This is a genomic window from Streptomyces sp. G7(2002) (assembly GCF_028870195.1).
Classification (GTDB): Bacteria; Actinomycetota; Actinomycetes; order Streptomycetales; family Streptomycetaceae; genus Streptomyces; species Streptomyces nigrescens.
In genome coordinates this window covers 7156357-7213202 of record NZ_CP102609.1, presented here as the reverse complement: position 1 = coordinate 7213202, position 56846 = coordinate 7156357, and the positions used below count along the sequence as shown (strand labels likewise).

Genomic DNA, 56846 nt, shown 5'->3' with positions numbered 1-56846 from the left:
CCTGGTCGGCGTCCGCGTCGCCGCTGCGCAGGCCCTCGATCAGCGCACCGGTGAAGCGGGAGGGCTGCGGTGCGGCGGCCGCCAGATGGTCGCCCTCCCAGGCGTACTCCGTGCGGTTGGTCGCGGTGAGGATGGCGCGGCCGTGGCCGGCCAGCTCCTCCTTCACCTGGACGTAGTCGTCGCCCTTCGCGCCGGGGAGGAACGCACCGCTGTAGCAGCAGTCGAGCAGCACGACGATGGTCCGGGCCCGGCAGCGGGCCATCTGGTCGTGCAGGAAGGCGGCCGGGACCGCGGTGGAGGCCGGTAAGTCCTTGTCGGTGTCCTGGGTGGCGAAGTACAGGCGGCCCTCGTCGTCCTTGAGGCCGTGGCACGACAGATGGAGCAGCAGCAGGTCTTCCCGGCCGCGGTTGCGGAAGAACTGCTCCAGTGCGCGCTTGACCTCGTACGACTTGGCGTCCACGAGCTGCTGGACGGCGAAGCCTCCGATGCCGGGGTCGCGGAGGACCGCGGCCAGACCCTCGCAGTCCTGGCGTGGCGAGCGCAACGGTGTGAGCGCCGGGCTCTCGTACTCGCCGGTGGCGATCAGCAGTGCGTCCCTGCGGCCGGCTGGGGAACCGGGCACCGGCTCACTCCCCGGACGAGGGGGTGCCGGCCTGCCGGGCCCTCGCACTCACGAACGCGTCGATCAGACGCCGCTGGTCCTCGGCGGAGGCATGCCCCAACTCGATGGTGTCACCGTCGAGTTCCACCCTTACGCTGCGGAGCGGGCGGTGGCGCAGCCAGGTGTCGACCAGCTGGAGCACCTGGCGGACGAACAACGGGGCGGCGGTGACGAGGAGCACTCCCGCCGCGATGGTCTCGCCGGGTTTGGCGCCCTCGGGGGCAGCTGTGCCGCCGCGGGCGAACTGCACGTCCTCGACGTCGAGTTCCAGCAGCGCGCGACGCAACTGCTCGGCGAGCGAGCGGAGTTCCTCCGTATCGGTGTCCGGCGCACCTGCCAGATCGAGGGTCAGCTTGCCGGCACCGTTCTTCATCCCGCCCCCTGCTCAGACTTGGAGCAGTCAGTGTAAGCGGGGGGTGCGACAAACAGACCGGAAACGGGAATGACCTGTTTCGCACCCGCTCCCCGGCGCCTCCGGGCGGGCGGGGCGGCGGACGGGGGCACCCCGGGCAGTGGGCGGTTGTCACGCCGAGGGTGAGCCGCTCACAGCGTGCCCTGCGGCGTGAGCACCACGAACTCCGCGCCCGACGGGTCCGTGCAGACGGCGAGGCGGCCGACGCCGTCGGCGGTCTCCGGGCCCATCGAGAGGGTGCCGCCGTTGCCCGTCGCCAGGCCGACGGTGGCGTCGCAGTCCCGGGAGCCGAACACCGGGTGCCAGTACGGCTTCCCGCCGGGGCCGAGCAGATCCGCCGGGACGCCCATGAGGCCGCCGTGCATCCGCTCCTCGCCGCAGCCCGCGGGCGTCAGCAGGGTGTAGGTGCCACCGCCGCCGGGGAGCGGCATGTCCTGGGTGCTCCAGTCGAAAACGGCCTTGTAGAAGGTCTGCGCGGCGGCCGGATCGGTGGTGTAGAGCTCGGTCCAGACCAGTGAGCCCGTCCCGTCCGCGGCCTCGAAGCCCGGGTAGGAGGCCGGTTCCCAGACGGCGAACTCCGCTCCCTGCGGGTCCGTGAGCTGGGCGAACCGCCCGTCGTCCGCACCGGCCACCACCGGCGCCACGCGGACCGTTCCGCCCGCCCGCTCCACCGCCCGGACCGTGGCATCCGCGTCGGGGGTGTGGAAGTAGACCGTCCAGGCGGAGCGGGCGCCGTCCTCGGTGAGCGGGCCGACCGCGCCGACGGCCTTGCCGTCCAGCCGGAAGAGGGTGTATCCGCCCGTGTCCCGGCCGCTGTGCGGTTCGGCCTGCCAGCCGAACACGGCCCGGTAGAAGGCCGTTGCGACCTCGACATCCGGGGCGCCCAGATCGAGCCAGCACGGGGAGCCGGGAACGAAGTCAGTAGTGATCATGGCGATTCCCTTCACGGATACTCTCTGCAGTCAGCGTGACATCCGGCCACGGCCCTCGCCCGTCGGCCGGAATTCGGCGTCCGCGCCCGCGCTTGCTAGCCTGACGCGCGCTCGCCCAGAACACCCGGCGAGCGCATCACCAATCGGTTGCGCGTATGGGTACGCGCACACAGCGGCCGCCCACAGGGGCGGCCGTCGTCACGGGGGAGAAATAGCTATGCAGTTTCGCCATGTCCGCGCTGTCGCCGCATGCGCACTGGTGGTCGTCGCGCTGACCGGTGCCCGGCATTCGCACGGCGGGGGCTGCGGCAGCAGCCACAGCTCCAGCAGCAGCTCCAGCAGCTCCAGCGGCGGCTACAGCAGCAGCGACGGCGGCTACAGCAGCTCCGGGAGCACCACCAGCAGCAGCGGTACCACCACGGGCGGTTCGCCGACCGCCGGGTCCACCACGCCGCCCGAGTCGGACATCCGCATCACCGACTGCCAGGTCGACAGTGCGGCCGGCACGCTCAGCGCCAAGCTGAGCGTGACCAACGGGAACTCCGGGAGCACGGCGTCCTACAACGGCACCGTCCAGTTCACCGACGAGACCGGCGCCACCTTCGGCTCAGCGCAGATCTCCGTCAGCGGTGTGCCCGCCGGCCAGACCCGGCCCGCCTCGGTCTCCGGCACCTTCATCAAGAACCCCAACGACCAGGGACCGAAGTCCGGCAAGTGCAAGCTGGGCCAGGTCTGGAAGTCGAACATCTGAGGCGCCCAACGGGCCCACGCGGGCGCGGCGTTCAAGGCCGCGCCCGGTAGAGCTCCTTGGCGATGATCGAGCGCTGCACCTCCGTGGCGCCCTCGTAGATGCGCGGCGCGCGGACCTCGCGGTAGAGGTGCTCCAGCAGATGGCCACGGCGCAGCGCGCGGGCGCCGTGGATCTGCACGGCGGCATCGACGACGTACTGGGCGGTCTCGGTCGCCAGCAGCTTGGCCATGGCCGAGCGGCGGGCGAGGTCCGGGGCCCCGGTGTCGTACGCGGAGGCCGCCGCGTAGACCAGGAGGCGCGCGGACTCGACCCGGGTGGCCATCTCGGCGAGCTGGTGGCCGACGGACTGGAGGTCCTTGAGGGGGCCGCCGAACGCGGTGCGCGCGCCCGCATGCGTCAGCGCCGCGTCCAGCGCGGCCTGCGCCATACCGACCGCGAAGGCGCCGACGCTCGGCCGGAAGAGATTCAGGGTGGCCATCGCGACGGCGAATCCGCCGTCCACCTCGCCCAGCACGTCCGCCCTGGTCACAGGCGTGCCATCGAACACCAGTGTGCCGATCGGATGCGGGCTGAGCATGTCCAGGTGGGCGCCGGTCAGGCCGGGACGGTCGGCGGGGACGAGGAATGCGGTGACCCCGCGCGCACCCGCCGCGCCGCCCGTCCGGGCGAAGACCGTGGCGAAATCGGCCTCGGGGGCGTTGGAGATCCAGCACTTCTCGCCGGTGAGCCGCCAGCCGTCCGGGCCGTCCGGCTCGGCGGCCAGCGACAGCGCCGCGGCGTCCGAGCCCGCGCCCGGCTCGCTCAGCGCGAAGGACGCGACCGCGCGGCCGGCGGCCACCTCCGGAAGCCAGCGATCACGCTGGGCCGCGGTCCCGGACTGCACCACCGGATAGGCGCCCAGGCCCTGCAGCGCCAGCGCGGTCTCCGCCTCCGTGCACTCCTGGGCCAGGGACTCCCGCAGCAGACACAGGTCCAGGGCACGCAGCGCGCCCTGGGCGGGGAACAGACGGCGCAGCAGGCCCAGTTCGCCCAGGGCGGCGACCAGCGGGCGGTTGACCCGGCCCTCCTCGCCCTTCTCCGCCAGCGGGCTCAGCCGTTCGGCGGTCAGCGCGCGCAGTTCGGCGCACCATTCCTGCTCGTCCGGTCCCAGCGCGAATACGGTCACGAGGCGGCTCCCTGGTAGCGGTCCTCTATCGCGGTCTGTTGACTGCCGTCACGAACACGTTACGCTGACGACGGATCCGAACGGCAGTCCTCGACCGCAGAACGAGCAGCCAACCGAGCAGTCCCCGACCGGTTTCCGCACCGGCCTCCACAGTCCCCCATCCCTCTCCCGGCCGCCTGTCGGCCACCCGTCGGCCGCCCGTCGGCCACCCCCGGCCCACCGGACACGCCCTAGGGGGCACCCGTCATGGAGCTACGGTCCTCGGCCCACACCGACACCTTCGCGCGCGACCGGCTGCCGCCCCCCGAGCAGTGGCCGCACCTCACCGATCTGGGCTATCCCGACCGGCTGAACTGCGGCGCCGAGCTGCTGGACGGCACCATCGCGCGGCTCGGCGCCGACCGGCCCGCGGTCCGCGACGCGAGCGGACCGGTCTGGACGTACGGGCAGCTGCGCGCGCAGGTGGACGCCATCGCCCACGCACTCACCGACCGGCTGGGGGTGCTGCCGGGCAACCGCGTCCTGCTGCGCGGCCCCACCACGCCCTGGCTGGCCGCCTGCTGGCTCGCCGTGATGAAGGCGGGGGCGGTCGCGGTGACGGTGCTGGCCGCCCAGCGCCCCGAGGAGCTCGCCACGATCTGCGCCATCGCGCAGGTGCAGCATGCGCTCTGCGAGGTACGGGCCGTCGACGATCTCGCCAAGGCCGAGGTCCCGGGGCTGCGGATCACCACCTACGGCGGGGACGGTCCGGACGATCTGCGGCAGCTCGCCCGGCCGGGCGGCGCGCCGTACCCGGCCGTGGCGACCTCCGCCGACGATGTCGCACTGATCGCCTTCACCTCGGGCACCACCGGCCGCCCCAAGGGCTGTATGCACTTCCACCGCGATGTGCTCGCCATCGCGGACACCTTCTCGGCGCAGGTGCTGCGCCCGGAGCCGGACGATGTGTTCGCCGGCAGTCCGCCGCTCGGCTTCACCTTCGGCCTCGGCGGACTGGTCATCTTCCCGCTGCGGGCGGGCGCCTCGGCCTTTCTCGCCGACTGGGGCGGGCCGGAGCAGCTGCTCGGCGATATCGCGGCGCACCGGATCTCGGTGCTGTTCACCGCGCCGACCGCCTATCGCGCGATGCTGCCCAAGCTCGCCGGGCACGATGTCTCCTCGCTGCGCCGGTGTGTGTCGGCCGGCGAGAATCTGCCCGCCGCGACCTGGCAGTCCTGGCACGAGGCGACCGGTCTGCGGATCATCAACGGCATCGGCGCCACCGAACTGCTGCACATCTTCATCTCGGCCGCCGACGAGGCGATCCGGCCCGGGATGACGGGGCTGCCGGTCCCGGGCTTCCAGGCGCGGGTGGTGGGCGCGGACGGCGCGCCGCTCCCGGACGGCGCACCGGGGCTGCTGGCCGTGCGCGGGCCGACCGGCTGCCGCTATCTCGCGGACACCCGGCAGACGGAGTACGTACGGGACGGCTGGAACATCACCGGCGACACCTATGTCCGCGAGCCCGACGGCTACTTCCGCTATGTGGCCCGCGCGGACGACATGATCATCTCGGCCGGCTACAACATCGCGGGCCCCGAGGTGGAGGACGCGCTGCTGCGGCACCCCGACGTGACCGAGGCGGCGGTGGTCGGGCGGCCCGACGAGGACCGCGGGCAGGTGGTCGTCGCCCATGTCGTGCTGCGGGCCGGCGTCCCCCGGGGCGACGACACCGTCGCCGCGCTGCGCGCCTTCACCAAGACCCGCGTCGCGCCCTACAAATGCCCGCGCGAGATCGTCTTCCACACCTCGCTGCCGCGCACCCCGACCGGCAAGCTCCAGCGCTTCCGGCTGCGGGGACCCCATCTAGAGTGACCCGGTGAACGACCAGCAAACGCAGCGCACCCCACGGTCCCTGATCGTCACGTTCTACGGCGCCTACGGCCGCGGCGGCCCCGACACCCCGGGCGGAACGGCCGCCCCGGTGCCGGTGGCCGCCCTGATCCGGCTGCTCGGTGCGCTCGGGGTCGATCCGCCGTCGGTGCGCTCCGCGGTCTCCCGGCTCAAGCGGCGCGGGCTGCTGGTCCCCGCGCGGACGGCCTCCGGCGCGGCCGCGTACGGGCTGTCCGAGGCGGCCCGCCAGCTGCTGGAGGACGGCGACCGGCGGATCTTCGGCCGGCCCGCCGCACGGCTGTCCGACGGCTGGGTGCTGGCCGTCTTCTCCGTCCCCGAGGAAGAGCGGCACAAACGGCATCTGCTGCGCTCCCGGCTGGCCCGGCTCGGTTTCGGCACCGCCGCGCCGGGTGTGTGGATCGCCCCCGCGCAGCTCTACGAGGAGACCCGGCACACCCTGGAGCGGCTGCAACTGGACCCGTACGTCGATCTGTTCACCGGTACGCACGCCGGCTTCGCCCCCACGGCCGACGCGGTCGCGCGCTGGTGGGACCTGGACGCCGTCGCCGCACAGCACCGCGCCTTCCTCGCCGAGCAGGAGCCGGTCCTCCAGCGGTGGTCGCGGCGCCGCTCGGTGCCCCCCGAAGCGGCCTACCGCGACTATCTGCTGGCGCTGGACGCCTGGCGCCATCTGCCCTACGCGGATCCCGGACTGCCCTCTCCCCTCCTGCCCGAGGACTGGCCGGGCGGCCGCGCGGCCGAGGTGTTCGGCCGACTGCACACCACGCTCCGGGCCGCCGGGGCCCGTTACGCGCACGAGGCGATGACCGGGGCGTAGCGGCCCCCGCCCACCGGCCTCAGCGACGGCGCTGCTGGGCCCCCACCGTGACGCCCGAGCGCGGCCGGGCGGCGGCGATCACGGAGACCACGTCCTTGAAGGAGCTGCACATCCGGGTGCCGGCGACCGCGGCGAGCTCGCCGAACGTGCCGACGCCGTAGGTCACCGCGACCGGCTCCATGCGCGCGGTGACCGCCATCCTCATGTCCCCCACGGTGTCCCCCACATACGCGCTCTGCCAGGCCGCGACACCGAGCCGGCCGGCCGCCCGCAGCACCATCTCCGGATGCGGTTTGCCGCGCCGGACCATGTCCTGTCCGATGACCGGGCCGACCAGGTCACGGATGCCCATGACATCGAGCAGCGCCTCCGCGCTGCGGGTGGTCTTGGACGTAGCCACGGCCAGCTCGACCCCATGGGCGCGCAGCGCGGACAGCCCCGCGGTCACACCGGGGAAGAGCAGCTGCGGCCCCAGGCACAGCACTTCGTAGGCGAACAGTTCGCGGTAGCGGGAGATGGCGGCCTGCACCCGGCCGTCGTCCTCGGGCTTGCCCAGCAGCCGGCCGAAGGCGGGGCCGGGAGGCTTGCCGATGGCGGCGGCCGCCTGTCGGGCGGTCACCGAACATCCCTGCTCCGAGGCCACCTTGATCAGCAGTTTGCTGATCGCGGGGAGGGTGTTGGCGAGAGTGCCGTCCAGGTCGAAGACGGCGGCCCTGATCGTCTCACCTCCGGCGCCCCGTACACCTCTCACGGGACGTTCGACTTCCGTTGCTACGCGCATGGCTGGAGACCTTTCCGGATTGCGATGGGGGGTGCAGGGGCTCTGGTGGCGTTGCTGGCTCGGCTGATGGGGCGGCCTGCGGTCGACGACAGGTAACGGCAGCGGCGGTCTCGCCATGGCGCACCGCCGTCCAAGGCGGTACGCAACCGTCGAGGCGGTGCCACGGAAGGGAACGTCCCGTTTACCGCCTTCGGAGATTTAAAAACCGCCTGCGCTGTTTGTCAATGCATCCTCGTCAGCCCTGACGGGTCGACAACATCCCCTGGCGGAGCCAAACTGGGGGCACATGCCCCCCGCGAGGCACCGAGCGCCGGAACAAGCGGTTGATCGCCGCCTTCACGTCAGGGCCCACCAGTTCCGGCCAATCCCCTGAAGCATATCGAACCGCATGGTTGGTTTTCTATGTAGACTGCAATGAGCTCGCAGCCGTACTAGAGACGGGACGGACACCGTGCCCACCCAGCATCGCGCCATCCAGAGCCGCCAGGCACTCATCCGCTCGGCCGCAGAGACCTTCCTGGAGAAGGGGGTTCCCGCAGCGGGCATGGTCGAGATCAGCCGGCGGGCCCGGCTGAGCAAAGGGGCGCTCTACTTCCACTTCACCTCCAAGGACGACCTCACGCTCGCGGTGCGGGACGCCGCACTGGAGGCCCTCCAGGAGCTCGAGGACGCCTTCACCCGCTCCCCGCAGCCGCTGACCACCGCCGTACGGGAGTTCACCGTCGAGCTGTTCGGCCGGGTGGAGTCGGACGCCGTACTGCGCGCCGGACTGCGACTGCGGCCGGAGACCGCGCCGGGGCTCGGTATCTACGCCCTGGAGCAGCGCTGGTATGCGCTGTTTCTCGACAAAGCGGTGACGTGCGGGACCGGCGGGCCGGCCGGGCCGCATGCCTCGGACACCGAACCGCGGCGCACAGCCCAGTTGTTGACCTCGATCGTGGTGGGTCTGCTGCATCTGGGCAGCGAGGACGGGACGTGGTGGGACGAAGAAGCCATCGTCGGCCTGTGGGCGCTGCTGCCGTCCGCACCGGGCCGGATCCCGGCCGCGGTGCCGACTCCGGCGCAGCTCCCGGCGGCCGGCTGACCCGGCGCTCCCGGTCCGCCCCGGCCCTCGTGCCCCGGCCTCACAACTCGACCAGCACGGCCCCGATATGACGCCCCTGTGTCAGTTCACTCAGCGCCCGCGGTGCCTGCTGGATCCCCTTCAGAAGGGCGTGCGGGAAGACAAGCGAGCCCTCCCGCAGGCCCTGGCCGAACTCCTTGGTCCACTCCTGCGGCAGATCCGGATGCGCATGCAGCCCGAAGCCGCGCAGTGCCACCCGCCGCATGATGATGAGCCCCGGGTCGAGCTCCACCGGGGCGATGGCGCCGCTGCCGCCCAACTGGCTGGAGAGCGCGCCGACCAGTGCGAACCGCGCGTCGGCCCGGGCCACCGCGAGCGCCGCGGTGAGCTGCTCGCCGCCCACGGTGTCCAGCAGCACATCGATACCGTCCGGCGCCGCCCGCCGCAGCTGCCGCTCGATCGGCCCGGCGCCGCGCACGACCGTGTCGTCGTAGCCCAACTCGGCGCGCAGCCGCGCGGCTTTGCGCTCCGAGCCGGTGCTGCCGATGACCCGCCCGGCGCCCAGCCGCCGTGCGAGCTGTCCGGCCATGCTGCCCACGCCGCCCGCCGCGCCGCTGATGAACACGGTGTCCCCCGGTCTGACCTCGGCGGCCAGGCGCAAGGCACCCCAGGCGGTCGCCCCCTGCGACAGATGCGCGGCCGGGGACGGCAGCGGATCCTCGGCGAGGCTCCGTACCCGCGACTCCTCGACCGCGGCGAACTCCCGCCATCCGTAGGGGTGATGGACCAGTTCACCGGGTGTGAAGCCGCCTCCGGGCGCCGCCACCACCTCGCCGACCGCCGAGCCCCACAGCGCCTGACCCGGCACGAATGAGGCCATGGGCAGACGGATTCCGGTCATCTGCGTGCGCATCGCCGCGGTCACCGCCATGACGCGGTTGCGTACCAGCACCTGCCCTGGTTCCGGCTCCGGCACCGGCACCTCGGCGATCATGAAATGGTGTGCCGTCAGCTCGCCTTCGGCCCGGGCGGCAAGCCGGACCTCGCGGTGCAGGGCAGGTATGCCGGGGACGACGGTGGGGGACATCGGACAGCTCCTCGCGCTCGTAGCACTCGATGGCGCCGCCCCGGAGGGCCGCGCCGGTTCCTACCCGCCGGGGCCCGCCTCCGGACCGGGCGCAAATTCAATACCGCATGGTTGGCTTCTTTATGATGCGGAAATAGACTGCGCGGCCACGGGCAGCGGGTCGCACTCAGGCACAACAACTCCAAGAGAGCATACGGAGGATGATCGGTGGTCAAGCAGGAACGCGCAGTGCGCACCCGACGCGCCGTCCTCGAAGCAGCGGCTCATGTCATCGGCACCCGCGGGTACCAGGCCGCCACGATGGCCGAGATCATCCAGCGCGCCGGGGTCACCAAAGGAGCGGTGTACTTCCATTTCACGTCCAAGGACGCACTGGCCCGCGCGGTCATAACGGAGCAGACCGATCCGTTTCTGCCGCAGGTCAGCGAGTCCCGGCTGCAGGACGCCATCGACTTCACCCACCAGGTGGCACTGGCCCTGCGCAGCGACCCGTTGCTGCAGGCCGGCACCCGGATCGCGGTGGAGACGACCTTCAGCGAGGATCCGCTGGTGCCGTACCAGGCCTGGACCGACATCATCACCACGATGTTCACCGAGGCCCGGGACAACGGGGAATTACTGCCCGGTGTGGCGCCGGACCGGGCGGCCGAGTTCTTCGTCGCGGCCTATATGGGCGTGCAGTTGTTCTCCCGCGCCGCGACCAACCGCGCCGATCTCCCGGAGCGGGTCACGGCCCTGTGGAAACACACGCTTCCGGGGCTCGCGTCGCCCGGAGCGCTGAGCCATCTGGATCCGCACGGCCGCTGTGTGAAGGTCCCGGTCTGACACCGGAGCCGCCGCCCTGGCAGAGCCGCCGGCTCTTTCGGCTCTGGAAAACAAACCACATGGTCCGTATCTTAGTGGCGGGCCGTTACCAAGCCTCAGCCCGTCAGGGCGCTGAGAGCCGCACCTCAGAAAGGAACCACCCATGGCCAGCGCCACGCTCACGCCGTACTTGCGCGATCAGCACCACAAGATCGAAGGCCGGTCCGCCGACGGAAACCGACCGTCGGCGCTCACCACCACCGTGCCGCGCGAGTACGTCCACCGCACGGCCGTTTCCGAGGTGTTCCTGACGAACTGGCGGCGCGGCGCGGCGGCCGACAGCTGGGTGGTCAGCGCCCAGTGGCCGCGCGCCCACACCTTCTACGGTCCGCTCCACGGGCTGCACGACCCGATCCTGCTGATAGAGACGGTGCGGCAGACCGGCATATTACTGAGCCATGTCGTGCACCGGGTTCCGCTCGACCACCCGATCATCTGGCAGCGGGTCCGCTACGACCTCGCGCCGCAGGCGCTGCGCACCGCGCAGCGGCCCGCCGAGGTCGAACTGCACATCACCGACCACGACATGGTCTTCCGCGGCAAGCGGCTCGTCAGTGCCCTCCAGGAGTTCCGGATCGTGTGTGACGGCGCCGAGCTGGCCTCCGCGACGCTCGACTACTCCTGTCACAGCCCGGCCGTCTACCGTCGGCTGCGCGGCGAGTACAGCGATGTGGCGCTCGCCAACTCCCGGGCGCTGCCGCTGCCCGGGGCCGTGAGCCCGCGGCTGGTCGCCCGGGAACACGACCGCGATGTGGTGCTCTCCCCCACCGACCGGCCCGACCTCTGGCAGCTGCGGGTGGACACCTCGCACCCGGTCCTCTTCGACCACCCCGTGGACCACGCCCCCGGCATGCTGATGGTCGAGGCCGCCCGGCAGGCCGCACAGGCGACGACGCCCGGCTTCACGCTGCCGGTCTCCTTGGAGTGCTCCTTCTCGCGGTACGCCGAACTCGATGCGCCGTCCTGGGTTCAGGCGCGGACCACCGGCCGGGGAGACGACGACCGCCGGCAGGTCGAGGTCACCGTCGAACAGCACGGCCAGCTGGTCGTGTCGGCCCAGATCACCAGCGTGCCGACACCCTGACCGGCCCCTGACCGGCCGCCGCACCGGCCCTCCGGTCCCCTGACGGCTTCCCCGCCGGACCGCACCGGCCCGCCGACGTCCCCTTTCGGACCGGCCCCGTAACGGCCCCGCCCCGCTGCCCGTGCCTCCCCGTCACCGCAGCGTGAGGCGGGGCTTCGGCGCATCCGTGCGCCCGGTGGGCGGAGTGCGGCTGCCCGCCTGGTACGGCAGCGGCCAGGGAGCGCCCGGCCCGGCGTACCCCTGCTCAGCGGCGGCGTGCAGCGTCCAGTGCGGGTCGTACAGATGCGGTCGGGCCAGCGCGCACAGGTCCGCCCGCCCGGCCAGCACCAGGGAGTTGACGTCGTCCCAGGAGGAGATGGCGCCGACCGCGATGACCGGTACCCCGAGGGTGTTGCGGATGCGGTCGGCGAACGGGGTCTGGTAGGAGCGGCCGAAGTCGGGGCGCTCGTCGGGCACCACCTGGCCGGTGGACACATCGATGGCATCGGCACCGTGCTCGGCAAAGGCCTCCGCCATCGCCACCGCGTCGGCCGCGGTGGTGCCGCCGTCCGCCCAGTCGGTCGCGGAGATACGGACCGTCATCGGGCGCCCGGCCGGCCAGACGGCGCGGACCGCGTCGAAGACCTCCAGCGGGAAGCGCAGCCGGCCGGTGAGATCGCCGCCGTAGGCGTCGGTGCGGTGGTTGGTGAGCGGTGAGAGGAATCCGGAGAGCAGATAGCCGTGGGCGCAGTGGAGTTCGAGCAGATCGAAGCCGGCGCGGGCGGCGGACGTGGCCGCGCGTACGAACTGCTCGCGGATGAGCGCGAGTTCGGACTCGGCGAGGGCGTGCGGGGTCTGGTTGACGCCGGGGCGGTAGGGCAGCGCGGAGGGTGCCACGAGGGGCCAGTTGCCGTGCGGGAGCGGCTGGTCGATACCGTCCCACATCAGCCGGGTCGAGCCCTTGCGGCCGGAGTGGCCGAGCTGGACGCCGATGGCGGTGCCGGGGGCGGAGGTGTGCACGAAGTCGGTGACCCGGCGCCAGGCCGTCTCGTGCTCCGGCGCGTACAGCCCCGTACACCCGGGCGTGATCCGCCCCTCGGGGCTGACACACACCATCTCCGTCATCACCAGTCCGGCGCCGCCCATCGCGCGGGCGCCGAGGTGGACGAGGTGGAAGTCGCCGGGGGTGCCGTTGCCGTCCGCTGCGGAGTACATGTCCATCGGGGAGACCACGACCCGGTTGCGCAGGGTCAGCCCGCCCAGCCGGAACGGCGTGAACATGGGCGGTGTGCCGGCCGGGGTGCCCGCCTCGTCCTCGACGGCCGTGACGAATCCGGCGTCGCGCAGCCGCAGATTGTCATGGGTGACCCGGCGGCTGCGGGTGAGGAGGTTGAAGGCGAACTGGTGCGGCGGCTGGTCGAGGTAGGTGGCCAGCTCCTCGAACCAGGCGAGGCTGGCGCGGGCGGCACGCTGGGTGGACGCGACGACGGGGCGGCGCTCCTCCTCGTAGGCGGCCAGGGCGGTGGCGGTGTCGGGCTGCTCCTCAAGACAGGCCGCCAGCGCCAGGGCGTCCTCGACGGCGAGCTTGGTGCCGGAGCCGATGGAGAAGTGCGCGGTGTGCGCGGCATCGCCGAGCAGCACCGTATTGCCGTGCGACCAGCGGTCGTTGACGACCGTGCGGAAGGCGGTCCAGCTGGAGTTGTTGCCGCGCAGCGACCGGCCGCGCAGGGCGTCGGTGAAGACCTTGGCGCACCATTCGGCCGACTCGCGCTCATCGCAGCGGTCGAGTCCGGCCGACCGCCAGACCTCCTCGCGCATCTCGACGATGACCGTGCTGGCGCCGGCGGAGCCCTCGGGCCCGGCGGACGGTGCCGCGGGATCGTGACCGGGCTCCGGACGGGCGAAGGGGTAGGCGTGGAGCTGTACGACGCCGTGCTCGGTCTCCGCGATCTCGAAGCGGAAGGCGTCGAAGGCGAAGTCGGCGGCGAGCCAGATGTAGCGGCAGCGGTGGGTGGTCAGCTGCGGACCGAAAGCGTCGGCATGCGCGGTGCGGGTCGTGCTGTGCACCCCGTCGGCGGCGATCACCAGGTCGTACGCGCGCGCCAGTTCGGCGGCCGGCGGGGCTTCGGTGCGAAAGCGCAGCTCGATGCCGAGGTCGCGGCAGCGCTGGTGGAGCACGGCCAGCAGCCGGCGCCGTCCGAGCGCCGCGAAGCCGTGCCCGCCGGAGGTCAGGGTGCGGCCGCGGTGCACGATGTCGATGTCGTCCCAGCGGACGAACTCCGCCTGGAGGGCGCGGTAGACCTCCGGGTCGGCGTGCTCGATGCCGCCGAGGGTCTCGTCGGAGAGCACGACGCCGAAGCCGAAGGTGTCATCGGGTGCGTTGCGCTCCCATACGGTGATCTCGCGGGTGGGGTCGAGGCGCTTGAGCAGGGCGGCGGCGTACAGCCCGCCCGGCCCGCCGCCGATGACGGCGACCCGCATGGCTATTTCCCCTGCCACTTGGGGGCCCGCTTCTCGGTGAAGGCGGCATGGAACTCCGCGTAGTCGTCGCTGTTCATCAGCAGCGCCTGGGTGGCGGCGTCCATCTCCACGGCGGCGGCCAGCGGCATATCGAGCTCGGCGGTGAGCAGCGCCTTGGTCTGGGCGTGCGCCATCGCGGGCCCCTCGGCGAGCCGCCGGGCGAGCGCCGCGGCCGCCTCGTCGGCCCGGCCCTCCTCGGCCAACTCGCTGATCAGACCGAGACGTTCGGCCTCCGGCGCGCGGACGGTGTCGCCGAGCATCAGCAGCCGGGTGGCGTGACCGAGACCGATGACGCGGGGCAGCAGATAGGCCGCGCCCATGTCGCCGCCGGACAGCCCGACCCGGGTGAAGAGGAAGGCGAACCGGGCGGACGGGTCGGCGACCCGGAAGTCCGCGGCCAGCGCGAGCACCGCGCCCGCCCCCGCCGCGACCCCGTGCACCGCCGCGATCACCGGGAACGGACACTCCCGCACCGCCCGGACGACCTGCCCGGTCATCCGGTTGAAGTCCAGCAGCTGCGCGGTGTCCATGCCCAGGGTGGCGCCGATGATCTCCTCGACATCGCCGCCGGAGCAGAATCCGCGCCCCTCCCCCGCGAGCACCAGGGCGCGTACGGAACGCTCCCGGGACAGCTCCGCGAGCAGGTCGCGGAGGTCGGCGTAGGCCTCGAAGGTGAGCGCGTTGAGCTTGTCCGGGCGGGCCAGGGTGACGGTGGCGATCCCGTCCTGCCTCGTCACTCGGATGTGCTGCCAGTTCTCTGTACTGCGGGCGGATCCTGCGAACGGGCTCATCGGACTGCCTGCCCCCTTTGGCCGGTCGGCCGGTGGATGCTGTTCCGGATGCTCTTCGAAGTTATCACTCGTTCATGACTGTCGTCATGAGAACGCGATACGACTTCTGCCGTCGGGGCCGTCGGGGTGACCCTGCCGAAGGTCCCGGCCGCCGCAGGACGTAGGTCATGCCGGCCCCGGCCGCTCGCCCCTGATTCCCCGCCTCCGGGCTCTCTACGGTGGGGGTATCCGATCCGGCCTCAGGCCTCCGACCCGGCCCTTTGTGAACGGACGACCGCGCATGCTGGAACCGCCCACCCCTGCGACCTGGCGCATCACGCTGCCGCGCGGCGCGACCGCGGTGCCCATCGCCCGTGCGATGGTCCGGACCGCCATGCAGGACCTCCGGGCGACGGCCGACCGGACCACCGCACAGCTGCTGACCGCGGAGCTGGTCACCAACGTGCTCAAGCACACCCGCGGCGCCGACCCCATCGAGCTGGTGGTGGAGCTGCGGCCGGCGGGCTGCCGGATCGAGGTGCACGACGACAGTCCGCGGCTCGTCGAGGGACTCGGCGACCCGCTCCCCCTGGTGGAACCGGACGCCCCGGTGCTGGCGTTGGCACCGGCCGGTCCCCCGCCGGTCCGCACCGCGGACGGCCCCCCGGCAGCCGACGGCCGTGTCCCGACGCAGCGCGCGAAGGACACCGGGCAGCAGGGCGGGCACGGCGAGGAATCCGACGGGCCCGAGGAGCACGGCACGGACGACGAACACGACGCGGGCGACGAGCACGACACGGACTGCCAGGACGACGGGTACGAGCGTGCCGATCCCGACGACTACACCGACACCGACGCCGACACCGACGCTCCTGCCGACACCGCCAACGATGCGGAGATCCGCGACGACTCCCACAGCGCGGACGACGCCTGTGCCGCGATCGGCGTCGACGCCCCTTCCGCCGCCCCGGGCTGCGGAGGAAGCCACGACGGCCGTGGTCTGCTGCTGATCCGGTCCCTCAGCGCCGCCTCCGGCTGCCGTCCGACACCGCGCGGCAAGGCCGTCTGGTTCACCCTTCCCGAGCTGCGGCGCCCGCGCCGGCGCTGACGGTGGCCGCACCGGCCTCGTCGGCCCCGGCCGCCGGGTCCTGCGACGCCGGGTCCTGCGGCGCCGGGTCCTGCGGCGCCGGGTCCTGCGACGCCGCGCCGAGCCGCGAGCGACGGCGCCCGTAGCACGTGTAGAGCAGCGCACCGGCCACCAGGAACCCGGCGAACTGGAGCCAGGTCGCCGGGCCGGTGCCGTACATCAGGTAGAGGCAGAAGCCGACGCCGAGCACCGGGCTGACCGGGAAGAGCGGGACGCGGAAGCGGCGCGGCAGATCGGGGCGGGTGCGGCGGAGCACCATCACACTGAGGTTGACCACCGCCATGACCGCCAGCGTCCCGATGGTCGACAGGTTCATCACCGCGTCCAGCGGGACGACCGCGGCCGGCACGGCGAAGACGACCGCGACGATCCAGGTGTTGGCGACCGGGGTGGACGTCCGGGGCGAGACCCGCTCGAAGATCCGCGGGACCAGTCCGTCCCGCGACATCGACATCAGGATGCGGGTCTGGCCGTACATGACCGCGAGGACGACCGAGGCGATGGCCACGACGGCGCCGAATGCGATCACCCCGCCGCCCAGCGTCGAGTGGGTGACGTGGTTGACGATCAGCGACAGCGCGGCGGGCCGGCCGGCGACCTGGTCGGCGGAGAGCGCGCCGATGGCGGAGACCGCGACCAGGCAGTACAGGACGGTGACCACACCGAGGGAGACCATGATCGCGATGGGGATGTTCCGCCGCGGGTCCCTGACCTCCTCACCGGCCGTGGTGATCGCGTCGAAGCCGATGTACGAGAAGAACGCGAGCGAGGCGCCGGAGGTGATGCCGGCGACGCTCTCCGGGGCGAACGGCGAAAGGTTGCCGGCCTGGAAGGCGCTGAAGCCGATCACGCAGAACAGGACGAGGATCGCGAGCTTCAGCACGGCCATCGCGGCGGTCGCGCGGGCGCTCTCCCGGATGCCGCGGACGAGCAGCAGCGCGGCGAGCACCATCACGACGACGGCCGGGATGTTGACGATGCCGCCGTCGCCGGGCGGCTGGGAGAGCGCGGCGGGCAGCTGCCAGCCGGTCAGGCTGCCGAGCAGTTCGTTGAGGTACTGGCCCCAGCCGACGGCGACCGCCGAGACCGAGATGCCGTATTCGAGCAGCAGGCACCAGCCGACGAGGAAGGCGATGCGCTCGCCGAGGGTGGCGTAGGCGTAGGAGTAGGCGCTGCCGGAGACCGGTATAGCGCCGCCCAGCTCCGCGAAGGAGAAGGCGGTGAAGACGCAGGTGACGGCCGCCAGGACGAAGGACACGATGACGGCGGGGCCGGCCTCGGCGACGGTGTCGGACAGGCCGACGAAGATGCCGGTGCCGACGATGGCGCCGATGCCGAAGCAGATGAGCTGGAAGAGCCCCATGCTGCGCTTGAGGCCGTTGCCTTCGAGATCCGCGCCGGATTCGGCGACGAGGATATCGGGCGACTTGATGCGCAGTCCGGACGGACGGAAGACGGGCGGGCGCACGGTGGTTCTCTCTCTGGTGGTGCGGTGCGCGCGGCGGGGGTGGGCCGCACACAGAGCGGGGTCCGGACCGGTGGGTCCGAACCCCGCGAGCGCTCGATGGTAACCGCTGCCACCGTATGATCGCCCATTTGTGCGTATGGCTATGCAGTGTCCTGTTTATGAGTGCGCTGTATGTGCAGTGCGCTGTTTGTGCGGTGTGCGCCCGGGCGGCGGGCGGCCCTATCGGGCGAGCGTCGCGACCAGCACCGACTTGATCGTGTGCATCCGGTTCTCCGCCTCGTCGAAGACGACGGAGTGCGCGGACTCGAAGACCTCGTCGGTGACCTCCAGCGACGAGAGCCCGTGCCGGGCGTGGATCTCCCGGCCGACCGCCGTGCCCAGGTCGTGGTACGCGGGCAGGCAGTGCAGGAACTTCACCTCCGGCTTGCCGGTGGCGCGCAGCACGTCCATCGTGACCGCGTACGGGGCGAGCAGCGCGATCCGCTCGTCCCAGACCTCCTTGGGTTCGCCCATCGAGACCCAGACGTCGGTCGTCACGAAGTCCGCACCGCGTACGCCCTCGGCCACGTCCTCGGTGAGCGTGATGCGGGCGCCGCTGGCCTCGGCGAGCCGCTGCGCCTCGGCGATGACCGTCTTCTCGGGCCACAGCTGCTGGGGCGCCACGATCCGTACGTCCATGCCGAGCAGGGCGCCGGTGACGAGGTAGGAGTTGCCCATGTTGTTGCGGGCGTCGCCGAGGTAGGCGAAGGCGGTGTCCGTCAGGGGGCGGCCCCGGCCGTGCTCGACCATGGTCAGCACGTCGGCGAGCATCTGGGTCGGGTGCCAGTCGTCGGTCAGTCCGTTGAAGACGGGCACCCCGGCGTACGCTGCCAGCTCCTCGACGTCGGACTGACGGCTGCCGCGGAACTCGATACCGTCGAACATCCGGCCCAGGACCCGGGCGGTGTCCTTCACCGACTCCTTGTGCCCGATCTGTGAGCCGGACGGGTCCAGGTAGGTGGTGGAGGCACCCTGGTCCGCGGCCGCGACCTCGAAGGAGCAGCGGGTCCGGGTCGAGGTCTTCTCGAAGATCAGGGCGATGTTCTTCCCCTGGAGGCGAGGGACCTCGGTGCCGGCGCGCTTGGCTGCTTTCAGCTCGGCCGCCAGGTCGATCAGTCGGCGGAATTCCTCGGCGCTGAAGTCCAGCTCCTTGAGGAAGTGGCGGCCCGTGAGGTCTATCGCCATGGGTGGGCTCCTGGTTCGCGGCGGTCGGGACGGACTCGGACCCTGGAATTATATACGCACACCCGCATCCCTATACGGACTGCCTGCTGCCGTACGGGTCCGGCGCCTGCTCCCCGGCGGACTACGGGTCACGCTCAGGCTGCCCCCGGCACCGCGTCCCTCGCCACCGGACAGCTCATACAGCGCGGTCCGCCGCGGCCGCGCCCCAGCTCGCTCCCCGGGATCGTGATCACCTCGATACCGCGCTTGCGGAGGAAGGTGTTCGTGGTGACGTTCCGCTCGTACGCCACCACCACGCCCGGCTCCACCGCCAGCACATTGCAGCCGTCGTCCCACTGCTCACGCTCGGCCGAGTGCACGTCCTGCGTCGCGGTCAGCACCCGGATGTCCGACAGGCCCAGCGAGGCCGCTATGGCGCGGTGCATATGCTCCGGCGGATGGTCGGTGACCTTGAGGTCCTGATCGCCCGAGCCCGGCTCGATGGTGTACGAGCGGAGCATCCCCAGGCCCTCGTACTGGGTGAAGGTATCGCCGTCAATCATCGTCATGACGGTGTCCAGATGCATGAACGCCCGGCGCTTGGGCATGTCGAGCGCCACGATCGTGCGCGCCGAACCCGCCGCGAACAGCCCCCGCGCCAGCAGCTCGACGGCCTGTGGAGTGGTCCGCTCGCTCATCCCGATCAGTACCGCGCCACTGCCCAGCACCAGGACGTCGCCGCCCTCGATCGTCGAGGGGTAGTCCGCCTGCCCCTCGGACCAGACGTGGAAGCCCGCACCGCGGAAGAGCGGATGGTGGCGGTAGATCGCCTCGTAGTGCACGGTCTCGCGCTGCCGGGCGGGCCAGCGCATCGAGTTGATCGACACCCCGTCGTAGATCCAGGCGGAGGTGTCACGGGTGAAGAGGTGGTTGGGCAGCGGGCCCAGCAGGAAGTCGTCCAGATCCATCACATGGAAGCGGACCGAGATCGGCTCGGCGTGCCGCTCCAGGAACTCCCGCTTGGTCATGCCGCCGACCAGCGCCTCGACGAGGTCCGGCACCGGCAGCTCGTCGAAGGCCGCCCGCAGATGGTCGGTGGCCAGCGGCCCGTATTCCTTCTCGTCGAAGACCCGGTCGAGCACGAGCTGCCGGGCCTCGGGGATCTGCAGGCTCTCGGCCAGCAGATCCCCGAAGAGGTGCACCTCCACCCCCCGGTCCCGGAGTACATCCGCGAACCCGTCGTGCTCGGCCCGCGCCCGGCGCACCCACAGCACGTCATCGAAGAGCAAGGCGTCCTTGTTGGACGGCGTGAGCCGCTTCAGCTCCAGATCGGGGCGGTGCAGGATGACCCGGCGCAGCCGCCCGGCCTCGGAGTCGACTTGGAATCCCATCCGTCCATCTTGGCCGCTCGGACGGCCCGGCGGAGGGAGTCGGGCGATGTCGGTCCGGTCGGACCGGAGCCCGGCCGGCTGCCGGCGGTCCTCCAGGGCGGCACGGGCGGGACGGGGAGGGGGATGGTCCGCCCCTCCCCGCCGGACGCGCCTACAGCCGTGGGTCCACCGGCTCCGACTCCAGGGCGAGCACCGCGAAGACCGCCTCGTGGACCCGCCACAGCGGTTCGCCGTCCGCCAGCCGGTCCAGCGCCTCCAGGCCGAGCGCGTACTCCCGCAGGGCCAGCGAGCGCTTGTGGCCCAGGTGACGGACGCGCAGCCGCTGGAGGTTCTCCGGGCGGGTGTACTCCGGCCCGTAGATGATCCGCAGGTACTCGCGGCCACGGCACTTGACGCCCGGCTGGACGAGCCGTCCGTCGGCCTGCCGGATCAGCGCCTGCACCGGCTTGACGACCATGCCCTCGCCGCCGTCGGCGGTCAGCTCCTGCCACCAGGCGATACCGGCCGCGACCGAGGTCTCGTCCTCGGTGTCGACGAGGATCCGCCGGGTCATGGCGAGCAGCCCCGGCCGGTCCGTGGCATCCCCGGCCTCCCGGGCCGCCACCGCACCCTCGGCCGCGATCAGCCGGTCGAGCAGGGCGAGCTGGTCGGTGTGCGGCAGCCCGGCGAGGCTGCGGCCCTGGACCGCGAGAATCTGGAACGGCGCGAGCCGGATGCCGTCCAGCTCACCGAGCCCGGCGCCGCCGTCCGGCTCCTGCGGTGCCTCGTCGGCGTCCGTCGTCGCCCCGACCCGCCAGCAATAGCGCCGGTACGCCTCCGTGAACGCCGCCGCGTCCGCCGCCCGGTCCCGCTGCCGGCCGAGCAGCGGCGACACCTCGATGCCCCGGGCGGCCGCCGTCTCCAGCGCGTCGAGCACGCCCGGGAACGCCGCCCCGGACGCCGCGCCCACAGCCGCGTACTGCTTGCGCAGCAGACCGGTCGCCTTCAGGGACCAGGGCATCAACTCGGCGTCCAGCAGCAGCCAGCCGGTCTCCAGCCCGTCCCACAGACCGGCCTCCTCGGCGCAGTCCCGGACCCGCCGCAGAAGACGTTCGGTCACCTCCGGGTCGTCGAAGAACGGCCGGCCGGTGCGGGTGTACAGGGCTCCCGACACCCCCTTCGGCACACCGAAGAGTTCACCGGCCACGGTCTCGTCGCGGCACACCAGGACCACCGCACGGGACCCCATGTGCTTCTCCTCGCACACCACTTCCCGTACACCGTCGGCCCGGTAGCCGGCGAACGCCTCCGCGGGGTGCTCCAAGTACCCCTCCTCCGCCGAGGTCGCGCAGGGCGCCATCGTCGGCGGGAGGTACGGCAGCAGCCGCGGGTCGATCGCGAAGCGGCTCATCACCTCCAGCGCGGCCGCGGCGTTCTCCTCCTTGACCGCGAGCCGGCCCATGTACCGGGTCTCCACGATCCGGCGTCCGGCCACATCGTTCAGATCGAGCGGGCGGCCGTCCGCCCCGCCGGGCGCCTCCGTCGCGAGCGGTTTCGTGGGCTCGTACCAGACCCGCTCCGCCGGTACGTCCACCAGCTCGCGCTCCGGCCACCGCAGCGCGGTCATCGCACCGCCGAAGACACAGCCGGTGTCCAGGCAGAGGGTGTTGTTGAGCCAGGTGGCGCGAGGGGTGGGGGTGTGGCCGTAGACGACGGCGGCGCGGCCGCGGTAGTCCTCGGCCCAGGGGTAGCGCACCGGCAGGCCGAACTCGTCGGTCTCGCCGGTCGTGTCGCCGTACAGCGCGAAGGAACGCACCCGCCCCGACGTCCGGCCGTGGTACTTCTCCGGCAGCCCGGCGTGGCACACCACGAGTCCGCCGCCGTCCAGGACGTAGTGGCTGACCAGCCCCTGGAGGAACGCCCCGACCTCGGTGTGGAAGGCCGCGTCCTCCTTCTCCAGCTGCTCGATGGTCTCGGCGAGCCCATGGGTGTGCTGGACCTTGCGGCCCTTGAGGTAGCGGCCGAGCTTGTTCTCGTGGTTGCCCGGCACACACAGCGCATGCCCGGCCCCGACCATGCCCATCACCAGCCGCAGCACTCCGGGGCTGTCCGGCCCGCGGTCGACGAGGTCACCGACGAAGACCGCCGTACGGCCCTCGGGGTGTACCGCGTCCACCGGCCGGCCGAGCGCGTCGCGCACCAGCGCATAGCCCAGCCTGCCAAGCAGGGTCTCCAGTTCGGAACGGCAGCCGTGGATGTCGCCGATGATGTCGAACGGGCCGGTGAGATGGCGCAGATCGTTGAACCGCCGCTCCGTGACGACCTCGGCGGACTCCACCTCCTCCGGGCCCCGCAGGACATGCACCTTGCGGAAACCCTCCCGCTCCAAGTGCCGCAGGGAACGGCGGAGTTCACGCTGGTGGCGCTGGATGACCCGGCGGGGCAGCCCGGCCCGGTCGGCGCGCGCCGCATTGCGTGCGGCGCAGACCTGCTCGGGCATGTCCAGCACGATCGCCACCGGGAGGACGTCATGCTCCCGGGCCAGCCGCACCAGCTGGGCGCGCGCCTCGGACTGCACATTGGTGGCGTCCACGACCGTCAGCCGCCCGGCGGCCAGCCGCTTGCCCGCGATGAAGTGCAGTACGTCGAAGGCGTCGCCGCTGGCGCTCTGGTCGTTCTCGTCGTCGCTGACCAGCCCCCGGCAGAAGTCGGAGGAGAGGACCTCGGTCGGCCGGAAGTGCCGCGCGGCGAAGGTGGATTTGCCGGAGCCGGTGGCTCCGATCAGCACCACGAGCGAGAGGTCGGGCACGGCGAGCGTGCGCGGCGCCCGCTCGGGCCGGTCCTGCGGCCGCTCCGCGTGCTCCTGAGGAGTGCTGCTCCCCTGCCGGCTCCCGCTCTCCTGCCGGCTCTCGTGCGGGTGCTGGTTCTCCTCGCCGTACCCCGTACGGGCGTCGTCCGTCATGCCGCGACCTCCTTCCCGCTCATCGAAGCGCCGCTGTCCGCAGCGCTGCTGCCACCTTCGGGTCCCCGGCCTTCCCGGCCGCTCCCGCTGTCTTCAGGCCTACCACTTCCGTCACCGGTGATACGGAAGTGCGCGAGCTGGGTGGGCGGGCCGACCTCGGGGTCGTCCGGACCCACCGGGCCGAAGCTCACCTCGTAGCCGTGCCGTGCGGCGACCCCGCGCGCCCACTGCCGGAACTCCTCCCGGGTCCACTCGAAGCGATGGTCCGCATGCCGCACCTGCCCGGCCGGCAGCGACTCCCAGCGCACGTTGTACTCGACGTTCGGCGTCGTCACCACGACCGTGCGCGGCCTGGCCGCCCCGAACACCGCGTACTCCAGCGCCGGCAGCCGCGCCGGATCGACATGCTCGACGACCTCGCTGAGCACCGCCGCGTCATACCCCTTCAGCCGGCTGTCGGTGTACGCCAGCGACCCCTGTACGAGCCGTACGCGCTCCGACTGCCGCTCGGACATCCGCTCCAGCCGCAGCCGGCGCCGCGCCTCGTGCAGCGCCCGCATCGACACATCCACGCCGACGATCTCGGTGAACTGCCCTTCCTTGAGCAGCGCACCGACCAGCTGGCCCTGCCCGCAGCCCAGGTCGAGCACCCGCGCCGCCTCGGCCGAGCGCAGGACCGTGAGGATCGCCTCCCGCCGCCGGACGGCGAGCGGCACCGGCTTGTCCTCGGTGTCCGCCTCCTCGTCCACGGCGTTGTCGAGCTCCTCGGCGGCCACATCGTCCGACTCGGCCAGTCGCTCCAGTGCCAGCCGCTCCATGGCCTGGCGCGTCAGCGACCCGCGCCGCGCGAGATAGCGGCCGACGATCACCCGCTGCTCCGGGTGGTCCTCCAGCCAGCCCTCGCCGGCCCGCAGCAGCTTGTCGACCTCGTCGGGCGCGACCCAGTAGTGCTTGGCGTCGTCCAGCACCGGCAGCAGCACATACAGATGCCGCAGTGCCTCGGCGAGCCGGCACTCCCCCTCCAGGACGAGCCGCACATAGCGCGAGTCGCCCCACTCCGGGAACGTCTCGTCCAGCGGCACCGGCTCGGCCCGCACCGTCCAGCCCAGCGGCCGGAACAGCTTGTCCACCAGCTCCGTACCGCCCCGGGCGGGCAGCACCGGCACCTCGATGCGCAATGGCAGCGCCTGCGCCACCAGCTCGGGCCGTGCCGTGCACTGCCCCTTCATCGCGCTCGCGAAGACGCTCCGCAGCGCCACCGCCAGCAGCGAGGAGGCCGCGTACGGGCGGTCGTTCACATACTGGCCCAGCGCCGAATCCGGTGCGCCGCCACGGCCCTTGCCCCGGCTCCGGCGCACCAGGGCGATGGGGTCGACCTCCAACAGCAGTGCCGCGGTGCACCGTTGTGCGTCGGCCTCCGGATAGAGGACGTGTGCGGTGCCGTGCGACGTCGTGAACTGCTGCACCTTGTCGGGATGCTTGTGCAGCAGGAACCCGAGGTCGGTCGCGGGACGGTCGGCGCTGCCGGTGGTGGTTATCGTCAGGAACACCCGTCCGAGTATTGCCGCAAGACAGCCCGATCCCCACCGGTTTTCCGGAAGCGCCGCCCGGCGTCAGCCCAGCTGCGACTGCACCTGTGCCGAGATCAGTTCGAGGTGGTCCAGATCCTCCAGGTCCAGCATCTGCAGGTAGATCCTGGACGCGCCGATGGCCGCATAGCGACCGATCTTGTCGACGACCTCGGCGGGTGAGCCCGCGAGGCCATTGGCCTTCAGTTCGTCCACGTTCCGCCCGATGGCCGCGGCCCGTCGCGCCACCTCCGCATCGTCCTTCCCGACGCAGGCCACGAGGGCGTTGGAGTACACCAGCTCATCGCCCTTCCGCCCGACGGCCTCGGCGGCCGCCCGCACCCGTCCGAACTGGCGCTCACTGTCTTCGAGCGAGGCGAAGGGAATATTGAACTCATCGGCGTACTGCGCCGCCAGCCGTGGCGTACGCGTCGCCCCGTGTCCGCCGACCAGCACCGGCACCTTGCCCTGGGCGGGCTTGGGCAGCGCGGGCGAATTCTCCAGCAGGTAGTAGGTCCCGTCGTAGCTGAACTCCTCTCCTGTCGCGGTGGCCCACAGACCGGTGATGATCGCCAGCTGCTCCTCCAGCCGCGCGAACTTCTCCTTGGGGAACGGAATGCCGTACGCCTTGTGCTCCTCCTCGAACCAGCCCGCCCCGAGGCCGAGTTCGACCCGTCCACCGGACATCTGGTCGACCTGGGCCACCTGAATGGCCAGCACACCCGGCAGCCGGAAGGTGCCCGCCGTCATGAGCGTCCCGAGACGGATGCGCCGGGTCTCACGAGCAAGGCCGGCCAGCGTGATCCAGGCATCGGTCGGGCCGGGAAGCCCGTCGGCATTGCCCATCCGCAGATAGTGGTCCGAGCGGAAGAACGCGTCAAAACCAAGATCCTCAGTAGCTTTGGCGACCTTCAGCAAGGTGTCGTAGGAGGCCCCCTGCTGGGGCTCGGTGAAGATTCGTAGGTCCATACCTCCATCCTGCACTCCGGGCGACGCCCCAATCGTCGGAGAGCGTTTGAGCGCATGGGGGCGGTGGGGCAGCCGTTGGGTCGATCCCGGCACGGGAGGGACAGAGGCGGGGCAGGGCGGGGCAGGCCATCCCTTGTCGTGACACCGACGCTGTGGGCGGATCCACGGCGGAGGCGGCCTAGGTAACGCGGAGGCTGCTTAGGGCTACACAGGCGGCGTGGGCAGCGCTGACCGGTCGGTGGGCGGGCGTGAGTGCGTGCGGGTCCATGAATCGTGCGGGATACGCGGTGGCGCGCGCAGGGGCCGTCATAGTCGTGCGGTGAAACCAGTCGTGCGGTGAAACCAGCAGTGGCAGCCAGGGCCGACGCGACGGCTCGGGCATGTGCCGTCGGGATGTGAGGCGCGAGCGCTCCCGGCCCGCGGTCGGTGCGTCACCGCTCGGGGCTTGCCTACCGCGTGATCGCGGTCGGTTCGGGTCAGGTTTGCTCAGGCAGGGTTCCGGTCGCGCACCTCCAGCTTTTCCAGTATTCCGGCCACGCGGTCTCTCGATTCATCGACCGTGTCCATCGCCTCGACGCACGTCCAGTACATCCCCTCCTCGTCTGCCAGCAGCACCACTGCCACCAGCGCTTCGCACACCTCTCGCAGCAGTCGGCACAGGCCGGTTAAAGCCGCCTTGGCATCGCGCACTTCGGACAGCTGAGCCGCCCGCAGCCCGCCGGCGGCCGACGCCGGGCACAGCAGTCCCCCGCTGAACCGCCCGCCCGCGTCGCCCAGTCCCCGGGCCCTGGACCGCACTTCGTACGGCCCGAATATCGCGAGATGGCTACCGACCGCCTCCGCCAAGGCCTGCGCCTGCCATGCCTCGACGATCACTCCCTGAACCGTGTTCGCCTCCGCCAGCCCGCGCCGACTGGCCGCAATGATCCGCACCGCGTCCATCCGCTCCCTCCCTTCCTCTCCATTCGCATGCACCCTGCACTCTTTCCACTACCCAGAGTGAAGGTGAACACCCAAAAAAGCCAGGGGAATTCGCAAATCTGTGGACAAGCAAGGCGGTGTGGAAAGATCCATGACTCCGGAGAGTGACACGCGGCGGCCACGCCCCCGCTCCCTCCCCTCCCGCCCCAGCACCCCCACCCCTCACACGACCGGCACAAGCCACGCGAAACACCCGAAGGGAACGCCGGAACGGCCGCCGGGGAACGCCGAAAGCCGGAGAAAGCGCGAGCGGGGCCGGCGCTCACACCCCGCCGGCCCCGCCCTGCGCCACTTGCCCCTCTCCCCTACCCCTCGCTCCTACTCCCCGCTTCTACTCCTCGCCCTCCCGCGGCCGGTCCGGCCGCGCCGAGCGGACCGCCGGGAACCTCGACTCATTGCGCTCGATCTTCGCGGCGAGGGCCGCCAGGGCGTCGATCCCCAGCGCCTCGCAGAACTGCAGCAGATACGCCAGCACGTCCGCGACCTCGTCCTCGACCCGGCCGGCCTTCCCCGGGTTCGACATCACCTTCGCCGACTCCTCCGGCGTCAACCACTGGAAGATCTCGACGAGTTCCGCGGCCTCCACGCTGAGCGCCGCGGCCAGGTTCTTGGGGGTGTGGTACTGCTGCCAGTCCCGCGCGGCCGCAAATTCGGCCAGGCGTCGCTGCAGCGCATGAAGATCCTCGCTCATACCCCTAGGTGTAGCACCTGTACACCGGGCAGCCCCTCGGCGACCGAGGGGTCCCGCACCGTCCCCAGCAGCCGCACATGCCCCCGGTCGGTCATCCGCAGGGCCAGCGACACCAGCTCGCGCGCCTGCCTGGGGTCCATACAGCGGTCCATCCCGTCCGCCATCACCGTCATCTGCTGATGAGCGGACGGGACCTCCCCGACCGGATCCATGGCCAGCACCTCCGGCCCGGTGAGCAGCACCAGCGCCAGCGCCAGAAACCGCAGCTCACCATCGCCGAGTTGCTCGACGGGCAGCTCGCCCAGCGCCCCCCGGTCGAGGACGGCCCGCACGCCCACCGCCCCGCCCTGCGGCCCCGATGAGCCGGCCGGCCCCGCCACTCCAGCGGCGTCAGCGGCCCCGTGTCCCGTACCGCCCGCCTGCCGTGGCACCGCACGCAGCCCCTCGACGGGACCGGCGCAGGCCTCCCGTACCGCCGCGACCAGCACCGCATGCCGCCGCGCACACTCCTGGCTCGTACGCTCCAGCACCGCGGGCAGGTTGTCGCAGGACGACCGCAGCCGCCCCTCGCCACGTGCCCCCTCCGTATCGCGGCCCCAGCTGCCCGCCTCACCGCCACCACTCCCCATACGCTTCCGCGCCCCCCAGGCCCCGGCAGTCCCGCCGGCCCCTCCCGGCTTCCCCGGCCCGCCCCCCGAGCCCGCTCCCCGGCCGCTCCGCCGCGCCCCGGCACCACGCCCCGCACCACCGGCACCGTCCGCACCACATCCACCGTCCTGCCCGGCTCCCCCCGTACCGCCCGTCCCCACACCCCGCATGACCTCCGGTCGCGGGTCGCACACAAAGGCCGACCGCAGCGCGACCACGACCTGTTCGGCGGCGGCGAGCACCAGCCGCTGGCCCTCCGTCTTGCCCGCGACGCGCAACGGCAGCAGTGAAGTGCCGAGCCGGTCGTCGGGCAGCGGGGCACGGGTCACCGGAGTCGCGCCCGCGGTATGCCAGGCCGCCTGGACGGTGGGGCGGTTCGGGTCGGTGAGCGCGGTGGTCAGCAAGGTCTCGCCGCCACCGGTCAACCGCTCGCCGACGATGCGCAGTTCGGGCTCGGCCTGCACGGCGAGATCGAGGCTGACGGGGCCCGCCGGACCGTCGACCGTGCAGCCGATACGGAACCCCCGCCGCCCCTGTTCATCGGGGCGCGCCCCCGCCGGCACACACGCCGCCGGGCTGCCCGCCACCTCCCCCACGGCCCGTGCGAGCGGCTCCCCGCTCCCGAGCCGGGCGAGGATCTCGTACGCCTGCAGCGCACTGGACTTGCCGCTTCCGCTCTCGCCGCTCAGCAAGGTCAGCCGGGTGAGCGGCAGGGTGACGCCGCGGTGGGTCTTGAAGGCGGACAGCCGTAATTCGGTGACCGCCGGCCGCACAGTGTCGGTATTCATGCAGGGACGCTATGCAGCGCCCCGACCGGAGAACCGTTACGCCCAACAGCTCTTCCTACGAACGGGGGACGCCCCCGAGCGCCGTTTCCGCGACCTCGGTGCCGACGGGTGCGAGCAGGAAGACATTGGTGTCGACGCGGTGCATCCCGCTGCCGAGCCCGAAGACGACTCCGCTGGAGAAGTCCAGGATGCGCTTGGCGACGTCGGTGTCGGCGCTGGTGAGGTCCAGCAGGACGGGGATCTGTGCCATCAAGTACTCGGCGACCTCGCGGGCGTCCGCGAAGGTCTGGACACGGATGACGATGAACCGCCGCGTCTCCTCCGTCGGCTCGTCATCCGGGAGGGCACGGTGGTCGGGCCAGGAAGGCCATTCACTGCTGCCGCGGAGCGGGACGACCTCGGCAAGCCCTTCCCACTGCTCGTCGGTGGCATCGGGGCCGTTCACCGAATCACCTCACCCGGGGGAGCGCTGACTGTCTGCGGTATCTGCATCGCACAATTCTAGAGATAAACATACAAAGCCCGGCGGACGCGACACACGCCGCGTCACGTCCGGTTCCATCCTGCACCATGGCCGCTGACCTGTGCTGACATCCTCGGCAGATATCCTGCGTCGAGATTCTGTGTGCCTGTTCATCCCCCTTGTGACGGAGGTCCGGTCTGCCGTGAGCTCTGAGCCTCCCGGTCGTCGGCCGCGTGGACTGCGTGGCCTGCGCAAACCCGCGAAGAAGCGGCCCGCCGGCCCCCCGCCCGCCGAGAACACGGACGACTCGGATACGACGGAAACGACGGCCGAAAACCCCAGCAGCGTCATCAGCGCCGCCCTCTACCGCGACGGACGCCGCGTCAGCACCCATGACACGCTCGCCGACGCCTTCCGGCAGCAGCGGGCCACCTCCGGCACTCTCGCCTGGATCGGTCTGCACCGCCCCACCCGCGCCGAACTGGTCACCCTGGCCTCGGAGTTCGACCTCCACCCGCTCGCCATCGAAGACGCCCTGGAGGCCCACCAGCGGCCCAAGCTGGAGCGCTACGGCGGCACGCTCTTCGTCGTACTGCGCGCCGCGCGCTACCTCGACGACGCGGAGGCGGTCGACTTCGGCGAGCTGCACGTCTTCGTCGGCCGCGACTTCGTGATCACCGTGCGGCACGGCGGCGCCCCTGACCTCTCGGCCGTACGCCAGCGCATGGAGGACACCCCCGAACTCCTCAAGCGCGGCCCCGAAGCCGTCCTCTACGCGATCCTCGACGCGGTTGTCGACGGCTACGCCCCGGTCGTCGACGGTGTCCAGACCGATATCGACGAAATCGAGACCGAGGTCTTCGGCGGCGACCCCCGGGTCTCCCGCCGTATCTATGAACTCTCCCGCGAGGTCGTCGAGTTCCAGCGCGCCACCCGCCCGCTGAACGCCATGCTGGAAGGCCTCACCGCGGGCTTCGAGAAATACGCCATCGACGAGGAATTGCGCCGCTATCTGCGCGACGTCGCCGATCACGTGCTCCACACCACGGAGCGCGTCGACAGCTTCCGGCAGGCTCTGCAGGACATCCTCACCGTCAACGCGACCTTGGTGAACCAACAGCAGAACGCCGAGATGCGCGCCCTGGCCGAGGCCGGCTTCGAACAGAACGAGGAGATCAAGAAGATCTCCTCCTGGGCGGCCATTCTGTTCGCCCCGACGCTGGTCGGGACGATCTACGGCATGAACTTCGACCACATGCCGGAGCTGCACTGGGTGTTCGGATACCCCTTTGCGATCGTCCTGATGGCGCTTGTCTGCACCAGTTTGTATGTCGTCTTCAAGCGGCGGGACTGGCTCTGAGTAATCGACGTTCAAGCACCCACGCATCGGGCTCGGCGACGCGAGCCAGGCTCTCACGGACACCGCTCGAACCGTTGGAGAGAATCTGGGGAGAGGAGAAGGGAACGCGCGCCCCGCATCCTCACCCGACTGATGCGTGCAGTCCCGAGGAGGGTTGTCACCGCCGGCCGTTACGGTGGCCCGCATGCCCGATACCAAGTACTGGACTTCTGCCCCGGACCGGATAGTTCGCGGCTCGATGGGCCTGTGCCATCTCACCGTGGCTCAGCCGCCGTTCAACGTCGACGCCCGCAGCCTCCCGGCCAACGACCCCGATCAGGCCCACCTGTTCGTCGCGTCGTTCGGCGGCATCGAGGAGGTCCTGGAGGACCTCGGGCCGCGCTCCGTGCAGACGCCGCTGCCCTCGTCGGTGCGTTCCGATCTGGACATCGTTCATTCCGCCGTGTGGGGCGGCATGCGGGCCATCTCCACCCCTGTCTTCGCCGACGACGGCAACGGAAACCCGCTGTTGGCCGAAGCCGAACGGATGCGGGAGCGCTTCCCCGCAGCGCGGATCGTGGGCCACGTCACCTACTACGGCGGAATGGAGCACACCGAAACCGTCGTGATGCTCCCCGACGGCGCCATGTTCCACGCCTCCGGCTGGCCCGGCGACGAACCGTTCGTCGTCCTGGGCGACCCCCACGCCGTCATCGCCTCACTCGGCCTGAGCAGTTGGATGCTCGCCGCCGCCGACATCGACATGGACCAGCCCCTCCACGAGATCGAATGGGCCTCCCTGGCCGGCCTGGCACTGGGGCACTCCGACCCCTGGGGATGGGAGGAGATGCAGACCACCGCCTTCCGAGTACAACACAGCGATCTGTCCGTCTGCTCGATGGAGGGCCTGTACTTCATCTAAGGCGCAAGGAAGCGGCGGCCACTGTCTGGAGGGACCGAGGATTTGCAATGTCGGCACTCCATCAACTCGGCTTTATCTGCGTGTAGTTGGGGCTATGGCGTCCGGGCGGCGGGCGCGCCTCTCCGGCGCCCAACCACTCGTGGCCCGATCTGCGCAGACGGCCCCGCCGCCACCTGGCTGGGGACATCGCACCAGGCCACACCCGTGCGCAGATGGTGAAACGGCCATCTACTGGGCGCGCAGATGGTCGTGCAGTGTCCGCGCGACCTGGGACATGAGTGCTTCGGCGGCCGGCTGGGTTGCCGCCGGGACCTTGGATTCGGTCAGTGCGGCGATGGCGAAGGTGCCGCCGTCGTCGTGCTCGACGACGCCCGCCTCGTGCCGGAGGTTCAGCAGGGTGCCGGTCTTCGATGACCACTTCGAGGCGTCCGAGCTGAAGTCGGGCGCGAGACGGTGCCGCATCACGTTGTGGGCCATGAGGGAGCGCAGAGGTGCGGCAACGCCGGACGGGAGCCGTACCGGGACCCACAGGGCTTCCAGGAGGTCGACGAAAGCACGGGCGGAACCCGAGTTGGCTCGGCTCACATCGAGCTGTGGGATCGGGTGGCCTCGTCCTGCCGTGCGTGAGCCGATCGCGAGGGAGTGGGCGAGGTGCACATCGCCCGGGTCGAATTGCTCGGCCGGGGTTTCGACAAGGTCACGCAGAGGGTTTCGCACCGCGATGCCGCTGATGCCGGCGTCGCGGAGGGTCTGGTTCACCTCGGCGGGCGGGACCAGGGCGAACAGTGCGTCCGCGGCGACGCTGTCGCTGAGCGCCGTACTGAGGTAGAGCAGGTCGTCGATCGCGATGCGTGCGGGGTGGCGGAATCTGCTGAGCCCCACCGGCCCCGGGGACGCGATGCGTCCCGGCTCGACGTCGATCACCGCGGCCCCGTCGAGGCGCCCGTCGTGGATGCGGTCCAGCACGGCGACGGCGAGCGGCACCTTCACCAGCGACGCGACCGGGAACTCGACATCAGGGTCGATGCCGATCTCCTCACCGGTGAACAGATCACGCACCAGGAAGGAACCCGACAGGCCCGCTCCGGCGAGAACACCGCGGAGTTCCTGTGTCACTCGCTCGGCGTTCATGCACGCTCCTTGCCGTCCGTGGGCGTTCCCAAGGCGCGGGCCACCTGCTCCCGGAAGCCGGCCCGCACCCGCTCCGCGTCGTCACCGGTCACCGCTGACACGCTGTAGCCACGGGCAACGGGGGTTCCCGCCAGCCGACGCCACCCCAGCCCCAGCTCATCCGCCTGCGCCGCCGAGCACAGGAGAAAGTCGTCGGCGCGCATCGTCGCGGCCACGGCGGCGGTCAGCGATGCGGCCACCGCGATCTGTGCGGGCACGAGCGCGACGCGATGGCCGGTCTGCTCCACACGGTCCCGGATGTGCGGAACATCGTCTTCCGGCTGGATCCAGATGCGCCGGAACGATCGTTGTGCCCTGCCGGGCCGCAGGCTTTCGAGGTGGAGCGGCGCCGTGCCGTGGTCCGTCGGGGAAGCGACGCCGAGCGGCACCGTCCAGTCGGCGTCTGCCGGCGGCACCGCCAGGAGGGCGGCCCGGACTTCACGGGACCGGAGAAGTTCCGCACGTTCCGCCGGGCCGGCGGAACGGAAGTCCAGGACGGTGTCCTTGTCGCGAGCGGCCGCGTCCAGCATCGCCAAGTGCCGTACCGAGCATGTCTCGGGCACCGCGAGACCGAGCGGCCGGAGCTTCGCCTGCTCGGCGTGGTACTCCAGCGCTTCCGCCAACTGCACGAGCCGCTTCGCGGACGGAAGCATGTCGCGTCCGAACGGGGTGAGCGCGGCCCGCCGCGTCGAGCGGTCGAACAGCCGCTCCCCGAAATGCTCCTCCAGCGCGGCAACCCGTCGACTCGCCACGGACTGCGGCACCCGGGCGGCCTCGGCGCCGAGCGTGAAGCTGCCACGCTCGCCCACTTGCACGAACACCCGACACGCAGCCACCAGATCCACACCGAGCACCGTATGCCAAAACAGCATGTGAAGCATCATTTGAGTCTTTGACCGCATGAACTGCTGCCGGAAGGCTGTTGGACGTGATCTCTTACAGGACAGCCATACCTGCGGTCGCTCTCGTACTCGCATCGGGCCTGGTGAGCGGATGCGCCGGGAGCGGCGACACCGGTCCGGCCCGGCCCTCATCGTCCACCGCCTCGACACCGGCCGACCCGGACGCCTCGCGGGACCGCGCCGCCAAGGCCCTTGCCCAGGTAGAGCGCCGGTACCACTCCCGCCTCGGCGTCTACATGCTGGACACCGGGACGGGCCGCACGGTGACGTACCGCGCGGGCGAGCGGTTCGCGCACGCCTCGACATTCAAGGCGCTCGCCGCCGCCGTCCTGCTCAAGCGCAGTACGGACGACGAGCTCAACCGTGTCATCCGCTACCGCGCCTCGGACCTCGAGGACTACGCACCGATCACCAAGCGGCACGTGGGCGAGGGAATGACGCTGCGCGATCTGATCAAGGCCGCAGTGCAGTACAGCGACAACACGGCCGCCAACCTGCTCCTGGACCGGCTCGGTGGACCGGCCGGGCTGCAAAAGGCGCTCCGCGGCATGGGAGACAGGACCACTCGGACCGACCGGACCGAACCGGCGCTGAACGAAGCGAAGCCCGGCGACCCCCGGGACACCAGCACTCCACGCGCACTCGGCACCGATCTGCGCCGGTTCGTCCTCGGAGACGTGCTGCCCGAAGGCCGCCGGCAACTGCTCACGCATGTGCTCCGCGGGAACACGACCGGCGGCCCCTACATCAGGGCGGGAGTCCCCTCCGGATGGAAGGTCGGCGACAAGACGGGCAACGGCGGCTACGGCACCCGCAACGACATCGCGATCGTCTGGCCGGCCGGCGGTTCCCCGATCGTCGTCGCCGTCCTGTCCGACCGCGGCTCCAAGGACGCGGCTTCCGATGACGCTCTGATCAAGGACGCCACGAAGACAGGCCTCGCCGCCCTCCGTTGAGCACCCGCCACCGTCGGATCCGCCGGCCTGCCCGCTCCTGCGAAGCGCGGCGTGCGTACGGACGTATGCGTGCAAGCCTGCCGCCCGGAAGCCACGACCACGTCACCGGGCCAGGCGCCCCAGGAGGGACGAGGCGGCGGCGATGCCGAGGGCGGCGGCGGCCACCAGGACGGTGTAGTCGAGGGCCAGGTGGGCGTGGGTGCCGAGGAGGAGGCCTCGGAGTGCGTCGACCTGGTAGCTCAGGGGGTTCAGCATGCTGACCGTCTGGAGCCAGCCGGGCATGATCGCCACCGGGTAGAGGGCGTTGGAGGCGAAGAAGAGCGGCATGGTGATGGCCTGGCCGATGCCCATCAGCCGGTCCCGGGTGAGCACGATCCCGGCGATCGTCATGGACAGACAGGAGAAGAAGGCCGAGCCGAGGACCACGGCGACGGCAACGGCGAGCAGCCGGAGGGGGTTCCAGGTCATGGCCACGCCGAGCAGTGCGGCGATGACGATCACCACCACGGCCTGGATGAGCGCCTTCACTCCGGCGGCGAAGGCCTTGCCGGCGATCAGGGCCGACCGCGGGGTCGGGGTGACCAGCAGTTTGGTCAGGATGCCGGCGTCCCGCTCCCAGATGATCATGATGCCGTAGAAGATCGCGATGAACATGGCGGACTGGGCGATGATGCCGGGCGCCAGATAGTCGATGTACGGGGTGCCGCCGGTCGGGATGGCGTTGAGGCGGGTGAAGGTCTCGCCGAACACCAGGAGCCACAGGGCGGGCTGGACGGCGCGGGTGTACAGCTCGGTGCGGTCGTGGCGCAGCTTTTGCAGTTCGACCACGCACATGGCGACGACACGGGCGGTCAGCACCCGCCAGCCGGTGCGGGCGCGCGGCGGGACCAGCAGCAGGTCCAGCCGGCCGTTGGCGGTGTCAGCCGACCCGGTTTGCGGTGCGGCGGGTGCTTCGGACATCGCGGAAGTCTCCTGACTGCTCGTCGAGGCCGCTGCCGGCGACGTCCCGGAAGACGTCCTCCAGGGTCGGTTCGGTGTCGGACGGGCGCGATGGGGCCGATGGCGGAGAGGAGGGGGTGGTGGGCGGCGCCGAGGCCGGGGCCGTCGTGGCGGAAGTGTCCGGAGCCGAGACCGGGGCCGTCGTGGCGGAAGTGTCCGGGGCAGCGGCCGGGGTGGGGGTGCCCGGGGTGAGGGGTGCCGGGTGAGCGGCGGCCGGTGTGCGGGTGGCGCGGCGGCGGGCGCGCAGGGCGGACCGCAGCTCGTCGGGGGTGCCGAGGGCGCGGATCCGGCCCTGGTGCATCAGGGCGAGACGGTCGCAGTACTGGTCGGCCTCGTCCATGTAGTGCGTGGTCACCAGGACGGTCATGCCGGTGGCGGCCCGTACGGCGTTGATGTGTTCCCAGACGCTGGTACGGGCGATCGGGTCCAGGCCGATCGTCGGCTCGTCGAGCATCAGCAGCCGGGGCGCGCTGACCAGGGCCTGGGCGAGTTCGAGGCGGCGGATCATGCCGCCGGAGTACGTCTTGGCGAGCCGGCCGGCCGCGTCGGTGAGGCCGACCGCCGCCAGCGCCTGGGTGACGCGTGCGGCGCGCTCACGGCGGGAGACGTCGAAGACCCGGGCGAACAGCGCGACGTTCTCCCGGCCGGTCAGCCCGGCGTCCGCGGACAGCTGCTGCGGGACGTACCCGAGCAGCCGGCGCACCGCCATCCGCTCCTTCGCCGCGTCGTGCCCGAAGACCCGCACCATGCCCGCGGGGACGGGCAGGAGGGTGGTGATGCAGCGGATCGCGGTGGTCTTGCCCGCGCCGTTCGGGCCGAGCAGGCCGAAGACCTCTCCGGTGCGGACGGAGAGGTCGACTCCGTCCACGGCCTTGGTCTCGCCGAAGGCGTAGCGCAGGGCGCGGCAGGTCACGGCGTCGGGAACGGGCACGTTCGGGCCGGGCGCGTCGGGAACGGACGCGTTCGGGCCGGGGCCGTCGGGAGCGGGGGCGGCCGGGGTGTGCGGCTCCTCGTCCGGCCCCGCGGGGCCGGTCAGCCGCCCCCGCCCTCCCTCGTCGTCGGTGGTCATGTGCCCTCCGGATCAGCCGCTGGACACCGGCCCGTTCCTCGGCGAGCGGGTCGGGAACTCCCCTGCGGGCATCTCCCGATTTTAGGTCCGAGGCGGGAACGGGCCCCGGGACGCGCGCGGGGCGGGTATCGAACGGCCCACCCGGGAGGGCCCGCCGGTCACGCCGCTTCGCCGCCCTCCACCGACGGAAGCGGCCGTCCGGGAAGCCGGTAGCATCGCGGCCCATGGCCCGGCCCAAGGAGTTCGACCCGCACGCCGCCCTCGGAGTGGCGATGGAGACTTTCCGCCGCCAGGGGTACGAGGGCACGTCGGTACAGGATCTCGTGGCGGCCCTGGGCATCAACCGCTCCAGCATGTACGCGGCCTACGGCTCCAAGCACGACCTCTACCTCAAGGCCCTGGAGCGCTACAGCGCGGCCGAGGCCGCCAGGGCGCGGGACGATCTGGCGGGCACCGGACCGGCGCTGCCCGCCCTGCGGGCCTTCCTGCTCTCGTACGTGGAGGCCGCGCTCGCGGATCCCGAGGGCGCCGGGTGCATGGTCACCCACGGTGTGCTGGAACTCCTCCCCGGTGACCCGGAGGCCGCCGCCCGGCTGCGTGCCGCGCTCGGGTCGCTGGAGGAGGCCTTCTTCGCCCTGCTACTGCGGGCCCGCACGAACGGGGAGCTGGCGCCCGGTACGGATGTACGGAGCGCGGCCCGCTTCCTAGTCACGTTCACCCAGGGGCTGCGAGTGATGGAGAAGGCCGCCGACCGGGCCTATCTGACGGCGGCGGTGGAGCAGGCGCTCCGGGCGGTGTCCCGGGAGGGGTGAGCGGCCGCCCGGAGGGCGTGGGCTTCGGGACCCGTGGGATTCAGGACCCGTGGGGTTCAGGGCCCGTGGGGTTCGGGGCCTGGGCCCGGGGTGGCTGCCCGTCCCGGTGCGCGTGGCCTGCCGAGCCACGTACCGGGACGGGACGGGTGAGCAGCCCGGCGCGCGCGAGGCGTTCAGCTCCCCTCCGGAGGGGGCGGCGGAGTCGGCGCCCCCGGTGGTGGCGCGATCTTCGCGTGGGTCCGGACCACCGCCGTGGCCGGGCCGGCCGGCGCGGGTGCCTGGCGCGGCAGCAGGGCGTCACGGCGGGCGCCCGGGTCCCAGCCGGTGTCCACGACGCGCTTCTGGAAGAGGATCGCGGCGCCGAGCAGTACGGCACCGATCGCCGGCATCGCGATGGTGCCCCCGGTGGCGCCCGCCTTGGCGGCGTTGCCGAGCAAGGTCCCGAACCAGCCGAAGTCGGCGTCGCCGAAGGTGGTGTTCTCCTTGCCGAACGCGCCGAGCACCTTGAGCAGCAGCGCGGGCAGGAAGGTGATCAGCACGCCGTTCAGGAAGGCGCCGACGACCGCACCGCGCCGGCCGCCGGTGGCATTGCCGTAGACACCGGCCGCACCGCCCGTGAAGAAGTGCGGTACGAGCCCCGGCAGGACGAGCGCGAGGCCGAACGCCGGATGGCCGATCCAGGTGAGCAGCGCGAGGCTGACCAGGCCGCCGAGGAAGCTGGCGAGGAAGCCGATGAGCACGGCGTTCTGCGCGTACGGGAAGACGATCGGGGCGTCGAGGGACGGCACCGCGCCCGGTACGAGCTTGCCGGCGATGCCCTGGAACGCCGGGACCAGTTCGCCCAGGATCGTCCGGACACCGAAGAGGATCACCGCGACCGCGATCCCGAACTGCAGGCCCTGCATGACGGACTGCATGACGTAATTGCCGAGGTCCGTGGCAGCGCTGCCGCCCTCGGCCGCGAACGCCTTGAATGCCGTCGCCCGGCCGGCCTTGGCCAGATAGACCAGCGACATGATGACGTAGATCAGCACCATGGACAGTGCCGTGGCGACCATCGAGTCCCGCAGAAAGCGCAGGCCCTCGGGCAGTTTCATGTCCTCGGTGCTGCGGCTGCGCCTGCCGACGAGCTGTCCGGCGGCGCCCGAGAGGATGTAGCCGGCGGTGCCGAAGTGCCCGATGGCGATGCTGTTGTTGCCGGTGATGCGCTTGGTCCAGGGGTGGGCGAAGGCGGGCATCGCCACCAGCAGGATGCCCAGCAGTAGTCCGCCGACGACCACCACGCTCACCGAGGACCGGCCGGAGGTCGCCAGGACCATGGTCAGCAGGGTGGCCATGAAGAGCATGTGATGCCCCGTCAGGAAGACATAGCGCAGCGGGGTGAAACGGGCCAGCACCAGGGCGACCGCGAAGCCGAGGATCATCAGCCAGGCGACCCGGGCGCCGAACTGCGCCTGGGCGATACCGACGATCGCCTCGTTGGTGGGGATCACGCCCTGTGCGCCGGTCGCGCCCTGGATCATGCCGCCCAACGGGGCGAGGGAGCTGACCACCAGTCCCGCGCCGGCGCCGATCAGCAGAAAGCCCAGCGTCGCCTTGAGGGCACCGCCGACCACCTGGCCCGCGGTCTTCCTCAGCGCGATCAGACCGGCCGCCGTGATCAGGCCGATCAGATACGCGGGTTGGCTGAGGATCTCGTTCACGAGAAACGTGGCGAGGGATATGAGCCAGTCCATGGTGCCGTCCGTCCTCCCGGCTCGTCGATGGGGCGTCGTGTGTCGGGGCCGGGCGCCGCCGCTCAGACGTCGTAGGTGGCGCGGAGTGCGCGGTCGACCTCGCGGCCGCTGGTGAAGTCCTCGACGACCGTGACCGGTACGCCGACCTCGCCCAGCGTCCTGCCGATCTCCCGGGAGGTGAGGATCGCGACGGCCTCGGAGGCCTTGCCCTTGGCCGAGATGGTGTCGGTCGCCTCCACCGTCACATGGCGGGCCCAGCCCCAGCGGTCGAGCACCTGCTCCAGGGTGTTCTTGAGGAACAGGCTGGTACCCACGCCGTTGCCGCACACCGTAAGGATCTTGTGGACGGCGGCCGCCCCGCCAGGCGGGCGCGCACCGCGCTCCCCCGCCACCCCTGTCTCACTCGTCTCCGCCGCCCCCGTCTCCCCGCTCTTCCCCGTCTCCTCCGCGAGCACCGCACGCAGCGCCTCCGGATCGGCGGCCTCCTGGAGGGCCCGAGCCGCCGCCGGGTCGGCCAGAAGCTTCGCGAGGGCCGCCATCGCCGCCGTATGCGCCCCGGAGTCCTCGGCGGCCAGACCCACCACCAAATACACCGGGTCATTCGACGCATGGCCGAATTCCACCGGCTGTTCCAGGCGGACCCATGACAGTCCGGTCCGGTGCACGGCGGGTGAGGGGCGGGCGTGAGCGAAGGCGAAGCCGGGCGCGATGACGATGTACGGCCCGTTCTCCTCGACGTTGCGGATCATCTCCGCGGTGTAGGCGCCGGTGGTGGCGCCCGTCTCCGTCAGCAGTCCGCCCGCCGCACGTATCGCCTCCCGCCAGTCCGCCGCCCGGACGTCGAGGCGTACGGCCGCCACGGGGAGAAGATCACTCAGCGCTGCCATGGCGGGGACTCTACAGAGGCGCAGGTGACCGGCGCACCGGTGCGGAAGAAGGAATTCCGGGAGATCTCCGCACGGCCGCGGCCCGCGTTCAACTGCCGTGCCGCACAACGGCCTTGACAGCTCCTTGTGGGCGGAGAAGCCTGGTTCTTTCGGCAGTTGCCGGATGTCGGGGGATGTCGGGGGACACCGGGGGATTCGGGGGACTCATGGTGAGGTACACATCTGCGCGCACAACGGACCGGGCACCGGCGGATACGGACCGGACACCGGTGGATACGGGCAGGACATCCGCGTCCGACGGGTCCCGCACCGCGGCCGCCGCACGCCTGACGCCACGGTTCCGGCGGCCGCGCCGGGCGGGCAGGGCCACCGCGTTCGGTGCGGCGGCCCTCGCTCTGGCGCTGCCGCTGGCGGCCTGTTCGTCGGACGGGGGAAGCCATGAGCCGGCGGGCGGCGCCGGCAGTTCGGCGGCCGGTGCGGCACCGTCCCCCAGCCCTACGCCGAGCGCCGACCCCGACGCCTACCGCCGCGCGCTGACCGGTGCCCTCGGCCCCCTCGACAGCGCGCTGCGCACGGTCGACGGGGCGCGCGAGGGCACATCGCTGAACAAGGCGCTGGACACCGCCGCGACCCGGGCCGAGGCCGCCGCCGATGCCCTGCAGACGGCCGCCGCACCGGACGACGCCCTCGCGGGCAACAGTCAACTCGCCACCGCACTGCGCGCCTTGGGGCAGGATCTGCGCAGCGCCCGCGGCAACGGCGGCCGCTGCGCCACCTCGCCCCGCGTCGAACTCGACACGGCCCACGGCCCGCAGAGCGTCAAGGCGGCCGGCCGCGCGCTCAAGGCCCTCGGCTATGACGCCTCGCTGCGGCTGCCGCGTACGGAGCGGGCCCGGCACCGGCGGCCGGCGAACGGCACGTTCGTGCGCGACGGCAGCAGGGGCGGTCTGGGCCGGCTGACCATCAACAACGGCACCAGCTCCGATGCGGTGGTGACCCTGACCCGCGGCACCCGTACGGCGTTCTCCGTGTACGTCCGCAAGGGCGCCAAGGCGACCGTACGCAGCGTCAACAGCGGCTCGTACACGGTGTACTTCACCACCGGCGAGGACTGGAACGGCCGGAAGAGCTCCTTCACCCGCGGATGCAGCTTCGAGAAGTTCGACGACAGGGCGAACTTCCGGACGGTGCGGGTGGCCGGCGGGACGCAGTACACGGTGCTGACCTTCACCCTGAACAAGGTGTTCGGCGGCAATGCCTCCACGAGCACGGTGCCGCCGGGCGAGTTCCCGTCGTAGCGGCGGGCCGGTGCGCCGCGGCGGCTCGGTATTGTGGCGCCGCGTGGGCGACAGCACGGTATGGACTCTGGCAATCGCGGCGGTGACCGGCGGCACGGCGGTGCTCGCCAGCTGGGTCACCAGCCGCGGCAGCACCCGGGCCGCCAGGATCCAGGCCGAGATCGCCGCGCGCTCGCAGCGTGCCGAGCGACTGCGGGAGAGCCGCCGCACCGCCTATCTGGATCTGATCGAACAGACCCACCGGATGGGCGAGTTGTTCTGGGAGATCTCCACCGTGCTCCGGCTCCCCCGCTCCGAGGCCCGTACCTCCACACTCGGCGAACTGCAGGACCGGGAGGTCGCCGAGTACGCGAAGATCCGCCGCTGCGCACGGGTCGTCGAACTGGAGGGCCCGCCCGCGGCCGCCGCCGCGGCCCTCACCCTCCAGAAGGCCACCCGCCCCTTCTACGCCGCCATCAGGGCCGACCTGACCGGCGACCCCGGGGGTCACGACGCCTTCGACGCCGCCTACCGCCCCTTCTGGAAAGCCCTGGAGGACTTCGTGGACGCGGCGCAGGACGCCCATCAGCAGGACTGAGGCCGGCCACCGCGGTGGCGGCCCTGGGCTCACCTACGGAGGCCCGCTATACCTCACTTCCGTCGTCCGGTGCGAGGGCGAGGAGCGCGACGTCGTCGTGGAAGACGCGGGTGTGGCGCGGTAGATCCGTGTTGAGGAAGTCGATGACGTCGGCGGGGCCGGGGCCGGGGGCGGTCCGGCCGCCGAAGCGGTGGCGGAGGCGGTCGAGGAGCGGGTAGAAGGCCCCGGTCTGGTCGCGGGCCTCGATCAGGCCGTCGGTGCACAGGAGAAGGACATCGCCGTGGGCGAAGGGATGGGTGTAGGCGACGGGCTCCTCGTCGGCCAGCGCCCCCAGGCCGAGGGGCAGTGCGGGCGGCCCGATGAGCGGCGTCACCTCGCCGCCGGAGATCAGGACCGGCTCGATGTGCCCATGGTTGATGATCGTCACTCGGTGGGCGGCGGCGTCGTACTCGATCAGGGCGGCGGTGACGAACAGCTCGTCGTCGAGGAGGTCTTCGGCCTCGCGGGCCAGTCGCCGTTCCATCCGGGTGGCCACGGCCGGCAGATCGCCCTCGTCGTGGACCGCCTCGCGGAAGCTGCCGAGGATATCGGCGACCGTGCGGACGGCCTGGAGTCCCTTGCCGCGGACGTCGCCGATGATGGCGCGCTCACCGGACGGGGTGGCGCGGAGGTCGTAGAGGTCACCGCCCACCATGGTGCCGACCTCGCCGGACCGGTACAGACCGGCCGCGAGGAGGTGGCCGACCCGGTGCGGCACCGGCCGCAGCAGGGTCCGCATCAGGGCCTCGGCGACCGAGTGGGCACGCACCAGGTCCCGCTCCTGGCGCCGCCGGTGGGCGGCCAGCGCCACCCCGAGCGCACCGACCAGGCCGGTGGCGACATACGCGGCGACATGGTGGTTCTCCCACAGCATATGGATGTTGTGGCCGGTGCAGCACGGAGTGCCGGCCACCACACCCTCCAGCACGACCGCGAAGACCGTGGCCGCCGCGACCGCGACCGGGCCGAGGGTATAGGCGGCGATCACCGGCAGGGCGATGAGCAGAAAGCTCACCGCCCACGGCGTGGGGGTGACCGTTTCGAGCAGCAGGACGAACACCACGTAGGCGACCGGCAGCCAGCGCATCCACGCGGGCGGACGGGCCACCTCGAAGCCCCTGCTGTCGACGACCTCCGCCAGCCTGCCGGCCGCGCGGCCGCGGTCCGGCCCGCGGTCACGGCCGATCCGCTCGAGGATCCACTCACCCGATCTGTCCACACGGGCTCCTGACGCGACCGTGATCAAGAATCACAGCCTGACGCGGCCAAACAGACCAACCCGGTCATTACGCCGTCAGCGGCATGTCCCGCCCCTCAGACCACCGGCGGCCCAAGTCATGGGGTCCGTCCCTCAATCCTTCGAACGGACCTCGTCGACCGCCTGGGCCGCGGAGCCCGGCCGGCCCGAGGGACGGGAACGGTCATCTGCCGACCGAGCCGTCGGCCTGCTCCCGGAGGATGTCGGCATGGCCCGCGTGCCGGGCGGTCTCCTCGATCATGTGCACCAGGACCCACCGCATCGACCGCAGCGCCGCGGCTTTCCCGGCGGCCCGCGCACACGGGCGGTTCACATCGTCGCAGCGCTCGATGATCTCGTTGGACCGCTCGATCGCCACACGGTAGGCAGCGAGCAGACTCTCCGCACTGTCCCCCTCGGCGAGCTCCATGCTCAAGTCCGGCGGCGCGCTGCCGGCGCCCTCGAAGGCCCAGGCGAACCAGTAGACCTCCGCCGCGGTCACATGCTTGACCAGGCCGAGAATGCTGGTGCCGGAGGGCACCGCCGCAGCGCGTCCCTGCTCGTCCGCCAAGCCCCGCGCCTTCGCCGTCACCGCGTCCCGCAGATAGTTCAGGAACGCCAGCAACGTGGACTTCTCATCGGAGTCGACGCCGGGAGGACCTACATCGCGGCGCGCGGGAGTGGTGGTCACCGAGGCACCGTAGCCTGCCGCCCGGTGCGCCACACCTGAATTCCGCACGGTGCTCCGGCAACGGCACTTGGGGACGGGCGGCAGGACCTTGCCGGGCGCCCCGGCCTGCGGCATTAGGATGCGGGCATGGCAGACCCGGCCCCCTCCACCCCTCCCGCACGGGATCCGGAACTCGGATTCCCGCCGCCCGGCGAGGTGCTGCACCGGCTCCGTACGCAGCGGGGGATGTCGCTTCGCCAAGTGGCGGCGGAGTGCGGGCTGTCCGTGTCCTTCCTGGCCGGTCTGGAGCGGGGCGAGACCGATATCGCGCTGGAGCGGCTCGGGCGTCTGGCCAAGGTGTTCGACCACGATGTCGGCTCGTTCCTGGGGTTCTCCCGGGGCCGGGCCACCCCCTCGGTCTTCCCCCGGGAGAAGCAGGAGACCCTGAACCGGGCGCCGGGTGTCGTCTACCGGGTGCTGCGCTCCCCGGAGCTCGGATATCAGGTGGTGACCGGGGACTTCGCACCGCACAGCGGCCTCACCGAGGACCTCCAGCACGAGGGCTCCGACCTCATCATGGCGACCCGGGGCACCCTGGTGGCCCGGTACAACGGCCGGGACCACGAGCTGCGCGCCGGCGACTGCATCCAGTGGTCGGCCGGTCATCCGCACACCTTCCGCAATGACACCGATGAGCCGGCCCAGATGGTCGCCGTACTGTTCTCCAGCCTCTACTGAGCCTTCCCGCTCGCTCACTCCCTCCCCAACTGCCCTGCGGACGACGGCCCGTGGGGCTTCTTGCCGTGCGGGCTCCGGCTCCCGTTCCCGTTCTCACCCCCGTTCCCGTTCCCGCTCCCGTTCCCGGGCGGGCGTCGTGACCATCGCTGCGCCCCCGAGGGCACAAAACTGTCGCCGTGAACGATATTTTGCTCTAGCGTGCATTTTATTGAACACGAAGAGAGGGAGTGTCAGCAGTGATCAGTCCCAGTCCGCCGCTCGGGAGCGGCGAGCGGTCCGCAGCCCGGAGCGGTGTGCCGGACACCGCCGCACGGCCCGCGGGGCGCCTTGCCGAACTGCCCGCCCGGGTGGCCCTCGTGGTCGTCTGGAGTTCGGGGTTCCTCTCCGGCACGCTCGGTCTGCGGTACGCGGCGCCCTACACCTTCGCGGCGTTACGCTTCGCCGTCGCCGGGCTGGCGCTGCTGGCCGTCGCCGGGCTCCGCCGTCAGCGGCTGCCCCGGGGGCGCCGGCTGCTGCACCTGGCCATCGCCGGAGTGCTCGTCCAGGCCGTGCAGTTCTCCAGCATCTACGCGGGGATGGACCTCGGAGTGCCGTCCGGGCTGGCGGCCCTGATCATCGGGCTCTACCCGCTGACCGCTTCGCTGCTGGCGGTACCGCTGCTCCACGAGCGGGTCTCGGCGGGCCAGTTGCTGGGCCTCGTCGTCGGGCTCGGCGGGGTGGCCCTCGCGGTCGCCGAGGGGATCCGGCTGTCCCTCGACTCGCTGCCGGGACTGGGTTTTCTCACGCTGGGGCTGCTGGGCATCTCCGCCGGCACCGTCTACCAGAAGCGGTTCTGCGGGCAGATGGAGCCGGTGAGCGGCAATGCCGTACAACTGCTGGCCGCCTCGCTGGTGGTGCTGGTGCCCGCGCTCCTCGCCGAGGGCTGGGACGTGCAGTTCACCGCCGCGTACTGGCCGGTGCTGCTGTGGAGTGCGCTGGTCAACTCCGTCGTCGGCGTCGGTCTGCTCTACCGCCTCCTCCAGCGCCATGGGACGAGCCAGGTCAGCAGCCTGTTCCAGCTGGTCCCGATGAGCACGGCGGGGCTCGGCGCGCTGGTGCTCGGACAGCGGATCGGCCCGCTCACCCTCGGCGGGCTGGTGCTCGCCACGGCCGGCACCCTGCTCGCCCACCGTGTCCGACACTGAACTACCCGAGGCCCCTATGGACCAGTTGATGGACTCCATGAACCAGTTGACGGACACCGGCCGGCGCGCTCCGGCCACCGCTCCCCCGCAGGTGGCGCGCCTGCGCCGGGCGATCAGCCTGTTCTTCGCCCTCGACGGCTTTGTGTTCGCGGGGTGGGTGGTGCGCATCCCCGCCATCAAGGAACAGATCCACGCCTCGGCCGGAGCACTCGGACTGGCCCTGCTGGGGGTGTCGGTGGGATCGGTCGCCACGATGCTGCTGACCGGCAAGCTGTGCCGCCGCTACGGCAACCATCCGGTGACGGTGGTGACGGCGGCCCTGCTGTCGCTGTCGGTCGCCCTGCCCCCGCTGACGCATTCGGCCCTTCATCTCGGTCTCGTCCTGCTGCTGTTCGGAGCCGCGTACGGGGGCCTCAATGTCGCCTTCAACGCGGCGGCCGTGGATCTGGCCGAGGCGGTCCGGCGCCCGATCCTCCCCTCGTTCCACGCGGCGTTCAGTGCGGGCGGACTGGTGGGTGCTGGACTCGGCGGGCTCCTCGCCCCGCGACTGAGCCCGCTGTGCCACCTGTTGCTGCTGACGGCGACCGGGCTCGTGGTCACCGCCTACGCGGGCCGGGTGCTGCTGCGGACGCCCGGGCCGCCGGCCACCGGCCAGGTTCCGCGCCGCGACGGGACGGACGCGGTGCCGGGGTGCGGCCGGGCGGCGGTGGGCCGTACCCGGCTGTTCGTCACGGTCTACGGGCTGATCACCCTGTGCACGGCGTACGGCGAGGGCGCACTGGCCGACTGGGGCTCGCTGCATCTCTCCGCGGACCTGCGCACGGGGCCGGGTGCGGCGGCGGCCGGATACGCGGTGTTCGCGCTGCTGATGACGGTCTCCCGGATGTCGGGCACCTGGCTCCTGGAGCGGCTGGGCGACACCCCCGTCCTGGTGGCCGGCGGTCTCCTCGCGGCGGTGGGGATGCTGGTGGGAGCGCTGGCCCCGCAGCTGTGGCTGGTGTACCTGGGCTACGCGCTGACCGGACTGGGCCTGGCCAATGTCTTCCCGGTCGCGGTCGGCGGCGCCGGCGCCCTCGCCGGCCCCCATGGCGTCGCGGTGGCGTCGACCCTGGGGTACTCCGGCATCCTGCTCGGCCCGCCGTCGATCGGTTTCCTCGCCGAGGCGTACGGGCTGCCGGGGGCGCTGACCACGATCGCCGCGCTGGCCGCTCTGGCGGCGCTGCTCGGCCGGGTGGTCGGGCGCGGCCGGGTGGGCCGGCGCGGCCGACGGCGGGCGCCGTGCTGAAAGGCAGCGGCGGCCGGCGGGCCCGTCGGCCGGTCAGCCCGCGACGAGGGAGTCGCCCGCCACCCCGGCGCCGGGCATCCTGTGGCGGGCCGCCATCAGTGCCGCGTCCACATCGCGGGTGCCGGTGGAAACGCACAGGGTGGAGGCGATGTCATCCATCCTCCGGCGCACCTCGGCCTTGCCCTGCCGCGCGTGCAGCAACTCCAACGTCTCGTATTCCTGGACGAGTTCCCGCAGCACCGCAGGGTGGGCCATCGGCATCTTCCGGTTCCTTCCCGCACGAAATGGCGTGACGAAATGGCGTTTGTCGTCCCCGGATGCCCGGGCCCCGCATTCCCGCATACCGCGCAGGCGGTCTCAGCGTTCCGTGAGCATTCCGGCACGAAGCTTCGACAGGGTGCGGGTGAGCAGCCGGGAGACATGCATCTGGGACACACCCAGCTCCTCGCCGATCTGCGACTGGGTCATCTCCTGGCCGAAGCGCAGCTCGATGAGGCGCCGTTCCCGGTCGTCGAGCGTGCCGAGCAGCGGGGCGAGCACCTGGAAGTCCTCGACGGCCTCCAGCGCCGGGTCGTTCTCCCCCAGGACGTCGACGAGGGTGCGGCGCTGCTCCGACGGGTCGGGGTCGGCAGGCGTGTCGAGCGAACCGGCGGTGTAGCCGTTGGCGGCGACAATGCCCTCGATGACGTCGTCCTCCGACAGATCGAGGTGGGCGGCCAGTTCGCGGACGGTGGGGTCGCGGTCGAGCTTGGCGGCGAGGTGCTCCTTGGCCTTGGCCAGGTCGCTGCGCAGCTCCTGAAGGCGGCGGGGCACATGGACGGCCCAGCCGGTGTCACGGAAGAACCGCTTGATCTCGCCCAGGATGTAGGGGACGGCAAAGGTGGAGAACTCCACCTCACGCGCGAGGTCGAACCGGTCGATGGCCTTGATCAGACCGATGGTGCCCACCTGGATGACGTCTTCCATGTCGTCGCCGCGATTGCGGTAGCGGCGGGCGACATAGCGCACCATCGACATATTCATCTCGATGAGGGTGTTCCGCGCGTACTGGTACTCGTGCGTGCCCTCTTCGAGAACCTGGAGCCGTTCGAAGAACTGCTTCGACAACTCCCTCGCGTCGCGAGGAGCCACCTTCTGCGGTTGCGTCACCTCCGGCAGTGCAGAGGCCGTGTGGGTCTGTCGCTGCTCGGTCGTGGTCTCGCTCACGATGGTGGTCATCTCGCCTTCCCGCGCGCCCGGCACCTGCGGACGCTGCAGCGGCCCGCCTACCCCGATCCATCCGGGCCATGCCTTCGGGGTGGAGGCGAAATCAACAGCGGCCTGATCGGCGGCAGTTGTGAGGCCGTACGACCGCAGGAGCTGTGAGGCCCGCACCGGCCGGAGGAGCCCGTACGCCCCACACGCGGGCGTCTACGCCCCAAGCGCCGGCACGGTGATTGCATTTCGGGGTAAGGCGCGTCGGCCGCACGAATGTGCCCGGTTTCCCTCCGAAGAAACGTTGTGTGTGAGCCCCATGCCCGGGCACACGATGTTCCGGAGGTTGATAACCATGGTCCCCCTGATTGTCGTTCTTCTGCTCGCACTGCTGCTTTTCGGCGCCGGATTCGCCCTGAAGGCGCTCTGGTATGTGGCGGTGGCCGTACTCGTCATCTGGCTGCTGGGATTTGTCCTGCGTTCCGCGGGAGCCGGCGGCAAGCGCGGCCGGTGGTACCGCTGGTAGCGCCACAGCCCGCATATCCGGGGTGGGTCGGACAACGCCGCGTTGTCCGACCCACCCCGGTTTTTGCGTCCGCTGAGGCATCATCACCACGCCCCTGGAAACACGGAAAGTACGGCCCGGGGCGTGCACTGCTCCCGCAGGGGACTCACCTCCATCGCAGTGTGCGCTCCGGGTCATATGCACTCCCCCCATATCCACTGCCTCACATCCTCCCCCTCATTTCCGCTCCCCGATATCCCCTCCACCGTTTGACAGCGCCATGCGGGGGCACGCGAACAATGCCGCCAACGGAAGGACCGGACCATGAGTGCCAGCGAAAAGGCCAAGGCCCTCGCCGAGCAGGCCATCGGCAAGGTCAAGAAGGAAGTGGGACGAGCCGTCGGGAACGAAAGCGCCACCGCCGAGGGTTCCGCAAAGGAATCCAAGGGGGATCTCCGCGGAGCAAAGGAGAAGGCCAAGGACGCCTTCAAGAACTGACTGATCGGGCGCGGCCGGCGCACGAAAAACGAAAGGGGCCACCGCTCTCCTGCGGTGGCCCCTTCTCCCTGTTCTCCCTGCTCCCCCTGTTCGGCCTGTTCGGCCTGTTCGGCCTGTGCTCCCTGTCCGGCCTGTTCTCCCCGTTCTCCCTGTCCAGCCGCGTGGTGGACACCGGTGACACCGCCTCGCGAGGCCGGCGGTTCACCGTTCGACATGGTGCAGGAGAACGTCACAGGTGTACTGGAACTCCTCCATCAAACGGGCGGCCTCGATGACCAGCACTCCATAGGGGCGGCCGGGGTCCGTGAGCGGCAGGTCGTCCCGCTCCGCCTGTTCGGCCAGCCGTCGGCGGTAGTTCTGTGCCTCGTCGGCCAGTTGGTGCAGCTGGGATGTCTGGTCGCCGAGCCGGTCCTCGTCGAGGTCAGCGAAGACGCGGGTGATGTGGGAGAGGGATTCCAGGAAATCGGCGTAGCTCGCCAGAAAGGCGCCGTAGCGGTAACGGTCTTCGTCCGCACTCCATTTGTCCAGGCTGCGGGTCAGTGCGGCGACTTGGCGCAGGGTGCGCTCCAGCGCCTCCAGCACCGCGGCATAACCCTCGAAGTAGGTGTGTGCCCGGCCGCGGCGGAAGAGCCGGCGCGGGTTGTAGTGCAGGCTCTCCCGGGCCATCCGCAGTCCCGTTCTGGCCTGGGTGACCAGTTCTCCGGTCTGTTCGGCCCGCGCCCGCCACCGCCCGGTGCGCTCCTCGTCGAGTCCCCGTTCACGCAACGCCGGGTAGATGTCGCTCACCAGGTCGCACAGGGCGTGGGCCAGGGTGCGGATGCCGTGTTCGGCGCTGCGGTAGCGCAGCGGCGGCAGCACGGTGACGTTCACGAGGACGCCGATCCCGCAGCCGATGAGGACCAGCAGGATGATCTGCCCCAGCTGGGTGACCTTGTCGAGCGTCGAGGTGGCGGAGACATAGGTGGAGAAGGCGAAGAACGCCGCGGTGGCCACCTGGGAGCCCTGCGAGCCGAGCGCCGGCCACCGGCCGATGGTGAGCGCCACCAGCGCCACCAGGGCGAACGCCGGCACGTCGGGCCCGACGAGAAAGCCCAGGGCGGCCTGCACCGCGACGCCCGCCACCACTGCGCCCACGTAGCGCGAGGACTGCAGCAGCGACTGGTAGACGGTCACTTGCATGATCAGCACTGCGGAGAACGGGGCAAAGGCGGGCGACTGTGCGTGCAGGAGGTGGTAGGAGATCACCCAGGCGATCGTCGCCGCCAAGGTGCCCTTGGCGATGAGGAGCACCGTGGAGCGCTCATGGCCCTCCGACCCCAGTGCCCTCCCCCACCACCGCCGGACGCGGGCCATCCGCCCCGTCCGGGCCGGTCGTGTCCGTCGCCCGCTGACTTCTCCGGCCATACCGCCCCTTCGTCTGCTGCCCCATCCGCGCGTCAGCGGATCTTCCGGAGCCCGGTACCCGGCCACAGCGGAACCATCCATGCCGTACGACAGCTGTGGTCCGGCCGACTCCGCTGCGGCGGCGCCTCCTGTGCAGGGCACTCCGCGCTGCACAGGAGTGGGCGGGCCCGGCACTGCGGGCGGCCTTCGTGACGCACCGTCGGGAGCCGTGCGGCCCGGGCGCCGAAGGCGGTCCCGGCGGGGTCACTGCTGGCCGAGCATGCCCTTGCGCAGCTGCTTGATGATGCGGGTGAGCAGTCGGGAGACATGCATCTGGGAGATACCGAGCACCGCACCGATCTGGGCCTGGGTCATCTCCCGGTCGAAGCGCAGATGCACGATCAGCCGGTCGCGCTCGTCGAGCTGTTGCAGGAGTGAGGCCAGGGCGTACCGGTCCTCGACGTGCTCCGTGGCGGGGTCGGTCGCGCCGAGAAGGTCGGCGAAGGCGGGTCCGCCGGCGCCCTGCGTCGACTCGCCGTCGCAGGAGAGGTGCAGGGAGACGGCCGTGTAGCCGTTGCCGGCCACGATGCCCTCGATGATCTCCTCTTCCGTGAGCTGCAGGTGCTCGGCCAGCTCTTTGACGGTGGGTTCCCGGTCAAGGAGGGCGGACAGATGCTCCATCGCCTGGGCCAGGTCGATGCGGAGTTCCTGCAGACGGCGCGGGACATGGACGGCCCAGCTGGTGTCGCGGAAGAACCGCTTGATCTCCCCGAGGACATGGGGAATGGCGAACGCCGCGAAATCCGTGCGGCGGGAGAGGTCGAACCGGTCGATGGCCTTGATGAGACCGATGGTGCCGACCTGGACGATGTCCTCCATCTGGTCACTGTGACTCCTGTACCGGGAGGCCACATAGCGCACCAGGGACAAGTTCATCTCGATGAGCGTATTGCGGGCGTACTGATACTCGGGGGTGCCCTCTTCGAGTTCCGCGAGCCGCTCGAAGAACAGCGGCGTCAGCGCCTTGGCGTCATGGGGAGTCACACTCCCGGTGTCCTCGATGCGCGGAAGCGTGGTGGAATATCTTCCGGCCCGCGGTGACGGCGCGTCATAAGGCGCCTGCAGGGGTGTGTCACATACGTCCTCGAAAACCGTGTTCATGCTCCACCTCCGGGATTCAGGTCGTTGAGCAGGCCTGTTGCCCGGCACTACGGTCCTTATGCGCATCGCTGGAACAATCACCCCGCTGAGTGGCGCAGCCGGTGGACCGGTGAGGACCATCTGCGGAATTCCTGAATGATTCATGAGAAATGTTTCCGTCGCCGCGGCGCACTCCCAACGAGGGCTATCGCGTCCGTTCCCGGACGCGCTGCGGCATCTGACGGCGGGGCCATACAGGGGACGGTCTTCGGCCTGGCCGAACCGGAGACCGCACTAGAACCTGTGCCCGAAAGGCATGGCATGCTGTCGCCCATGTACGTTCATACACCGGCTGTGGTGACCCACGCTGTCGAGGACGAGGCCTTTGTCGTCCGCGTCAGCGGGTCCCTCGATCACGACAGCGCCCCTCTACTGGAAGAGGCCTGCGCGCTGGCGGAGGATTCCGGCGCTCCACGTACCGTCGTCGATCTGTCGCTCACCGACTTCGCCGACTCCACGGTGCTGCACGTCCTGCTCGCCGCCCAGCGCGCCCATCACCGGCAGCAGCGCAAGCTCGTCGTCGCCGGCCCGTTCCACGAGGTCGTCCGCCGGCTCTTCGATGTCACCGGCACCGCCGGATACTTCACGCTGGCCGACGACATGCCGGGCGCGCTGGGGTCCTGAGGCCCACCGCCCTGCTCACCGGGGCCCGGAGCGGCGGACGCACCTGCCGCCGCCCACCCTCGCCCGGCATCGCGAAGCACCGCCGCCGATCGCCATGATCAGGCCAATTACGCGGCACCGCTGCCGGCCGCCCCGCGACGCCCGTCAATCGGCCTGCTTGTCCTGCGGAATGCGTTCCAGCAGCCCCCGCAGATCGTCCGCGTGCTCTTCCTCCTGCGCCAGCAGTTCTTCGAATACGCGTCGTGTGGTCGGGTCGCCGTCACCCAGCCACTTCGTGATTTCCGTGTACGAGGCGATGGCCACACGTTCGGCCACCAGGTCTTCCTTGATCATCTCCAGGAGGTCGTCGCTGGCGTCGTACCCGGCGTGCGCCCGCTGCGTCAGGGTTTCCGGGTTGAAGTCGGGCTTCCCGCCGAGCTGAACGATGCGCTGCGCCACCTTGTCGGCGTGTTCCTGCTCCTGTGCGGCGTGTTCCAGGAACTCCGCCGCGACCGGCTCCGAATAGAGACCGGAAGCCGTGTAATAGTGCCGCTTGTACCGCAGGGTGCACACGATTTCCGTGGCCAGCGCCTCGTTCAGCACCTGCAGAACGCGCTCCAGATCGGCTCCGTACGCTTCGGTGACCGGCCCCTTTTCGATCTCGCGGCGGGCGCGGTCGCGGAGGGTGGTGATGTCGGTGAGAAAGTCAGCCACGGTCTTTCTGCCCTTCAGTTTTCCTGGGATGGACAGCGCTTCGCTCCGGAAATTGTGCTCCTGCGGCACCGCCGGTCAGTATGCCCGCAGTCGAGTCGGCAACGGACTCCATTCCGTCAGCAGCGGGCGTTTCCCGCGCGGCGGCATCCGAGGAATCCCGGAGCCCGGCCGGTGGCGGGCGCGGTGGGCGCCCGGCGGCCGGGGAAGGGCGGCTCAGCCCATGAAGTCGTCCAGGCTGGTGGCCGCGCTGATCAGCGCGAGATGGGTGAGCGCCTGGGGGAAATTCCCCAGATGTTCGCCCGTCATCCCTATCTGCTCCGCGTACAGACCGAGGTGATTGGCGTAGGTGAACATCTTCTCCAGCGCCACCCTGGCTTCTTCGATCCGGCCGGTGCGGGAGAGCGCCTCGACCCACCAGAACGAGCAGATCGAGAAGGTCCCCTCCGTGCCGTCCAGGCCGTCGGGAGAGACCTTCGGGTCGTAGCGGAAGACCAGGCTGTCGGTGACGAGGTTCTCCCCGATGGCCTTCACGGTGGAGCGGAACCGCGGATCGTCCGGCGACAAGAACTTCACCATGGGCATCACCAGGAGCGAGGCGTCCAGAATGTTCTCCGGCGGCTGCCCCGGCTCCCCGCTGAGGCGTTGGACAAAGGTCTCTTCCTCCTCGTTCCAGCCCTGGTCCATGATCTGGTGATAGATCGTGTCGCGTACCGACATCCAACGTCCCAGATCACCCGGCACACCACGTTGCCGGGACATTCTGATCATGCGCTCCACCGCCACCCAGCACATCAACCGCGAATAGGTGTGGCGCTGTTGTCCGGCACGGGTCTCCCAGATGCCCGCATCGGGGCTGTCCCAGTGCTCCAGCAGCCAGTCGAGAATGGCGCACAGGTCCATCCAGCTCTCATGTGAAATCCCGGCACCGTGCTTGTTGAACAGATAGACGGAGTCGAAGAGTTCGCCGTAGATATCGAGCTGGAGCTGCCCGGCGGCACCGTTCCCGACCCGGACCGGGGCGGATCCCCGGTAGCCCTCCCAGTGGTCGAGGACATGCTCGGTCATTTCGGCATCGCCGTCGATGGAATACAGCACCCGTAGCGGGCCGTGGTCACCGTCGTGCGCAGGGCGCAGACACGAGGTCAGCCAGCTGATGAAGGCCTGTGCCTCGCGGGTGAAGCCCAGGCGAAGCAGGGCGTGGAGGGAGAAGGCCGCGTCACGGATCCAGACATAGCGATAGTCCCAGTTCCGTTCGCCGCCGAGTTGTTCGGGAAGCCCGAGGGTCGGTGCGGCGACAATGGCCCCGGTGGGCTCGTGGGTGAGGAGTTTGAGGGTCAGCGCGGAGCGGTGCACCATCTCGCGCCAGCGGCCGGTGTAAGTGGACTGGCTCAGCCACTGGCGCCAGAACCGTACGGTGGACCGGAACAGCTCCTCGGCGGCCCGGGTATCGACCAGATCGACGGCGGGTTCGGCGCGAGTGGGTTTGCCGGACTCCAGCACGAACAGCGCGGATTGGCCTTCCGCCAGGTCGAAGTCGCCGAGGGCGTCCTGGCCTTCGGTCCGCAGGGTCACATTTGCCTGGAGCGAGAGTTCCAGCGCCTCACTGGTGAAACGCACACCGTGCGGCTGCGTTTCCACCTTGTGCGGATCCCGGCCGTAATTCATCCGCGGTGCGATGACGGTCCTGATACGCGAGCTGCCCCGCACACTGACCACCCGCCGCACCAGCCGTTGCCGATGATTCCGGTCCCCCTCCGCCCGTATCGGCATGAAGTCCTGGATCTCGACGATGCCGTTCCCGGTCAGCATCCGCGTCATGAGGATATTGGTGTCGGGAAAGTAGTACTGCTGGCGTTTGGCGACGTCCCCGACGGGGCTGATCTGCCAGTGTCCGCCGTCCGCGGCATCGAGCAGCGATCCGAAAATGCTGGGCGAGTCGAACCGCGGGGCACAGAACCAGCTGATCCGGCCGTCGGTCCCGACCAGCGCCGCGGTCCGCAGATCGCCGATCAGCCCGTGTTCGGCAAGCGGCAGATAGTCCTCGCCCGCCACTCCGTCCGACGGCTTTTGCCGGTCGTTCATATACCGCGGCCCCCTGACGCTGACGCTTCTCCTGCCGTGCGGTCGTCTCTCATCAACTGCCCCTCTCGGCAAGGGCGGTACGGCCGCGGTACGGGGAATCCGAACGGCCCGTCCGTACGCATCCGCAGACAATTCGCGGGCACTTACGCCTCGTTCAGCGTCGGCCCTTGAGTACCCGCCCCAGCCCTGGTCGGGAAGGAGCGCTGAACTCGCGTATGCCCCGGCGGAGCAGGTTCATGAGCCGACGCCCTTCGGCAAGAGCCGCCGTTCCGTGGTGGCTCGCGTCAGCCCGTAGTGGAACTGCTCCGTCCGGGCGGGGAGGTGAGGGGGCCGAGGGTGCCGGTGACCGTCAGAAGGCGGTCCAGCGCGGGCGGGCGGTCGTCGAGATGGAGATGGATCCCGGTGGCGCTGGTCCGGCGGTGGAGGGCCAGCAGCACGGAGAGTCCCATCGGGTCGCAGGCCCGCACCTGCGCGCAGTTGAGGTGGAGGTCACGGAGACCGGGCTGCGCGGCGATCTGCCGGACGGCCAGGGCGAGCAGCTCGTCCGCGGTGGTGTGGTCGAGGTCCCCGGAGAGGTGGAGGTGGGCGGTGTGCCGGTCCGGGGTGGCGGTGGTGGAGCTGCGGTCGTCGGACGGGGGCGCGGTCATACGGAGGACCCGAGGCCGGAGCTGGGGCCGGTGTCGGTCCTGGTGTCGGTCCCGGTGCCAGTGCCGGGGCCGGGGCCGGTGTCGACCCTGGTGCCGCGGCCGGTGCCAGGGCCGGTCCTGGTGCCGGTGTCGAGGCTGCGGCGGGCATGGCCGAGGATGCGCCGGGCCCGGGGAAAGTCCTTGAGCTGGACGGAGAGTGCGTCCAGCGCCGGGTGCAGTGAGTGGGCGGGAACTCCGCGGGTCGTGAGGATCGACCCGGTCCAGGTGAGAAAGCCGCTGAACAGTTCGTCGTCGTCCGTGTAGAGCGCGGTGGCGAGGAAGTCGATGATGTGCGCGAGGTCTTCCGCGGTGTGCTGCCGCTGCCGTTCGGAGTAGTCGCGCAGGGCGGGGAAGCGTTCCTCCAGCTGCGTCAGGGTCTCCTTGACCAGTTGGGGGGCGGTACGGGTCACCAGGGAGTACTCCTGGTCGGACAGGTGCGGCAGGTCGTCGACGGGCTGGTGCCCGAGTGCGGGTGGCCTGGTGTCCGGCATACCGCGGGAGAGGAAGTCGGCGGCGGTGCGGGCGTCCGGCGCCCAGGCGTCGGCACCGAGCAGCCGGGCGTAGCGGCCGTCGGGACCGAAGGCTGCGCCGCCGACCAGGACGGGGACGCCCACGGCCTGGCAGGCGGTGATCGCCGCGTGTGCGGTGGGAAGCCGGGTGGCGATCGAGCTGGACAGCCCGACGGCCTGCGGCCCGGTCCGGTGCAGATGGGCGATCAGATGGGGCGCGGGCACCTGCGCGCCGAGGAAGTCCACCCGCCAGCCCCGCAGCCGCAGCACCTCGGCGAGGAGTCGGGCGGGCAGCGCATGCCATTCACCGTCCACGCAGGCCACCGTGATACGTCCCCGCTCCGCCGCGGCGGCCGGTGGCCGGTGATGCGCGAGGGCCGCGATGACCCGGTCGTTGATGGCCGTGGCGGCGTGCTCCTGTGCCACCGTCATCCTGTTCGCCGCCCAGTGCTCACCGACCCGGTGCTGGACGGGGGCGATGATGTCGAGCAGCACGTCCTCCGGCGGAACCCCCGCGTCCACCGCGTCGAAAACCCCGCGGACGGCCGTGTGCTCGTCCACGGCCACGACCGCGTCCCACAGGTGGTCGACGTAGCCGGCCAGGCTTTCCGTCAT

General features: G+C 71.0%; 53 protein-coding genes (2 of these 53 only partly in view). 19 read left to right on the top strand and 34 right to left on the bottom strand.

The window, feature by feature from the left end; all coding sequences use genetic code 11:
- The 3 genes from NUT86_RS30755 to NUT86_RS30745 form a co-directional block, all read right to left on the bottom strand.
- Positions 1-622: the beginning of a caspase, EACC1-associated type gene (locus NUT86_RS30755; protein WP_274738499.1), read on the bottom strand. It extends 1082 nt beyond the left edge of the window; only the first 622 of its 1704 coding nucleotides appear in the window; it begins with the start codon at positions 620-622; the stop codon falls past the left edge of the window.
- Between the two features lie 4 nt (positions 623-626).
- Positions 627-1034: a hypothetical protein gene (locus NUT86_RS30750; protein ID WP_159485681.1), complete on the bottom strand. Its 408-nt coding sequence runs from the start codon at positions 1032-1034 to the stop codon at positions 627-629.
- Between the two features lie 170 nt (positions 1035-1204).
- Positions 1205-2005, bottom strand: a complete 801-nt coding sequence (locus tag NUT86_RS30745; RefSeq protein WP_274738498.1) for a VOC family protein — start codon at positions 2003-2005, stop codon at positions 1205-1207.
- A gap of 217 nt (positions 2006-2222) precedes the next feature.
- Between NUT86_RS30745 and NUT86_RS30740 the strand changes: the two genes are divergently transcribed.
- The gene (locus NUT86_RS30740; protein WP_159485685.1) at positions 2223-2756 is read left to right on the top strand and encodes a hypothetical protein; all 534 of its coding nucleotides are present in this window, start codon (positions 2223-2225) and stop codon (positions 2754-2756) included.
- A 31-nt stretch (positions 2757-2787) separates the two neighbouring features.
- On the opposite strand, the gene NUT86_RS30735 is transcribed toward NUT86_RS30740, so the two are convergent.
- On the bottom strand, positions 2788-3921 hold the full coding sequence (locus NUT86_RS30735) for an acyl-CoA dehydrogenase family protein (protein ID WP_159485687.1): 1134 nt from the start codon (positions 3919-3921) through the stop codon (positions 2788-2790).
- Positions 3922-4167: 246 nt separating this feature from the next.
- Here NUT86_RS30735 and NUT86_RS30730 point away from each other — a divergent pair, with 246 nt between their 5' ends.
- Together NUT86_RS30730 and NUT86_RS30725 are read left to right on the top strand one after the other, a co-directional pair.
- The gene (locus NUT86_RS30730; RefSeq protein ID WP_109893389.1) at positions 4168-5775 is read left to right on the top strand and encodes an AMP-binding protein; all 1608 of its coding nucleotides are present in this window, start codon (positions 4168-4170) and stop codon (positions 5773-5775) included.
- 4 nt (positions 5776-5779) lie between these two features.
- Positions 5780-6631 (top strand): PaaX family transcriptional regulator, encoded by an 852-nt coding sequence (locus tag NUT86_RS30725; RefSeq protein WP_018088832.1) that lies wholly within the window; start codon positions 5780-5782, stop codon positions 6629-6631.
- A 19-nt stretch (positions 6632-6650) separates the two neighbouring features.
- Here the strand turns inward: NUT86_RS30725 and NUT86_RS30720 are convergent, their stop codons facing one another.
- The gene (locus NUT86_RS30720) at positions 6651-7382 is read right to left on the bottom strand and encodes an HAD family hydrolase (RefSeq protein WP_229838405.1); all 732 of its coding nucleotides are present in this window, start codon (positions 7380-7382) and stop codon (positions 6651-6653) included.
- A gap of 481 nt (positions 7383-7863) precedes the next feature.
- On the opposite strand from NUT86_RS30720, the gene NUT86_RS30715 reads away from it, so the two are divergent.
- On the top strand, positions 7864-8496 hold the full coding sequence (locus NUT86_RS30715) for a TetR/AcrR family transcriptional regulator (protein WP_018088830.1): 633 nt from the start codon (positions 7864-7866) through the stop codon (positions 8494-8496).
- Positions 8497-8536: 40 nt separating this feature from the next.
- On the opposite strand, the gene NUT86_RS30710 is transcribed toward NUT86_RS30715, so the two are convergent.
- On the bottom strand, positions 8537-9562 hold the full coding sequence (locus tag NUT86_RS30710; RefSeq protein WP_274738497.1) for an MDR family NADP-dependent oxidoreductase: 1026 nt from the start codon (positions 9560-9562) through the stop codon (positions 8537-8539).
- A 228-nt stretch (positions 9563-9790) separates the two neighbouring features.
- Between NUT86_RS30710 and NUT86_RS30705 the strand changes: the two genes are divergently transcribed.
- Positions 9791-10387, top strand: coding sequence for a ScbR family autoregulator-binding transcription factor (locus tag NUT86_RS30705; RefSeq protein WP_229838404.1), 597 nt, complete (start codon positions 9791-9793; stop codon positions 10385-10387).
- A 142-nt stretch (positions 10388-10529) separates the two neighbouring features.
- Positions 10530-11510 carry a ScbA/BarX family gamma-butyrolactone biosynthesis protein gene (locus tag NUT86_RS30700; protein WP_159485695.1) on the top strand — a complete coding sequence of 327 codons (981 nt, stop codon included), beginning with the start codon at positions 10530-10532 and terminating at the stop codon, positions 11508-11510.
- A 132-nt stretch (positions 11511-11642) separates the two neighbouring features.
- On the opposite strand, the gene NUT86_RS30695 is transcribed toward NUT86_RS30700, so the two are convergent.
- Positions 11643-13970 carry a bifunctional salicylyl-CoA 5-hydroxylase/oxidoreductase gene (locus NUT86_RS30695; RefSeq protein ID WP_274740673.1) on the bottom strand — a complete coding sequence of 776 codons (2328 nt, stop codon included), beginning with the start codon at positions 13968-13970 and terminating at the stop codon, positions 11643-11645.
- 2 nt (positions 13971-13972) lie between these two features.
- Positions 13973-14800 carry an enoyl-CoA hydratase family protein gene (locus NUT86_RS30690; RefSeq protein WP_274738496.1) on the bottom strand — a complete coding sequence of 276 codons (828 nt, stop codon included), beginning with the start codon at positions 14798-14800 and terminating at the stop codon, positions 13973-13975.
- A gap of 280 nt (positions 14801-15080) precedes the next feature.
- On the opposite strand from NUT86_RS30690, the gene NUT86_RS40695 reads away from it, so the two are divergent.
- Positions 15081-15887 (top strand): hypothetical protein, encoded by an 807-nt coding sequence (locus tag NUT86_RS40695; RefSeq protein ID WP_446750790.1) that lies wholly within the window; start codon positions 15081-15083, stop codon positions 15885-15887.
- On the opposite strand, the gene NUT86_RS30675 is transcribed toward NUT86_RS40695, so the two are convergent.
- From NUT86_RS30675 to NUT86_RS30630, 10 genes are all read right to left on the bottom strand, one after another.
- Entirely contained in the window at positions 15850-17394 is a 1545-nt protein-coding gene (locus tag NUT86_RS30675) for an amino acid permease (protein WP_274738495.1), read from the bottom strand. The genes NUT86_RS40695 and NUT86_RS30675 overlap by 38 nt on opposite strands.
- A gap of 219 nt (positions 17395-17613) precedes the next feature.
- Entirely contained in the window at positions 17614-18618 is a 1005-nt protein-coding gene (argF, locus tag NUT86_RS30670) for an ornithine carbamoyltransferase (protein WP_159485699.1), read from the bottom strand.
- A gap of 134 nt (positions 18619-18752) precedes the next feature.
- Entirely contained in the window at positions 18753-19988 is a 1236-nt protein-coding gene (locus NUT86_RS30665) for an arginine deiminase (protein WP_018088821.1), read from the bottom strand.
- A gap of 151 nt (positions 19989-20139) precedes the next feature.
- Positions 20140-22929 (bottom strand): polynucleotide kinase-phosphatase, encoded by a 2790-nt coding sequence (locus NUT86_RS30660; RefSeq protein ID WP_274738494.1) that lies wholly within the window; start codon positions 22927-22929, stop codon positions 20140-20142.
- A complete protein-coding gene (locus NUT86_RS30655; protein ID WP_274738493.1) occupies positions 22926-24479 on the bottom strand; it encodes a 3' terminal RNA ribose 2'-O-methyltransferase Hen1 in 1554 nt (517 codons plus the stop codon). The genes NUT86_RS30660 and NUT86_RS30655 overlap by 4 nt, the downstream gene beginning before the upstream one ends.
- 63 nt (positions 24480-24542) lie before the next feature.
- The gene (locus NUT86_RS30650) at positions 24543-25466 is read right to left on the bottom strand and encodes an LLM class F420-dependent oxidoreductase (protein WP_274738492.1); all 924 of its coding nucleotides are present in this window, start codon (positions 25464-25466) and stop codon (positions 24543-24545) included.
- A 486-nt stretch (positions 25467-25952) separates the two neighbouring features.
- Positions 25953-26408 (bottom strand): DUF6099 family protein, encoded by a 456-nt coding sequence (locus tag NUT86_RS30645; protein ID WP_018088817.1) that lies wholly within the window; start codon positions 26406-26408, stop codon positions 25953-25955.
- Positions 26409-26778: 370 nt separating this feature from the next.
- Complete coding sequence (locus tag NUT86_RS30640; RefSeq protein ID WP_018088816.1) at positions 26779-27138, bottom strand: nucleotide pyrophosphohydrolase; 360 nt, start codon at positions 27136-27138, stop codon at positions 26779-26781.
- Positions 27135-28574 (bottom strand): biotin transporter BioY, encoded by a 1440-nt coding sequence (locus NUT86_RS30635; RefSeq protein ID WP_274738491.1) that lies wholly within the window; start codon positions 28572-28574, stop codon positions 27135-27137. Before NUT86_RS30635 ends, NUT86_RS30640 begins: the two co-directional genes overlap by 4 nt.
- A 55-nt stretch (positions 28575-28629) precedes the next feature.
- The gene (locus NUT86_RS30630) at positions 28630-29019 is read right to left on the bottom strand and encodes a cell division protein SepF (protein ID WP_018088814.1); all 390 of its coding nucleotides are present in this window, start codon (positions 29017-29019) and stop codon (positions 28630-28632) included.
- Positions 29020-29239: 220 nt separating this feature from the next.
- Here NUT86_RS30630 and NUT86_RS30625 point away from each other — a divergent pair, with 220 nt between their 5' ends.
- Both NUT86_RS30625 and NUT86_RS30620 read left to right on the top strand, forming a co-directional pair.
- Positions 29240-30397, top strand: coding sequence for a magnesium and cobalt transport protein CorA (locus NUT86_RS30625; RefSeq protein WP_274738490.1), 1158 nt, complete (start codon positions 29240-29242; stop codon positions 30395-30397).
- A gap of 184 nt (positions 30398-30581) precedes the next feature.
- On the top strand, positions 30582-31298 hold the full coding sequence (locus NUT86_RS30620; RefSeq protein WP_274738489.1) for a DUF6333 family protein: 717 nt from the start codon (positions 30582-30584) through the stop codon (positions 31296-31298).
- A gap of 228 nt (positions 31299-31526) precedes the next feature.
- On the opposite strand, the gene NUT86_RS30615 is transcribed toward NUT86_RS30620, so the two are convergent.
- Together NUT86_RS30615 and NUT86_RS30610 are read right to left on the bottom strand one after the other, a co-directional pair.
- Complete coding sequence (locus tag NUT86_RS30615; RefSeq protein WP_159485707.1) at positions 31527-32429, bottom strand: serine hydrolase; 903 nt, start codon at positions 32427-32429, stop codon at positions 31527-31529.
- Positions 32426-33340 carry a LysR family transcriptional regulator gene (locus NUT86_RS30610; RefSeq protein ID WP_266442577.1) on the bottom strand — a complete coding sequence of 305 codons (915 nt, stop codon included), beginning with the start codon at positions 33338-33340 and terminating at the stop codon, positions 32426-32428. Before NUT86_RS30610 ends, NUT86_RS30615 begins: the two co-directional genes overlap by 4 nt.
- A gap of 113 nt (positions 33341-33453) precedes the next feature.
- Between NUT86_RS30610 and bla the strand changes: the two genes are divergently transcribed.
- Complete coding sequence (gene bla, locus NUT86_RS30605; RefSeq protein ID WP_274738488.1) at positions 33454-34326, top strand: class A beta-lactamase; 873 nt, start codon at positions 33454-33456, stop codon at positions 34324-34326.
- A 102-nt stretch (positions 34327-34428) separates the two neighbouring features.
- Here bla and NUT86_RS30600 read toward each other — a convergent pair whose 3' ends face one another.
- The gene (locus NUT86_RS30600; protein WP_148592236.1) at positions 34429-35286 is read right to left on the bottom strand and encodes an ABC transporter permease; all 858 of its coding nucleotides are present in this window, start codon (positions 35284-35286) and stop codon (positions 34429-34431) included.
- Positions 35246-36394: an ABC transporter ATP-binding protein gene (locus NUT86_RS30595; RefSeq protein WP_274738487.1), complete on the bottom strand. Its 1149-nt coding sequence runs from the start codon at positions 36392-36394 to the stop codon at positions 35246-35248. Before NUT86_RS30595 ends, NUT86_RS30600 begins: the two co-directional genes overlap by 41 nt.
- A 224-nt stretch (positions 36395-36618) precedes the next feature.
- Here NUT86_RS30595 and NUT86_RS30590 point away from each other — a divergent pair, with 224 nt between their 5' ends.
- Positions 36619-37206, top strand: a complete 588-nt coding sequence (locus NUT86_RS30590; RefSeq protein WP_093643432.1) for a TetR/AcrR family transcriptional regulator — start codon at positions 36619-36621, stop codon at positions 37204-37206.
- Between the two features lie 173 nt (positions 37207-37379).
- Here NUT86_RS30590 and NUT86_RS30585 read toward each other — a convergent pair whose 3' ends face one another.
- Positions 37380-38942, bottom strand: coding sequence for a PTS ascorbate transporter subunit IIC (locus NUT86_RS30585; RefSeq protein WP_274738486.1), 1563 nt, complete (start codon positions 38940-38942; stop codon positions 37380-37382).
- A 62-nt stretch (positions 38943-39004) separates the two neighbouring features.
- Positions 39005-39829, bottom strand: coding sequence for a PTS sugar transporter subunit IIA (locus tag NUT86_RS30580; protein ID WP_274738485.1), 825 nt, complete (start codon positions 39827-39829; stop codon positions 39005-39007).
- Between the two features lie 269 nt (positions 39830-40098).
- Here NUT86_RS30580 and NUT86_RS30575 point away from each other — a divergent pair, with 269 nt between their 5' ends.
- Complete coding sequence (locus NUT86_RS30575; RefSeq protein WP_274738484.1) at positions 40099-41127, top strand: hypothetical protein; 1029 nt, start codon at positions 40099-40101, stop codon at positions 41125-41127.
- A gap of 43 nt (positions 41128-41170) precedes the next feature.
- Positions 41171-41704, top strand: coding sequence for a hypothetical protein (locus NUT86_RS30570; RefSeq protein WP_159485719.1), 534 nt, complete (start codon positions 41171-41173; stop codon positions 41702-41704).
- Positions 41705-41750: 46 nt separating this feature from the next.
- Here the strand turns inward: NUT86_RS30570 and NUT86_RS30565 are convergent, their stop codons facing one another.
- Complete coding sequence (locus NUT86_RS30565; RefSeq protein WP_274738482.1) at positions 41751-42962, bottom strand: PP2C family protein-serine/threonine phosphatase; 1212 nt, start codon at positions 42960-42962, stop codon at positions 41751-41753.
- 202 nt (positions 42963-43164) lie between these two features.
- On the bottom strand, positions 43165-43671 hold the full coding sequence (locus tag NUT86_RS30560; RefSeq protein WP_229838399.1) for a DinB family protein: 507 nt from the start codon (positions 43669-43671) through the stop codon (positions 43165-43167).
- A 126-nt stretch (positions 43672-43797) separates the two neighbouring features.
- Between NUT86_RS30560 and NUT86_RS30555 the strand changes: the two genes are divergently transcribed.
- From NUT86_RS30555 to NUT86_RS30545, 3 genes are all read left to right on the top strand, one after another.
- The gene (locus NUT86_RS30555) at positions 43798-44388 is read left to right on the top strand and encodes a helix-turn-helix domain-containing protein (protein ID WP_093643421.1); all 591 of its coding nucleotides are present in this window, start codon (positions 43798-43800) and stop codon (positions 44386-44388) included.
- Positions 44389-44624: 236 nt separating this feature from the next.
- Positions 44625-45572: a DMT family transporter gene (locus NUT86_RS30550; RefSeq protein ID WP_274738480.1), complete on the top strand. Its 948-nt coding sequence runs from the start codon at positions 44625-44627 to the stop codon at positions 45570-45572.
- Between the two features lie 37 nt (positions 45573-45609).
- A complete protein-coding gene (locus NUT86_RS30545) occupies positions 45610-46857 on the top strand; it encodes an MFS transporter (protein WP_274740672.1) in 1248 nt (415 codons plus the stop codon).
- A gap of 33 nt (positions 46858-46890) precedes the next feature.
- Here NUT86_RS30545 and NUT86_RS30540 read toward each other — a convergent pair whose 3' ends face one another.
- Positions 46891-47118: a DUF5133 domain-containing protein gene (locus NUT86_RS30540; RefSeq protein WP_159485723.1), complete on the bottom strand. Its 228-nt coding sequence runs from the start codon at positions 47116-47118 to the stop codon at positions 46891-46893.
- A gap of 96 nt (positions 47119-47214) precedes the next feature.
- Entirely contained in the window at positions 47215-48075 is an 861-nt protein-coding gene (locus NUT86_RS30535; protein ID WP_018088796.1) for an RNA polymerase sigma factor SigF, read from the bottom strand.
- A 331-nt stretch (positions 48076-48406) separates the two neighbouring features.
- Between NUT86_RS30535 and NUT86_RS30530 the strand changes: the two genes are divergently transcribed.
- Together NUT86_RS30530 and NUT86_RS30525 are read left to right on the top strand one after the other, a co-directional pair.
- Positions 48407-48577 carry a hypothetical protein gene (locus tag NUT86_RS30530; RefSeq protein ID WP_018088795.1) on the top strand — a complete coding sequence of 57 codons (171 nt, stop codon included), beginning with the start codon at positions 48407-48409 and terminating at the stop codon, positions 48575-48577.
- Positions 48578-48880: 303 nt separating this feature from the next.
- Positions 48881-49054 carry a CsbD family protein gene (locus NUT86_RS30525; protein WP_018088794.1) on the top strand — a complete coding sequence of 58 codons (174 nt, stop codon included), beginning with the start codon at positions 48881-48883 and terminating at the stop codon, positions 49052-49054.
- Positions 49055-49255: 201 nt separating this feature from the next.
- On the opposite strand, the gene NUT86_RS30520 is transcribed toward NUT86_RS30525, so the two are convergent.
- Both NUT86_RS30520 and NUT86_RS30515 read right to left on the bottom strand, forming a co-directional pair.
- Positions 49256-50458 carry an FUSC family protein gene (locus tag NUT86_RS30520; protein WP_274738477.1) on the bottom strand — a complete coding sequence of 401 codons (1203 nt, stop codon included), beginning with the start codon at positions 50456-50458 and terminating at the stop codon, positions 49256-49258.
- Between the two features lie 243 nt (positions 50459-50701).
- Entirely contained in the window at positions 50702-51598 is an 897-nt protein-coding gene (locus NUT86_RS30515) for a SigB/SigF/SigG family RNA polymerase sigma factor (RefSeq protein WP_274738475.1), read from the bottom strand.
- Between the two features lie 336 nt (positions 51599-51934).
- Here NUT86_RS30515 and NUT86_RS30510 point away from each other — a divergent pair, with 336 nt between their 5' ends.
- Positions 51935-52261: an STAS domain-containing protein gene (locus tag NUT86_RS30510; RefSeq protein WP_272595473.1), complete on the top strand. Its 327-nt coding sequence runs from the start codon at positions 51935-51937 to the stop codon at positions 52259-52261.
- Between the two features lie 144 nt (positions 52262-52405).
- On the opposite strand, the gene NUT86_RS30505 is transcribed toward NUT86_RS30510, so the two are convergent.
- The 4 genes from NUT86_RS30505 to NUT86_RS30490 form a co-directional block, all read right to left on the bottom strand.
- Complete coding sequence (locus NUT86_RS30505; RefSeq protein ID WP_274740671.1) at positions 52406-52954, bottom strand: ferritin-like domain-containing protein; 549 nt, start codon at positions 52952-52954, stop codon at positions 52406-52408.
- 213 nt (positions 52955-53167) lie between these two features.
- On the bottom strand, positions 53168-55036 hold the full coding sequence (locus NUT86_RS30500) for a glycoside hydrolase family 15 protein (protein WP_274738473.1): 1869 nt from the start codon (positions 55034-55036) through the stop codon (positions 53168-53170).
- Positions 55037-55320: 284 nt separating this feature from the next.
- Positions 55321-55683 (bottom strand): STAS domain-containing protein, encoded by a 363-nt coding sequence (locus NUT86_RS30495; RefSeq protein WP_274738472.1) that lies wholly within the window; start codon positions 55681-55683, stop codon positions 55321-55323.
- Positions 55680-56846, bottom strand: partial view of a cobalamin B12-binding domain-containing protein gene (locus NUT86_RS30490; protein ID WP_274738471.1) — the 3' portion only. It continues 21 nt past the right edge of the window; only the last 1167 of its 1188 coding nucleotides appear in the window; its start codon lies off the right edge, out of view — the gene reads right to left on this strand; the stop codon is at positions 55680-55682. The genes NUT86_RS30495 and NUT86_RS30490 overlap by 4 nt, the downstream gene beginning before the upstream one ends.

Coding starts and splice junctions, on each gene's coding strand:
- NUT86_RS30750 (WP_159485681.1), bottom strand. CDS start 1,034: ATGAAGAACGGTGCCGGCAAGCTGACCCTCGATCTGGCAGGTGCGCCG.
- NUT86_RS30745 (WP_274738498.1), bottom strand. CDS start 2,005: ATGATCACTACTGACTTCGTTCCCGGCTCCCCGTGCTGGCTCGATCTG.
- NUT86_RS30740 (WP_159485685.1), top strand. CDS start 2,223: ATGCAGTTTCGCCATGTCCGCGCTGTCGCCGCATGCGCACTGGTGGTC.
- NUT86_RS30730 (WP_109893389.1), top strand. CDS start 4,168: ATGGAGCTACGGTCCTCGGCCCACACCGACACCTTCGCGCGCGACCGG.
- NUT86_RS30710 (WP_274738497.1), bottom strand. CDS start 9,562: ATGTCCCCCACCGTCGTCCCCGGCATACCTGCCCTGCACCGCGAGGTC.
- NUT86_RS30700 (WP_159485695.1), top strand. CDS start 10,530: ATGGCCAGCGCCACGCTCACGCCGTACTTGCGCGATCAGCACCACAAG.
- NUT86_RS30695 (WP_274740673.1), bottom strand. CDS start 13,970: ATGCGGGTCGCCGTCATCGGCGGCGGGCCGGGCGGGCTGTACGCCGCC.
- NUT86_RS30690 (WP_274738496.1), bottom strand. CDS start 14,800: ATGAGCCCGTTCGCAGGATCCGCCCGCAGTACAGAGAACTGGCAGCAC.
- NUT86_RS40695 (WP_446750790.1), top strand. CDS start 15,081: ATGCTGGAACCGCCCACCCCTGCGACCTGGCGCATCACGCTGCCGCGC.
- argF (WP_159485699.1), bottom strand. CDS start 18,618: ATGGCGATAGACCTCACGGGCCGCCACTTCCTCAAGGAGCTGGACTTC.
- NUT86_RS30665 (WP_018088821.1), bottom strand. CDS start 19,988: ATGGGATTCCAAGTCGACTCCGAGGCCGGGCGGCTGCGCCGGGTCATC.
- NUT86_RS30660 (WP_274738494.1), bottom strand. CDS start 22,929: ATGACGGACGACGCCCGTACGGGGTACGGCGAGGAGAACCAGCACCCG.
- NUT86_RS30650 (WP_274738492.1), bottom strand. CDS start 25,466: ATGGACCTACGAATCTTCACCGAGCCCCAGCAGGGGGCCTCCTACGAC.
- NUT86_RS30645 (WP_018088817.1), bottom strand. CDS start 26,408: ATGGACGCGGTGCGGATCATTGCGGCCAGTCGGCGCGGGCTGGCGGAG.
- NUT86_RS30640 (WP_018088816.1), bottom strand. CDS start 27,138: ATGAGCGAGGATCTTCATGCGCTGCAGCGACGCCTGGCCGAATTTGCG.
- NUT86_RS30635 (WP_274738491.1), bottom strand. CDS start 28,574: ATGAATACCGACACTGTGCGGCCGGCGGTCACCGAATTACGGCTGTCC.
- NUT86_RS30620 (WP_274738489.1), top strand. CDS start 30,582: ATGCCCGATACCAAGTACTGGACTTCTGCCCCGGACCGGATAGTTCGC.
- NUT86_RS30615 (WP_159485707.1), bottom strand. CDS start 32,429: ATGAACGCCGAGCGAGTGACACAGGAACTCCGCGGTGTTCTCGCCGGA.
- NUT86_RS30610 (WP_266442577.1), bottom strand. CDS start 33,340: ATGCTGTTTTGGCATACGGTGCTCGGTGTGGATCTGGTGGCTGCGTGT.
- NUT86_RS30600 (WP_148592236.1), bottom strand. CDS start 35,286: ATGTCCGAAGCACCCGCCGCACCGCAAACCGGGTCGGCTGACACCGCC.
- NUT86_RS30595 (WP_274738487.1), bottom strand. CDS start 36,394: ATGACCACCGACGACGAGGGAGGGCGGGGGCGGCTGACCGGCCCCGCG.
- NUT86_RS30590 (WP_093643432.1), top strand. CDS start 36,619: ATGGCCCGGCCCAAGGAGTTCGACCCGCACGCCGCCCTCGGAGTGGCG.
- NUT86_RS30585 (WP_274738486.1), bottom strand. CDS start 38,942: ATGGACTGGCTCATATCCCTCGCCACGTTTCTCGTGAACGAGATCCTC.
- NUT86_RS30580 (WP_274738485.1), bottom strand. CDS start 39,829: ATGGCAGCGCTGAGTGATCTTCTCCCCGTGGCGGCCGTACGCCTCGAC.
- NUT86_RS30555 (WP_093643421.1), top strand. CDS start 43,798: ATGGCAGACCCGGCCCCCTCCACCCCTCCCGCACGGGATCCGGAACTC.
- NUT86_RS30545 (WP_274740672.1), top strand. CDS start 45,610: ATGAACCAGTTGACGGACACCGGCCGGCGCGCTCCGGCCACCGCTCCC.
- NUT86_RS30540 (WP_159485723.1), bottom strand. CDS start 47,118: ATGCCGATGGCCCACCCTGCGGTGCTGCGGGAACTCGTCCAGGAATAC.
- NUT86_RS30535 (WP_018088796.1), bottom strand. CDS start 48,075: ATGACCACCATCGTGAGCGAGACCACGACCGAGCAGCGACAGACCCAC.
- NUT86_RS30530 (WP_018088795.1), top strand. CDS start 48,407: ATGGTCCCCCTGATTGTCGTTCTTCTGCTCGCACTGCTGCTTTTCGGC.
- NUT86_RS30525 (WP_018088794.1), top strand. CDS start 48,881: ATGAGTGCCAGCGAAAAGGCCAAGGCCCTCGCCGAGCAGGCCATCGGC.
- NUT86_RS30520 (WP_274738477.1), bottom strand. CDS start 50,458: ATGGCCGGAGAAGTCAGCGGGCGACGGACACGACCGGCCCGGACGGGG.
- NUT86_RS30515 (WP_274738475.1), bottom strand. CDS start 51,598: ATGAACACGGTTTTCGAGGACGTATGTGACACACCCCTGCAGGCGCCT.
- NUT86_RS30500 (WP_274738473.1), bottom strand. CDS start 55,036: ATGAACGACCGGCAAAAGCCGTCGGACGGAGTGGCGGGCGAGGACTAT.
- NUT86_RS30495 (WP_274738472.1), bottom strand. CDS start 55,683: ATGACCGCGCCCCCGTCCGACGACCGCAGCTCCACCACCGCCACCCCG.